Annotated in this window: 58 protein-coding genes and 1 pseudogene (1 of these 59 only partly in view); 43 read left to right on the forward strand and 16 right to left on the reverse strand. The window is 63.6% G+C overall.

Annotation, left to right across the window (positions count from 1 at the left end):
• Nucleotides 1–24 precede the first annotated feature (24 nt).
• On the forward strand, nt 25–1,371 hold the full coding sequence (locus tag B4N44_RS07770) for a sigma-54-dependent transcriptional regulator (protein ID WP_296698917.1): 1,347 nt from the start codon (nt 25–27) through the stop codon (nt 1,369–1,371).
• Nucleotides 1,372–1,448: 77 nt separating this feature from the next.
• Here B4N44_RS07770 and B4N44_RS07775 read toward each other — a convergent pair whose 3' ends face one another.
• The 4 genes from B4N44_RS07775 to sigZ all read right to left on the reverse strand — a co-directional run bounded on the left by B4N44_RS07775 (nt 1,449) and on the right by sigZ (nt 4,307).
• Entirely contained in the window at nt 1,449–1,940 is a 492-nt protein-coding gene (locus tag B4N44_RS07775; protein ID WP_296698919.1) for a hypothetical protein, read from the reverse strand.
• Complete coding sequence (locus tag B4N44_RS07780) at nt 1,937–2,296, reverse strand: nucleotidyltransferase family protein (protein WP_296698921.1); 360 nt, start codon at nt 2,294–2,296, stop codon at nt 1,937–1,939. Before B4N44_RS07780 ends, B4N44_RS07775 begins: the two co-directional genes overlap by 4 nt.
• A gap of 323 nt (nt 2,297–2,619) precedes the next feature.
• The gene (locus B4N44_RS07785; RefSeq protein WP_414718127.1) at nt 2,620–3,474 is read right to left on the reverse strand and encodes an arsenite methyltransferase; all 855 of its coding nucleotides are present in this window, start codon (nt 3,472–3,474) and stop codon (nt 2,620–2,622) included.
• A gap of 284 nt (nt 3,475–3,758) precedes the next feature.
• On the reverse strand, nt 3,759–4,307 hold the full coding sequence (gene sigZ, locus B4N44_RS07790; protein ID WP_296698924.1) for an RNA polymerase sigma factor SigZ: 549 nt from the start codon (nt 4,305–4,307) through the stop codon (nt 3,759–3,761).
• A 113-nt stretch (nt 4,308–4,420) separates the two neighbouring features.
• Between sigZ and B4N44_RS07795 the strand changes: the two are divergent.
• The 28 genes and pseudogenes from B4N44_RS07795 to B4N44_RS07930 all read left to right on the forward strand — a co-directional run.
• Nucleotides 4,421–4,621, forward strand: a pseudogene (locus B4N44_RS07795) (arsenic resistance protein); the annotation flags it as partial.
• Nucleotides 4,622–4,903: 282 nt separating this feature from the next.
• Nucleotides 4,904–5,908, forward strand: a complete 1,005-nt coding sequence (locus B4N44_RS07800; protein WP_296698928.1) for a sulfurtransferase — start codon at nt 4,904–4,906, stop codon at nt 5,906–5,908.
• A gap of 82 nt (nt 5,909–5,990) precedes the next feature.
• The gene (locus B4N44_RS07805; RefSeq protein WP_296698932.1) at nt 5,991–7,418 is read left to right on the forward strand and encodes a YeeE/YedE thiosulfate transporter family protein; all 1,428 of its coding nucleotides are present in this window, start codon (nt 5,991–5,993) and stop codon (nt 7,416–7,418) included.
• Nucleotides 7,419–7,670: 252 nt separating this feature from the next.
• The gene (locus B4N44_RS07810; protein ID WP_296698935.1) at nt 7,671–8,042 is read left to right on the forward strand and encodes an ArsR/SmtB family transcription factor; all 372 of its coding nucleotides are present in this window, start codon (nt 7,671–7,673) and stop codon (nt 8,040–8,042) included.
• Nucleotides 8,043–8,045: 3 nt separating this feature from the next.
• On the forward strand, nt 8,046–8,522 hold the full coding sequence (locus B4N44_RS07815; protein WP_296698938.1) for an arsenate reductase ArsC: 477 nt from the start codon (nt 8,046–8,048) through the stop codon (nt 8,520–8,522).
• A 154-nt stretch (nt 8,523–8,676) separates the two neighbouring features.
• Entirely contained in the window at nt 8,677–9,036 is a 360-nt protein-coding gene (arsD, locus tag B4N44_RS07820; RefSeq protein WP_296698941.1) for an arsenite efflux transporter metallochaperone ArsD, read from the forward strand.
• A 17-nt stretch (nt 9,037–9,053) separates the two neighbouring features.
• Entirely contained in the window at nt 9,054–10,901 is a 1,848-nt protein-coding gene (arsA, locus tag B4N44_RS07825) for an arsenical pump-driving ATPase (RefSeq protein WP_296698944.1), read from the forward strand.
• Between the two features lie 132 nt (nt 10,902–11,033).
• Nucleotides 11,034–11,696: a sigma-70 family RNA polymerase sigma factor gene (locus tag B4N44_RS07830; RefSeq protein WP_296698946.1), complete on the forward strand. Its 663-nt coding sequence runs from the start codon at nt 11,034–11,036 to the stop codon at nt 11,694–11,696.
• Complete coding sequence (locus tag B4N44_RS07835; RefSeq protein WP_296698949.1) at nt 11,693–12,337, forward strand: FmdE family protein; 645 nt, start codon at nt 11,693–11,695, stop codon at nt 12,335–12,337. The genes B4N44_RS07830 and B4N44_RS07835 overlap by 4 nt, the downstream gene beginning before the upstream one ends.
• A gap of 131 nt (nt 12,338–12,468) precedes the next feature.
• Entirely contained in the window at nt 12,469–13,215 is a 747-nt protein-coding gene (locus tag B4N44_RS07840) for a sulfite exporter TauE/SafE family protein (protein ID WP_296698952.1), read from the forward strand.
• A 24-nt stretch (nt 13,216–13,239) separates the two neighbouring features.
• Complete coding sequence (locus B4N44_RS07845; protein WP_296698953.1) at nt 13,240–14,157, forward strand: cation diffusion facilitator family transporter; 918 nt, start codon at nt 13,240–13,242, stop codon at nt 14,155–14,157.
• Entirely contained in the window at nt 14,154–14,702 is a 549-nt protein-coding gene (locus tag B4N44_RS07850) for a disulfide bond formation protein B (RefSeq protein ID WP_296698956.1), read from the forward strand. Before B4N44_RS07845 ends, B4N44_RS07850 begins: the two co-directional genes overlap by 4 nt.
• Nucleotides 14,699–15,592 (forward strand): DUF4405 domain-containing protein, encoded by an 894-nt coding sequence (locus tag B4N44_RS07855; RefSeq protein ID WP_296698958.1) that lies wholly within the window; start codon nt 14,699–14,701, stop codon nt 15,590–15,592. The genes B4N44_RS07850 and B4N44_RS07855 overlap by 4 nt, the downstream gene beginning before the upstream one ends.
• A gap of 28 nt (nt 15,593–15,620) precedes the next feature.
• Nucleotides 15,621–16,025: a rhodanese-like domain-containing protein gene (locus B4N44_RS07860; protein ID WP_296698962.1), complete on the forward strand. Its 405-nt coding sequence runs from the start codon at nt 15,621–15,623 to the stop codon at nt 16,023–16,025.
• 16 nt (nt 16,026–16,041) lie between these two features.
• On the forward strand, nt 16,042–16,422 hold the full coding sequence (locus B4N44_RS07865) for a rhodanese-like domain-containing protein (protein ID WP_296698965.1): 381 nt from the start codon (nt 16,042–16,044) through the stop codon (nt 16,420–16,422).
• A 297-nt stretch (nt 16,423–16,719) separates the two neighbouring features.
• Entirely contained in the window at nt 16,720–17,835 is a 1,116-nt protein-coding gene (locus B4N44_RS07870) for an efflux RND transporter periplasmic adaptor subunit (RefSeq protein ID WP_296699061.1), read from the forward strand.
• The gene (locus tag B4N44_RS07875; protein ID WP_296698967.1) at nt 17,832–20,906 is read left to right on the forward strand and encodes an efflux RND transporter permease subunit; all 3,075 of its coding nucleotides are present in this window, start codon (nt 17,832–17,834) and stop codon (nt 20,904–20,906) included. Before B4N44_RS07870 ends, B4N44_RS07875 begins: the two co-directional genes overlap by 4 nt.
• A gap of 124 nt (nt 20,907–21,030) precedes the next feature.
• Entirely contained in the window at nt 21,031–22,035 is a 1,005-nt protein-coding gene (locus tag B4N44_RS07880; RefSeq protein ID WP_296698970.1) for a hypothetical protein, read from the forward strand.
• Between the two features lie 290 nt (nt 22,036–22,325).
• Nucleotides 22,326–23,012 carry a 4Fe-4S dicluster domain-containing protein gene (locus B4N44_RS07885; RefSeq protein ID WP_296698973.1) on the forward strand — a complete coding sequence of 229 codons (687 nt, stop codon included), beginning with the start codon at nt 22,326–22,328 and terminating at the stop codon, nt 23,010–23,012.
• The gene (locus B4N44_RS07890) at nt 23,009–23,416 is read left to right on the forward strand and encodes a hypothetical protein (protein ID WP_296698976.1); all 408 of its coding nucleotides are present in this window, start codon (nt 23,009–23,011) and stop codon (nt 23,414–23,416) included. The genes B4N44_RS07885 and B4N44_RS07890 overlap by 4 nt, the downstream gene beginning before the upstream one ends.
• 50 nt (nt 23,417–23,466) lie before the next feature.
• The gene (locus tag B4N44_RS07895) at nt 23,467–24,456 is read left to right on the forward strand and encodes a cytochrome c3 family protein (RefSeq protein ID WP_296698978.1); all 990 of its coding nucleotides are present in this window, start codon (nt 23,467–23,469) and stop codon (nt 24,454–24,456) included.
• Complete coding sequence (locus B4N44_RS07900) at nt 24,453–25,079, forward strand: cytochrome b/b6 domain-containing protein (protein WP_296698981.1); 627 nt, start codon at nt 24,453–24,455, stop codon at nt 25,077–25,079. The genes B4N44_RS07895 and B4N44_RS07900 overlap by 4 nt, the downstream gene beginning before the upstream one ends.
• Nucleotides 25,080–25,246: 167 nt before the next feature.
• On the forward strand, nt 25,247–25,558 hold the full coding sequence (locus B4N44_RS07905; RefSeq protein WP_296698983.1) for an ATP-binding cassette domain-containing protein: 312 nt from the start codon (nt 25,247–25,249) through the stop codon (nt 25,556–25,558).
• Nucleotides 25,559–25,685: 127 nt separating this feature from the next.
• Nucleotides 25,686–26,153, forward strand: a complete 468-nt coding sequence (locus tag B4N44_RS07910; protein ID WP_296698986.1) for a hypothetical protein — start codon at nt 25,686–25,688, stop codon at nt 26,151–26,153.
• Nucleotides 26,154–26,165: 12 nt separating this feature from the next.
• A complete protein-coding gene (gene moaB / locus B4N44_RS07915) occupies nt 26,166–26,696 on the forward strand; it encodes a molybdenum cofactor biosynthesis protein B (RefSeq protein ID WP_296698989.1) in 531 nt (176 codons plus the stop codon).
• Between the two features lie 2 nt (nt 26,697–26,698).
• Nucleotides 26,699–27,949, forward strand: a complete 1,251-nt coding sequence (glp, locus tag B4N44_RS07920; RefSeq protein WP_296698991.1) for a gephyrin-like molybdotransferase Glp — start codon at nt 26,699–26,701, stop codon at nt 27,947–27,949.
• A 199-nt stretch (nt 27,950–28,148) separates the two neighbouring features.
• On the forward strand, nt 28,149–28,403 hold the full coding sequence (gene moaD, locus B4N44_RS07925) for a molybdopterin converting factor subunit 1 (RefSeq protein WP_296698993.1): 255 nt from the start codon (nt 28,149–28,151) through the stop codon (nt 28,401–28,403).
• Nucleotides 28,404–28,843: 440 nt separating this feature from the next.
• On the forward strand, nt 28,844–28,972 hold the full coding sequence (locus tag B4N44_RS07930) for a hypothetical protein (protein WP_296698996.1): 129 nt from the start codon (nt 28,844–28,846) through the stop codon (nt 28,970–28,972).
• A gap of 166 nt (nt 28,973–29,138) precedes the next feature.
• Here the strand turns inward: B4N44_RS07930 and B4N44_RS07935 are convergent, their stop codons facing one another.
• From B4N44_RS07935 to B4N44_RS07955, 5 genes are all read right to left on the reverse strand, one after another.
• The gene (locus tag B4N44_RS07935; protein WP_296698998.1) at nt 29,139–29,684 is read right to left on the reverse strand and encodes a rhodanese-like domain-containing protein; all 546 of its coding nucleotides are present in this window, start codon (nt 29,682–29,684) and stop codon (nt 29,139–29,141) included.
• A gap of 340 nt (nt 29,685–30,024) precedes the next feature.
• Complete coding sequence (locus tag B4N44_RS07940) at nt 30,025–31,323, reverse strand: sigma-54-dependent transcriptional regulator (protein WP_296699000.1); 1,299 nt, start codon at nt 31,321–31,323, stop codon at nt 30,025–30,027.
• Nucleotides 31,320–32,750, reverse strand: a complete 1,431-nt coding sequence (locus B4N44_RS07945) for a sensor histidine kinase (RefSeq protein ID WP_296699002.1) — start codon at nt 32,748–32,750, stop codon at nt 31,320–31,322. Before B4N44_RS07945 ends, B4N44_RS07940 begins: the two co-directional genes overlap by 4 nt.
• Nucleotides 32,747–33,649, reverse strand: coding sequence for a PhnD/SsuA/transferrin family substrate-binding protein (locus B4N44_RS07950; protein ID WP_296699004.1), 903 nt, complete (start codon nt 33,647–33,649; stop codon nt 32,747–32,749). Before B4N44_RS07950 ends, B4N44_RS07945 begins: the two co-directional genes overlap by 4 nt.
• A gap of 16 nt (nt 33,650–33,665) precedes the next feature.
• Nucleotides 33,666–34,496 (reverse strand): hypothetical protein, encoded by an 831-nt coding sequence (locus B4N44_RS07955; protein ID WP_296699005.1) that lies wholly within the window; start codon nt 34,494–34,496, stop codon nt 33,666–33,668.
• A gap of 415 nt (nt 34,497–34,911) precedes the next feature.
• Here B4N44_RS07955 and B4N44_RS07960 point away from each other — a divergent pair, with 415 nt between their 5' ends.
• From B4N44_RS07960 to moaA, 8 genes are all read left to right on the forward strand, one after another.
• The gene (locus B4N44_RS07960; RefSeq protein ID WP_296699007.1) at nt 34,912–36,081 is read left to right on the forward strand and encodes a 4Fe-4S binding protein; all 1,170 of its coding nucleotides are present in this window, start codon (nt 34,912–34,914) and stop codon (nt 36,079–36,081) included.
• Nucleotides 36,082–36,174: 93 nt separating this feature from the next.
• Nucleotides 36,175–38,658, forward strand: coding sequence for a molybdopterin-dependent oxidoreductase (locus B4N44_RS07965; protein ID WP_296699010.1), 2,484 nt, complete (start codon nt 36,175–36,177; stop codon nt 38,656–38,658).
• Nucleotides 38,659–38,870: 212 nt separating this feature from the next.
• Complete coding sequence (locus B4N44_RS07970) at nt 38,871–39,635, forward strand: 4Fe-4S dicluster domain-containing protein (protein ID WP_349681076.1); 765 nt, start codon at nt 38,871–38,873, stop codon at nt 39,633–39,635.
• Nucleotides 39,636–39,647: 12 nt separating this feature from the next.
• Nucleotides 39,648–40,802 (forward strand): NrfD/PsrC family molybdoenzyme membrane anchor subunit, encoded by a 1,155-nt coding sequence (gene nrfD / locus B4N44_RS07975; RefSeq protein WP_296699012.1) that lies wholly within the window; start codon nt 39,648–39,650, stop codon nt 40,800–40,802.
• A gap of 148 nt (nt 40,803–40,950) precedes the next feature.
• Nucleotides 40,951–41,817, forward strand: coding sequence for a TorD/DmsD family molecular chaperone (locus B4N44_RS07980; protein ID WP_296699014.1), 867 nt, complete (start codon nt 40,951–40,953; stop codon nt 41,815–41,817).
• Between the two features lie 42 nt (nt 41,818–41,859).
• Nucleotides 41,860–42,429 carry a hypothetical protein gene (locus B4N44_RS07985; RefSeq protein ID WP_296699015.1) on the forward strand — a complete coding sequence of 190 codons (570 nt, stop codon included), beginning with the start codon at nt 41,860–41,862 and terminating at the stop codon, nt 42,427–42,429.
• A gap of 40 nt (nt 42,430–42,469) precedes the next feature.
• Complete coding sequence (locus B4N44_RS07990) at nt 42,470–42,739, forward strand: hypothetical protein (protein ID WP_296699017.1); 270 nt, start codon at nt 42,470–42,472, stop codon at nt 42,737–42,739.
• Between the two features lie 342 nt (nt 42,740–43,081).
• Nucleotides 43,082–44,068 (forward strand): GTP 3',8-cyclase MoaA, encoded by a 987-nt coding sequence (gene moaA, locus B4N44_RS07995; protein ID WP_296699019.1) that lies wholly within the window; start codon nt 43,082–43,084, stop codon nt 44,066–44,068.
• Nucleotides 44,069–44,101: 33 nt separating this feature from the next.
• Here moaA and phoU read toward each other — a convergent pair whose 3' ends face one another.
• From phoU to B4N44_RS08020, 5 genes are all read right to left on the reverse strand, one after another.
• Entirely contained in the window at nt 44,102–44,797 is a 696-nt protein-coding gene (gene phoU, locus B4N44_RS08000; protein WP_296699021.1) for a phosphate signaling complex protein PhoU, read from the reverse strand.
• 26 nt (nt 44,798–44,823) lie between these two features.
• Entirely contained in the window at nt 44,824–45,687 is an 864-nt protein-coding gene (gene pstB / locus B4N44_RS08005) for a phosphate ABC transporter ATP-binding protein PstB (RefSeq protein ID WP_296699023.1), read from the reverse strand.
• Between the two features lie 22 nt (nt 45,688–45,709).
• Nucleotides 45,710–46,654: a phosphate ABC transporter permease PstA gene (gene pstA, locus B4N44_RS08010; RefSeq protein ID WP_296699024.1), complete on the reverse strand. Its 945-nt coding sequence runs from the start codon at nt 46,652–46,654 to the stop codon at nt 45,710–45,712.
• Entirely contained in the window at nt 46,654–47,592 is a 939-nt protein-coding gene (gene pstC, locus B4N44_RS08015) for a phosphate ABC transporter permease subunit PstC (RefSeq protein WP_296699027.1), read from the reverse strand. Before pstC ends, pstA begins: the two co-directional genes overlap by 1 nt.
• Before the next feature lie 111 nt (nt 47,593–47,703).
• Entirely contained in the window at nt 47,704–48,696 is a 993-nt protein-coding gene (locus tag B4N44_RS08020) for a PstS family phosphate ABC transporter substrate-binding protein (protein WP_296699029.1), read from the reverse strand.
• Between the two features lie 358 nt (nt 48,697–49,054).
• On the opposite strand from B4N44_RS08020, the gene B4N44_RS08025 reads away from it, so the two are divergent.
• From B4N44_RS08025 to B4N44_RS08035, 3 genes are all read left to right on the forward strand, one after another.
• Nucleotides 49,055–49,549 carry an arsenate reductase ArsC gene (locus tag B4N44_RS08025; RefSeq protein ID WP_296699066.1) on the forward strand — a complete coding sequence of 165 codons (495 nt, stop codon included), beginning with the start codon at nt 49,055–49,057 and terminating at the stop codon, nt 49,547–49,549.
• Between the two features lie 177 nt (nt 49,550–49,726).
• Nucleotides 49,727–50,797: a phosphate ABC transporter substrate-binding protein PstS gene (gene pstS, locus B4N44_RS08030; protein ID WP_296699031.1), complete on the forward strand. Its 1,071-nt coding sequence runs from the start codon at nt 49,727–49,729 to the stop codon at nt 50,795–50,797.
• A gap of 54 nt (nt 50,798–50,851) precedes the next feature.
• Nucleotides 50,852–51,472 carry a Crp/Fnr family transcriptional regulator gene (locus tag B4N44_RS08035; RefSeq protein WP_296699033.1) on the forward strand — a complete coding sequence of 207 codons (621 nt, stop codon included), beginning with the start codon at nt 50,852–50,854 and terminating at the stop codon, nt 51,470–51,472.
• A 72-nt stretch (nt 51,473–51,544) separates the two neighbouring features.
• On the opposite strand, the gene B4N44_RS08040 is transcribed toward B4N44_RS08035, so the two are convergent.
• A complete protein-coding gene (locus tag B4N44_RS08040) occupies nt 51,545–51,718 on the reverse strand; it encodes a hypothetical protein (protein ID WP_296699035.1) in 174 nt (57 codons plus the stop codon).
• Between the two features lie 232 nt (nt 51,719–51,950).
• Between B4N44_RS08040 and B4N44_RS08045 the strand changes: the two genes are divergently transcribed.
• The 3 genes from B4N44_RS08045 (at nt 51,951) to B4N44_RS08055 (ending at nt 55,168) form a co-directional block, all read left to right on the forward strand.
• On the forward strand, nt 51,951–53,207 hold the full coding sequence (locus B4N44_RS08045) for a porin (RefSeq protein WP_296699038.1): 1,257 nt from the start codon (nt 51,951–51,953) through the stop codon (nt 53,205–53,207).
• Nucleotides 53,208–53,289: 82 nt separating this feature from the next.
• Nucleotides 53,290–54,237, forward strand: a complete 948-nt coding sequence (locus B4N44_RS08050; protein WP_296699041.1) for a sulfurtransferase — start codon at nt 53,290–53,292, stop codon at nt 54,235–54,237.
• Entirely contained in the window at nt 54,221–55,168 is a 948-nt protein-coding gene (locus B4N44_RS08055; RefSeq protein WP_296699043.1) for an MBL fold metallo-hydrolase, read from the forward strand. Before B4N44_RS08050 ends, B4N44_RS08055 begins: the two co-directional genes overlap by 17 nt.
• A gap of 174 nt (nt 55,169–55,342) precedes the next feature.
• Here the strand turns inward: B4N44_RS08055 and B4N44_RS08060 are convergent, their stop codons facing one another.
• On the reverse strand, nt 55,343–56,907 hold the 3' portion of the coding sequence (locus tag B4N44_RS08060) for an arsenate reductase (azurin) large subunit (RefSeq protein ID WP_296699047.1). Its footprint extends 910 nt past the window's final position; only the last 1,565 of its 2,475 coding nucleotides appear in the window; the start codon falls outside the window, past its right edge — the gene reads right to left on this strand; it ends in the stop codon at nt 55,343–55,345.

Consider the following 56,907-nt stretch of genomic DNA (forward strand, 5'->3'; position numbering starts at 1 on the left):
TGGACCAACCGATGATCAAGGCCCATGGCCCTGCTGCTCGCCGAGCTGGCGCAGGCGGAAGGCTTCGACACACGCCTGGTCCGCAACGGTCGCGATGCCGCCGAAGCGCTGACCCGCGGGGACGCCGACGTCCTGCTGACGGATCTACGTCTGCCGCCGCCGGATGGTCTGGAGCTGCTGCGTCTCGCCCGTCGACTCTACCCGGAGCTTCCGGTGGTCATGATCACCGGACATGCGAGCCTGCAGGTCGCCGTCGATGCCTTCCGCAGCGGGCTTCATGATCTCATCACCAAACCCTTTGAGAATGCCCAAGTTACGGCCCTGCTGCGACGTTTGGGGCATCTCTTGGCACATCGCCGCCGGCTGGAAACGCTCACCGCGCGGCTTTCGAATCTGGAGGGTCAGGACCGGGAACCGGTCGCCGCAAGCGCGGCCGCGCGGCAAGCGCTGTCCTTGATCGAGACGGTGGCGCCGCTCGATGTACCCGTCCTGCTCACCGGCGAGACCGGAACGGGCAAGACCTCGGGCGCACGCCTGATCCACCGGATGGGACCCCGACGATCCGGCCCTTTTTTCGCGCTGAGCTGCGCCGCGGTTACCCACAATCTGATCGAAAGCGAGCTGTTCGGATACGAGCGCGGCGCCTTTACAGGTGCTGCGACCCGCAAGCTCGGACTCTTGGAGCTCGCGGACGGCGGGACCCTGCTTCTCGACGAGATCAACAGCGCCAGCCCCGAGGTCCAAGTCCGCCTGCTTCAGTTCATCCAGGACCGCACCCTGATGCGCGTTGGCGGAGTTTCCACCCTGCGGGTCGATGTGCGGTTGGTGTTCGCCACCAACGAAGATCTGCTGGCCCTTGTACACGCCGGGGGATTCCGCAAGGATCTCTATTTCAGGATCAACGTCTTTCCGATCCCCTTACCCCCGTTGCGCGAGCGGCCCGAGGATATCGTGCCCTTGGCCGAGCAGTTACTGATGCGCTTCGCCCGGGAGCTGGAATGTCCGGCCAGGGGGTTCAGCTCGGCGGCACTGGAGCAGCTCCTCACCTATCCCTGGCCCGGCAATGTCCGCGAGCTGGAAAACCTGGTTCAGCGCGCCGTGATCCTCTGCCGAGGCGACCTGATCGAGCCCGGCCATCTTCCGCTGGAGCGCGTCGTCGCGCCGTTCCAGACATCCCCGCATGCACCCTTCCCGCCGGATGCAAATCTGCAGGAGGTCGAACGACTCTGGATCGCGCAGACCCTCGAGCGTTGCCAAGGCAACAAGAGCGAGGCGGCACGGCGCCTGGGGATCGACGTGTCGACGCTCCATCGCAAGCTGCGGGCCGGCATTCAGCAGGTGTCGAGCGATCGTGGTTTTGGAGCGACCTGATCGAAGGCAACGCGCCGCGATGTCCGAGTGGACGTCGGATTGATTCGGCGAGCGCCGGCAAACCGCCGATCCCGAGTCTATTCTCGATCGCCAATCGGAGCGGCTGCGACCTCCCCCAAAAATGTATCAAGCGCGGTCAGTTCATGGGCCAATCGAGGCGCTGCGTCGAGCAGGCCACCGCGAAGCGAGGCCAGGCGCTCGGGATCGAATTCCACGGCATAGGCATGACGAAAAAAATGTCGAAAAGCCAGTAGCTCGCGCAGCGCAGCAACCGATTCGCGCGACAATACGGCGGGGCGGATTCCCTCGATGTCCAAGCCCATGGCGTGCAAGAGGGACTGATGCCATTCCGCCCCAGACGGAAGGTCACCATCGATTGCACGCGCAGTGCGCTGCATGATGCTCTCGATGGCGCTGTAAGCATGGTGCAGGGCGACAGCCGCCTGCGCACAATGCGCCGCGTCGGTCGCCGCGTCGAGCTTGATCGCTTGCAGCTCCGACAGACGCGCCTCAAACGCTGCGCGGTCGAATCGGATTTCGGCCCGCAGACGCTGCAGTGCAGCGTTCATAGCGGCTCACCCTCGGCAGCGATCCGCTCACGCAAGCTGGCCGGGGCATCTTCGAGTCGCACCAAATCAACCGGGCCTTCGAACACGGCCATCAGGTCCGCGAGTGCCTTGAAGTAGACTTGTCTGCTGAGGCCGGAAACAGCGAGGTCGACATCGCTTTCCGGGCCGCAGGTTCCATTCGCCAAAGATCCGAACAGGATGACCGTTGCGGCGCCGTAATCCCGACGTAGCGAATCCACCGCGACAGGAAGACGTGTACGCAAGCGGTGCGCACGCCCCGCGCCCTCTGCTGCGGCCTTGATGGCACGCTGGCGAAGGTGCCGGGCAGTATCGGCGGAAGTCACGCAGGTCGTCATGGCTCGATTCTAGACCCCGATCGTCCGTTTTCATATCGAGTGTTCGTCCTCGGCCGCCGGGGCGAATCCGCCGAGACGGCGCAACGCGACCCTGTGCGAAATGTCGAACGCATGGCGCGCGCCTGAAGACGCCGGTTTCGATCACCTTGTCGAGCGACAGGCTCTCGAAGTGTCGATCTTGTACAGATTGCCGTCGCCCGGATTGGACACATCACCATAGGCACCGTCCGGGGTGAAGGCGGACCCGTGCGCTCGGCGACATCAATGACGGTGCTCAAATTCATGTTGAGGGACGCGCCAATCTTGGCGTCCCTCTCGCCATCTTAGGTTGCGGGCTTGGCTGCTTCGATGGTTGCCGACACGACATAATCCGCTATAGGCGTCCCGGGCGCCCAATCACGAATGAATGACTTGCTCTCGTCCTTGGGCGCAACGCGCACCTGCTTAAAGCCGGTTGCAAGCAGCATCGTCTCAATTTCGGAAACCAAAGAGGCGCCAGCCATGCAGCCCGTATAAAGCGCCATATCCCGCCGGATGTTCTCGGGTAACTCGGCAAAGGCGACAATATCCGAAACAGCCAGCCGTCCACCCGGTTTCAACACACGATAGGCATCGGCAAATACACGGGGCTTGTCGGGCGATAGATTGATGACACAATTTGAAATAATCACGTCCACCGTGTCATCCGCTACCGGTAAGCTCTCGATTTCGCCGAGGCGGAATTCAACGTTCCGGTAGCCGCTCTTTTCCGCGTTATCCCGTGCCTTAGAAACCATTTCAGGCGTCATGTCGACGCCGATCACATGGCCGGAATCGCCTACCTGGCGCACGGCGAGAAAGGCGTCGAACCCTCCGCCGCTGCCAAGATCAAGCACCGTTTCGCCGGGCTTCAGGTTTGCGATAGCCTGTGGGTTGCCGCACCCCAACCCCATGTTCGCGCCCGCAGGCACGGAACCGACCTCCTCAGCGGTGTACCCGAGTCTCAGTGATACGGTCGCGGCGTTGGCAGTCGGCGCATCGCAGCACCCCTGGCCGGAGTCACAACCCGCATCACCTGCCGCCACGCGGCCATATTGTTGGCGCACGGCCAGACGCACGCTGTCGTTTGACTGCACGTTCCGAAGGTCGCCTCCATTTCCCGAGGTCGCGACGCTCGCTTCTTCCGCCGGTTGGCTCATCGTGCCGCAGCAGACAGCAGGCGGAGTGCTTGCTCGAACCGGCGCCGTTCCGCAACCGCAACCTTCTTCGCCGATCGCCTTCGCTTCGGCATCTTTCACGCAACAAGCGACGACACCCTCCGGTACCGGCCCGCCGCAACATCCTCTTCCAATCTGCCCCACGTTCTCATCTTTTTTCGGTTTCTTCAGCGCGTTCATACTGTCTCCTGTCGTTTGAGGTGATGACGCGAATCCGCGCCCTGCCCTAAAGACGGGAATGCAGCGAAAAAGACGCAAATATTCGATCAGTCGCAGCCGCACTTACGGTTTTTGTCGCGCGGCTCATACCCGGTGATACCACCGCGTCCGGTTTCGATATCACAGCAGACAAGCAAACGCCGGCGTAGCTTCTCGCGCCCTCGTTGTACCCGGGATTTTGCTCCGGAGAGAGAAATGTTCAAGCGTTCGGCCACCTCCCTTTGTGGTAACCCCTCGATCTCAGACAGCACGAGCGCTGACCGATAGGCCTCAGGCATCTCTGCGATGAGTGGCTGAAGGCATGTAGCCAATTCGGCAACGTAATCCCGTTGCGATTCAGGAGCGGCGACGTTGTCCGGCAATTCTCCCCAAGGTCGCAGCGAGCGGTAATGGTCAGCGATAGCATTCGCGGCGATGCGATACAGCCAGGCGGCAATGCTTCCACGAGATTGAAGCGATTGTAGATTTTCACTGGCTTTCAGGAATACGTCCTGAAGAATGTCGTCTACGGCGTCGGTGTCGCGTACCCGTTTTGCGATGTAGCCGCGCAACCGGGAGCGGTGTTCTGACCAGAGGTCGCTAATGAGTGTCGCCATGATCGAGCAACCTAACGAATAAGCGAGGGTTTAGGCTGTTTTCCAACGCCGGTACGAGCAGATCGCGGGCCGCATGCGGCCTGTCGCCAATTTTGCGGCCGCGCTTCGATGCGGGTCGCGCCCTGGCATTCAGCCTCGGAACCCGGAACTCCTTCATCGTTCTGCCCTTCGCGTTGGCCTTGCCGGCGGGTTGGGAGAGCACCGCGGTGGTGATCGTCGGTCAGTCCCTGGTGGAGCTGTTCGGCATGGTGCTCTGTTTGTGGTTGCTGCCGCACGACCTGTTCCCTGAGCCGGCCGCCAGCCGCATCGGATAAGCGAGGCGGATGATCGGCCAGTTCCAGCTCAGACCGAGATCTCCTACCCCGTCACCATGGCGAATCGCCTCCCTATGGCGTTATGCCATGACTCACGACCCCAGCCACGCATCCAAGTTGCTGATTTAATAAATCTTCATTATCGGCGCAAGGTTTGCTTGGCCATCTCCGCTGCCTGATCCGTCTCGATCCCTACGGGCGACCGGGTCAGGCGCCGGGCGTCGCAAGATCCGACGATGACCCGTCACCAAACCAAGAAGACACACCAACAGGAGGATTCCAATGCGATCAATCGCATCTCTGCCACGCGGGCTTACGCTCGCGACCGCGCTGCTTGCCGCCCAATCCGCACTGGCGCTAGAGGTCCCCGGGCCGCTGGTCGACACGGCTTGGGTCGAAGAGAATCAAAACGAGATCGTGATCCTGGATGCTCGCAAGGATATCCAGAGCTTCATTCGCAAGTCGAGCGCCGGTGAAGTCGGCGGCGTCCAGGCGTGCGGAGCGAGCGGCAGCGGTGGCGGCGTATCCGGACACATCCCGGGCGCTGCGCTCGTGGATTGGAAGGACTATGCGGTCAAAGAGAAGGTCGGCGGTATCGAGCTGCTGGACATGATTCCGTCGAAGGCCGACTTCGAAAAGCTGATGCAGCAGAGCGGCGTCAATCAGGACAGCGCCGTCGTGATCGCGCACAGCGGCGCCGACATCAACGAGGTCGCCTTCGCCACCCGGCTCTACTGGACCCTGAAATATTACGGGCACGACAACCTCGCGCTCCTGGATGGCGGGGTGACCAAGTGGGCAGCCGAGAAGCGCAAGATCGAATACGGACGGACCAAGCCCAGCCAAGGCGATTGGCAAGCCACCGCCGAGCGGCGCGAGCTGCTGGCCACCCTCGATGATGTCAACGGGATCATCCAGGACGGCGGCGCCCAGATCGTCGACGTGCGTACCGCCGATTTCTACCTGGGCCTCACCAGTAAACCCGAAAAGGTCGCTCAGAAGGGGCACATCCCGGGCGCGAAGAATTTCCCCTATCAGGTGCTCGTGAAGAGTGGCGACAAGGGCACGACCTTCTACAGCGCCGAAGATCTGCGCCGAGTTGCCACCGAGCTGGGGATCGACCCGACACAACCCGTCACGACCCACTGCAACACCGGCCATCTCGCCAGCTCGGGCTGGTTCGTGATGCACGAGCTCCTCGGCAACCCCGACGCACGCCTGTATGTCGGCTCCATGAACGAGTGGGCGGCCGATCCGTCCCGCAAGGCCAGCACCAAGGCCGAATAAGCGGCACCGCTCCGTCCTCGCCGCGCCTACGCCGAGCGCGTAGGTGCGCCACCCGACTCGACAATCAGAGGAATACGCGATCATGTCAGATGCACTTGCGACCACGCTCGCGGGGCCGGCCCCGGAGGAAGAGGGACTGGCCAAACGCCTGCTCAGGCGCCAATGGCCCTTCTGGCTCGGCGGGCTGTTCGTAGGCCTCGCCGAGATCGTCTTCTACTTTCACACCGACATGTTTATCGTCGTCACCACCGGCATGGCGCAGATGTTCGCCGTGGGTGAAGAGAAATTGTTCGGAATCGACTGGGTCGCACGGGTCTACGAGCCCGGGGTCCACTGGACGATTGTTGCGGCACTGCTCGGGGCAAGACTCGTCGCCGGCATGGAGGGCGAGTCTCGCAGCTGGGTCAAATACAACTGGAAGATGCTCGTCCTGGCCTTCATCGGCGGTCTGCTCTTCTCCTTCGGGACCCGACTCGCGGCCGGCTGCACCACTCATCATTTCATCGGCGGCATCCCGGCGATGAGCATCGCCTCCTGGGTGGTCTTGCTTTCGGGGATTCCCTTTGCCTTCATCGCCTTTCTGATCGCCATGAAGGCCGGCCTCGGTGGCTACTTCAAGCATCAGGAGACCAAGGCCACGGCGATCGCACACCAGCACGACACGCTCAATCCGCAACCCGCCTACGAGTCATCCTACAACCCCTGGGCCAGTCCGCTGCGCTGGGCGCTCAATGCCTTCCTCATCCTCTTCCTCGCCCTGCCCATTTACTTCGGGATCACGGGATGGATCTCGGGCTCAGTCAACCAGATCGGCTGGAGCGAGGTGATGTGGATGATGATCCCGGGCCTGCTGTTGGGGATCGGCATCGCCAAGACCGGTTTCGGGACGGAATGCTCGGTGATGGCGCCGGAGGCGACCTTCACCAAGGAAGCCTTCTACCGCAAGGGCGGCGTCCCCCAGTGCACCTATTACATGTTCAGAGGCATGTTGCCGCTCCAAGGCTTCATGGTCGCCATTGTCGTGTTCAACCTCTTCATCATGGCCTGGTGGCTGACCGGCAACGGGACCGTGCCCAATGCCTCCGGCGCTGCGGGACTCTACTGGGGCCACATCCTGGGCGGCCCCCTGTTGGCGATGGGTGCGGTCTTCATGATCGGATGCGAGGTCAGAACCTATGCACGCCTGGGATTGGGCTACTCCACCGCGCTCGTCGCCCTGCCGGGTTTCTATCTCGGTTATCTGCCCTACACGTTCTTTCAGGAGGAGATCGATGCCGTGGTTTTCGGCGAGGGCCTGACGAGTTTCATCACGATTCCCGAATGGGCCGCTTACACGATCGGCGGTACCGAGGTTCAATGGGCATTCCTGTACAGCCTGGCGATGATCGGTCTGCTCGTCATGTCGTTCCAGGCCGCTCGTGTGTTCCTGCGGGTCAAGCTCAGCGAGACCCTCAGCAAGAATACCGATGAGCTGGTCTACCGTACGCGTCCGGAGGCTGCAGCTGCGTAAGTCGCCGTCATAGTCGTCATCGATGCCTGTCAAGGAGGACGGGCCCGTACCTCGAACGCTTCTTCCTTAGCACGCGCCCCGGACTCGCACCGTCCCGCCTCGGCGTCGGGGAACGCATGCCGGACTCGACCCTTCGCATGCGCCACCCAACGTGAACCTCCGAGCCCTCACACGTTCAACGACGACGGGGATCAGCGAATCATCCCGATTTTGGGCTTGCTATCATTTCAAGACTTCTTGTACAGTTGAAACATGCAACGCGACACCGCCACATCCGTCTTTGAAGCTCTCGCCTCCGGCATCCGGCTGGACGTGTATCGGCTGCTCGTGAAAAAGGGCATGGAGGGCATGGTCGCCGGCGAGATCGCCGCGACGCTGGAGATCCCGCCAACAAACTTGTCGTTTCATCTCAAGGCACTGACACAGGCCGGACTGCTAAAGGTCGAGCAAGAGGGACGTTATCAACGCTACCGCGCAAACATCCCCTTGATGCTCGATTTGATCGCCTACCTGACAGACGAGTGTTGCGCAGATCAACCCGAGCAGTGCGCGGACCTGCGCGCTGCTTCGGCGTGCTCGCAGACGGTCTTGCCGCCCATATCCCCCAAACGAACGCATCCCTGAGCCATGAACATCCTCTTTCTCTGTACGGGCAACTCCTGTCGCTCGATCCTCGCCGAAGCTGTCTTCAACCACCTCGCCCCTAGTGGCTGGCGTGCGATGAGCGCCGGCAGCCAACCGACCGGTCAGGTACATCCGCGCTCGCTCGCGCTCTTGAAGCGGGAAGGCATTCCGACGGAAGGTCTGCACAGCAAGTCCTGGGACAATCTTCCGGTCACACCCGACATCGTGATCACCGTCTGTTCCGGGGCTGCGGGTGAAACCTGTCCTGCGTACCTCGGCCCTGTGCTGCGCGCACATTGGGGGGTCGAGGACCCGGCGCATGCAACCGGTACCGACGAGGAGGTCAACGCGGCCTTCATGAACGCCTACAGCATCCTCAGGAGTCGAATCGAAACCTTTCTTGAACTGCCCTTGATCGCGATCGAGAAGGATCCGGATCGAGCCCGGCTGAAGGCGGAGCTGGAGCGGATCGCCGGTTGAGCCGCGATACCCGTGAACGGCATCGTTTGCGGATCCCCCGTGTACGATTTCAAACAACCTAAACCGCGCGAGATCCAACAATCCCGGGGTCTGCCGGGACCGGTCCCATCCGAAAACATCACATACCGCGCTGGGCGCGGTTTAGAGGCACACCATGACACACATCCAAGTCTTCGACCCCGCCCTCTGCTGCAGCACCGGCGTCTGCGGCGTCGATGTCGATCAGGCACTCGTCAGCTTCTCGGCCGATGTCGAATGGGCCAAACAGAACGGCGCGCGAATCGAGCGCTTCAACCTCGCGCAGGAACCGCTGGCCTTCGCGGAGAACGCGGCAGTGCGGGGCTTCCTGGAACGCTCCGGTGAAGAGGCACTGCCTCTGATCTTGGTGGACGGAGAGGTCGCCATGGCCGGGCGTTATCCCAAACGCGCCGAGATCGCACGCTGGGCCGGCATCCTCGCCGTGGCCGACCCGATTCCCGTCATCCCTTGTTGCACCGGCAGCTCTTGCTGCTGAACCACGGAGAACACCGAATGCGCTTTCTCGATGCACCCCCACGCTTTCTTTTTTTCACCGGCAAGGGGGGTGTAGGCAAGACCTCGATCGCTTGCGCGACCGCCGTGGAGCTTGCAGGAGCCGGCAGACAGGTGCTGCTCGTCAGCACCGATCCGGCCTCGAACGTCGGGCAGGTCTTCGGCGTTTCGATCGGCAGTCGGATCACGCCTATCGGCGCCGTCCCCGGCCTCTCCGCACTGGAGATCGACCCCCAGGCCGCCGCCCAAGTCTATCGCGACCGCATCGTCGGCCCGGTCCGCAACCTGTTGCCCGAGTCTGTCGTGAAAGGCATCGAGGAGCAGCTCTCGGGGGCCTGCACGACGGAGATCGCGGCCTTCGACGAGTTCACGGCGCTCTTGCTCGACTCGGCCTTGACCGCCCGCTTCGACCACATCGTTTTCGATACCGCACCGACCGGCCATACGATCCGGCTACTTCAACTGCCCGGTGCCTGGAGTGGGTTTCTCGAAGCCGGCAAGGGCGACGCCTCCTGCCTCGGCCCCTTGGCTGGACTGGACAAGCAACGCGCGCAGTACAGCGCCGCCGTGGCCGCGTTGTCCGATCCGGAGCGGACCCGCTTGGTCTTGGTCGCCCGCGCCCAGCAGGCGACGTTGCGTGAGGTCGCTCGAACGCACGAAGAGCTCGCGGCAATCGGTCTGAGGCAGCAGTACCTCGTCGTCAACGGCGTGCTTGCGGACACCGCAGCCGCGACCGCCGGCGAGCCCGGGACCGGAGCCGACGTGCTCGCGGCCGCCATCGGTCGTCGCGAGCAAGAGGCGCTGGCGACGATTCCGGACGTGCTCAAGACCCTGCCGATGGACCGTATCGCGCTGAAACCCTTCAATCTGGTTGGTCTCGACGCCTTGCGCGGCTTGTTGACCGACACCGCACCGATTGACGCCCCGGAGGAGAGCGAGGCGCAGCCGCTGGAGGCCCCCGATCTGGCAAGCCTCGTCGAGGAGATTGCCGCGGATGGCCACGGACTCGTCATGCTGATGGGTAAAGGCGGCGTCGGCAAAACCACGCTGGCTGCAGCCATTGCCGTCGAGCTGGCGGACCGGGGCCTCCCCGTGCATCTCACGACATCGGACCCCGCGGCACACCTGGCCGAGACCCTGGCCGAAAGCCTGGAGGGCCGGGGCGCCAATCTCGAGATCAGCCGCATCGACCCTCGGGTCGAGACCGAACGCTATCGGGCGCATGTGCTGAGCACCAAAGGCGCGCAGCTCGACGACGCAGGCCGGGCTCTCCTGGAGGAGGATCTGCGCTCGCCCTGTACCGAGGAGATCGCGGTGTTTCAAGCCTTCTCGCGGATCATCCGCGAGGCAGGCAAGAAATTCGTCATCATGGATACCGCACCGACCGGTCACACGCTGCTGTTGCTCGACGCCACCGGCGCCTACCACCGCGAGACGACCCGACAGCTCGGCAACAAAGGCATGCAGCTGCGCACGCCCATGATGCAGCTGCAGGATCCCAAGCAGACCAAGGTGCTCCTGGTCACCTTGGCGGAGACCACTCCCGTCCTCGAAGCGGCCGGCCTGCAGGCGGATCTCGAGCGTGCCGGCATCCAACCCTGGGCCTGGGTCGTCAATCAGAGCCTCGCGGCCGCTCAGACCCGATCCGCCCTGCTGCGCCGCCGCGCGGCGAACGAGCGCGAGCAGATCGATGCGGTGGCCGAGCGGCACTCGCGGCGCTATGCGGTCGTCGCGCTTCAGGAGGCCGAGCCGATCGGTGCCGAGCGACTGCGACGCCTGACGAACACATCCGAGGATCGGGCGTCCGATGAGGACCGGATCGGGCCTGCGCGGTCCAGCGCGGTCTAAAAGATGTCGCGGGCGAGGCGCTCACCACCCGCGTCGGTGAACCGCGCCGCGATGCGGTCGATACATGGGCGAGACATCGGCACGGACGCCGGCGACGGATCAGCACCTGCCTGCCTGATGGTCGCGTGGTCCATGCATGAGATGGAGCTCCGCGGCTATCTCCGTCATCGTCTCGACGAGCCACAGGACGCGGATGACGTTCTGCACGAGTCGTTCATCAAGATCCTGCGCAGAGGTCGACGTTTTTGTGTTGTTGTCGACCAGCGCGCGTGGCTCTTTCAAGTCATTCGCAACGCCCTCGCCGATCGTCTAAGAGCTAGACACGAGCACCTCGCCTTGCCCGAAGCGTTTCCCGCACCCACGGAAGCCCTGCTTGCACCGGTCGACGCGCTCGCTCAATGCCTTCCACGCGCGCTGGCGGAGTTATCCGAAGCCGACCGAATCGCACTGACCTTCTGCGACATCGAGGGCGAGTCTCGGCAACGGCTCGCAGACCGACTCGGGATCTCGCTGCCCGGCGCCAAATCGCGCCTCAAGCGTGCACGTGCACGCTTGAGGCAACATCTGATCGAAGCCTGCCATGTCCGTTTCGATGACGAGGGACGAGTCTGCTGCTTCGTCTCCGGAGATACCGTGGTTCCCGACCGGCGCGGCCTCGTCGCCGAGCCTGCTCGGCAACCCGCGAACGACCATCGACGACTGCATCCTTTTGCGACTTCGTTCGTCTCCGTAAGCGTCAACGTCGACAGCGAACCTATAGACGATCGAAATTCCGAATCGGGAGAACACCAATGATCGAGCCGAAAGACTATTACGAGCATGGACTGGCCCTGCACGGACATAAGTGTCCGGCGATGCCGATGGGATTGCGGGTCGGCGCCGTGGCACTCAATGCCTTGGGCGTAGAACGGGCCGCCGACGGCCAACTCCTCGCCCTGGTCGAGCTCGGTGAGGATCACTGCGCCACCTGTTTTGCCGACGGCGTGCAGATGATCACGGGCTGCACCTTCGGCAAGGGCAACATCAAGAAGCTGCATTACGGGAAATGGGGCTTGACCCTGGTCGAGGTCGCCACCGGGCGCGCGGTTCGGGTCACGCCGAACGCCGAGGCCATGCTGGCCAACAAGCAGACCGCCTTCTTCAAGGACTATCGGGAGAAGGGCATACCGGCCTCCAAGGTGCCGCCGGAGGTCGTCCAACCGCTCGTGGATCGGGTCATGAACGCCCCCGCCGAGCAGCTCCTCTCGGTCGGACCGGTCTTTGATCACCCCGTCGAGCCGCATCGCCACTCGTTCGATGGACTGGTCTGCGAGGGCTGCGGCGAGATGGTGGTCGAGGGTTATGCGCGGCTCGCGGGCGATCAACGCGTCTGCATCCCGTGCCATGAGCGGATCACCGGAATTCGTGAACCGCGCGCCGCCGTCGCGGGCAGTTGACGCACAACACTGGTCTCGGGCATCCACGTCCGGCTTGAGCTACGACGTAAGGTCGCCCGAGACCAGACCGATTCGAGTGAACCCGCTCGAACCCCTGCCTGCATTCGGCTCGCCGAGCCGAGGATCCAATTGTGACAGTCCTTCTGATTGCGGCGCTCGTGACCTTTGTCTTGACCACGGTGTTCAGCATGGCCGGGTTGGGCGCGGCGCTGATCCTGATCCCGGTCTTTCTGGCCTTCGGCATCGAGCTGCACACGGCGATGGCCGTCGCCCTGCTGCTCAACGCCGTGGGCATGTCGGTCGCCTCGACGACCTTCGTGCGCAAGGGGCTGGTGGAGTGGCGCCTGGTGGTGCCGATGGTGGTGTTGGCGGTCGGCCTCTCGCCGGTCGGCGTGTGGGCCGCGCATGGGCTGGACCGTGATCTGCTGCTCTGGCTGTTCGTGGGCTTTCTGATCTTCGCCGCCCTGATGATGCTGCTCTACCAACCCAAACTGCGAACCGCGCGGGCCTCGACAGCGGCAACACTGGCGCTGGGTCTGCCCGTGGGAGGCGTGGCCGGGTTCATCGGTGGTCTGCTCGGTGTCGGCGGCGGCAACATCATCGTTCCCGCCCTGGTCACGGCGGGCCTGGAACCGAAGCGCGCCTCGGCCAGCGCCTCCTTCGTCGTGATCTTCGCCTCGCTCAGCGGCTTTCTGGCCCATGTCCAGGTCGCAAGGATCGACCCTACCCTGCTCGCGGTGACCGCGGTCGCGACCATTGCGGGGGCCGCGCTCGGCGCCTGGTTGGCGACCGAGCGTTTGAGCCCCGGCCAATTGAAGCGCGCGATCGCCGTGGTCCTGCTGCTCGTCGCGGCCAAGACGATGTGGGACCTGGTCTGACTGATCCGGGCGAGACATCGATCCATGCCTCATGATCATCATCACGCGCATGCGCCTGTTGCCGATGGCGGCAAGGCACTGATCCTGGCGACACTCTTGACGCTGGCCTTTGCCGGCGTCGAGGCGACTGTCGGTCTATGGGCCGTGTCGCTCGCCTTGGTGGCGGACGCGGGACACATGCTCAATGATGCGGCCGCCCTGGGTCTGGCCGCGGCCGCGGCCTGGCTCGCCCGACGCACGGCGTCCTCTCGGCACAGCTATGGGTTGGGACGCGCCGAGTTTCTGGCCGCATTGATCAACAGTGCCGCACTCTTACTGCTGGTCGCCTGGCTGGTCGTCTCGGCCATCGAGCGATTGCAGACCCCGCATGCGGTACATGGTCTTGCCGTCTCCGTGACCGCCGCGCTGGGGCTTGCGCTGAACCTATTCGTCGCCTGGATGCTGGCTCGGGGCGCGAAAACGCTGAATACACGCGCAGCGCTGCTGCACGTGCTCGGTGATTTGCTCGGCTCGGTTGCTGCGTTGCTGTCGGGGCTGGTGATTGCCTTGACCGCCTGGACGCCGATCGATCCGCTGCTGTCGCTGTTGATCGGCGCACTGATCCTGGTCTCCAGCCTGCGCCTGTTGCGCGAGGCGGTGCACGGGCTGATGGAGGGCGTTCCCTACGGCACCGATTTACCGGAGGTCGGTCGCGCCTTGGCGTCCGTGCCCGGCGTTGCCTCGGTACACGATCTACACATCTGGGCGGTGAAGTCCGATCTGCCCGTGCTGACGGCCCATCTGATCGTGCGCGATCTCGCCGATTGGGAAGGCGTCCTCGAGCGGAGCCACGCGATGATCCGCGAGCGCTTCGGGATCACGCACGTCACATTGCAACCCGAGCCGATTGAAAGACGGGTCCACTGGACCCCGGGCTCGATTCGAACGAAGGAGCCGACATGACGTTGACATTCACATCTCGGACCCTCTGGATCCTGATTGCCTTGATCTGCGCTGCGCTGACGACAGCGAGCCTCGTGCTCACGCCTCTGCTAGACCTTGATCCGTGCCATCTCTGTATCGTTCAGCGGTTGCTGTTCATGATCATGGCCCTATTGGCCGCCCTCGCAGCGGCGCTGCAGCAACCCGGCCGACCACTGTTTGCCGCCCGTCTTGTCGGGCTGACCCTGTTGCCGATCGCAGCAGTCGGAAGCGGTATCGCTGCTTATCAGAGTTGGCTGCAATGGCAGCCGGCGGACAGTATCTCGTGCATCGGCGGCCCGCCGGGTCCGATCGAGCGTCTGGTCGAATGGCTCGGGCAGCAGGTCCCCTCGCTCTTCATGGCCCGCGGTTTTTGCGAGGACCGGGAGCTGGTCATCCTCGGTCTCTCGCTGGCGAACTGGGCCTTCCTCTTTTTCCTTGGCATCTTGGTCGCGGGGGTTTGGGCCCTGCGGCACGCGCGGCGCGAGCCGAACCCCCGCGGGCTGCATCGGAGGGATCACTCATGATCAAGAATCCGCATGCGACGCGCGCCTTCGTCGCCTTTCTGGTGACCTGGTCGTTCGTCATCCTCACCGTCACGGGCATCGTGCTCTATGTCGTCCCCCACGGACGGGTCGGCAACTGGACCTTCTGGACACTCGGAGGACTGGGCAAGGACGGCTGGGCCGATGTGCACATCCTGTTCGGGGCCGTGTTTATCGTGACCGGCGCGCTTCACCTTTACTTCAATTGGAAGCCCTTCAAGAAATACCTGGCCGAGCGGGTTCGCGGGCACCTCGCAGTGAAACGCGAGCTGGTGACCTCGCTCATCGCGACGCTTCTGCTCACCCTCGGGGCGCTATTCGCCGTCCCGCCGGTGAGCTGGCTGTTCGACCTCAATGACTGGGCGAAGTCGGCCTGGAGCCGCGCGCCGGGGCACGAGCCTCCCTACGCGCGCGCCGAAGCAACCCCGCTTCCCGTGCTGGCCCGGCGTCTCGATTTCGATCTCGACGTCGCCCTGACGGCCTTGCGCGAGGCCGGAATTCGCATCAAGGATACCCAAGCACATGGCCAGACGAGCATGAGCCTGGAGACCATCGCGCGCGCCAATGCGACGACACCCGCCGCGCTCTTCGCCATGATTCCCGAGCCTCCGCGCATACCGATCGGATCCGAAGACCCGACCGCGATCGAGGATCGTTTGACCGGCACCGGGTTCGGCGGCAAGACCCTCGCCGCCTTCGCCGAGACCAACGGGCTCAACGCACAGACAGGCCAGGCGCGCCTGCTCGCAAGTGGCATCGAGGCCGAGCCCGACGAGACCCTGAAGGCGATCGCCGAGCGTTATTCGACCCGGCCGATCGAGATCGCCAAGGTCTTGCTGGCGCCGGCATATCGCCTCCCCTCCGCACCCTGACACCAACATTCAACCGAGGTCCGTCCCCATGAACGACATCCCCTTCGCCGACTATCTGCGCGGCTTCGACTACGACGAGCGCATCGCGATGAAGATTCAGCTGCCCGAGCTGCTGAAGCTCTATGCAGACGGCCAGGTGCAGCTGATCGACATCCGCTTCCACGAGGAATACGCCGCCTGGCGGGTCGGCATCGGCCAGCACATCCCGCTCAACGAGCTGCCGGACCGGCTCGACGAGCTGGATCCGGACAAGACCATCGTCACCATGTGCCCGCACTATGACCGCGCCGAGATCGCCCGGCTGTTCCTGACCCTCAAGGGCTACCGGGCGCGCTATCTCACGGACGGCATGCTCGGCATCGCCGACCAACTGCGCGGCGATCGGGCGCGCGACTACATGGCGCGCGTCGCCACCGACACCAACCCTGACTGATTCAAGAGACAAACCCATGACCAACCCACTCGAAGAGCTCGCGGCCGGCATCGACCCGGCGCAAATGGGCAAGGCCAAGATTTCCATCGACGCCTTCATCGCCGCCTACAACCTGGGCGAGGCCGAGCTGATCGATATCCGCGTCGCGGAAGAAACCGCGGTCTGGCAGGTCAACATCGGCATGCGTATTCCCGCCCCCGAGCTGCCGATGCGGCTCGACGAGCTGCCCAAGGATAAGTTGCTGGTGGTCGCCTGTCCGCACACGGACCGCTCCAACATGGCACGCAGCTATCTCGCCGCTCAGGGCTACAACGTCAAGTATCTGCAGGGCGGTCTGCTCAGCCTGATGGATCGGCTCAAGGGCGTCGGGGCGCAAGATATCTGTCTTGAGCGTTAAACCGCGCCAAGCGCGATATGCGATGTTTTTGGATCGGATCGGCACCGGCAGACTTGACGGCCGCTGGAGCCAACGCGGTTTAAATGATTAAAAAATATATCTTTTAGATCGCTTCCCCGCTAAGGGCTGTGGATGCACCGAATGTCGAGCTCACTCGAAAATGAGCATCTCGCTCTGAACGCGCTTCAACATGGGACGAGCACATTGAGATCCCCGATCAGCACGTCGAGGCCACTTGAGCAGACAACGCCGGAAACCTCGAGGCTCGCGCGCACGCTTGCCGGTATTGCCTTGCTCGTGCTCGCCGCCGGCTCCGGTGCGGGTGTCGCAGCAGCCGAACCTTCCGGTCAGGCGAAAAAACCGCCGCCCGCGGTCAGCGTCGAGACCATCGCCCCGCGGCAGTTCGTCGAGCGGCTCGCCCTCACCGGCAGCATCGAGCCGACGATCGTCGCCGAGCTGTCATCCCCGGCGGAAGGTCCGGTCTATGACTGCAGGGTCCGCGAAGGTGACCGGGTCACGGCCGGAGACACCCTGCTCGGGATCGGCCGCGAGACCTCGGTGACGGCAAACGTGGCCGCCGCCGAGGAAGAGCTACAGCGCAAGCAGCGCGATTTCGATCGCTTCAGCTCGCTGGCCACGCGCAACGTGCTGGCGGCCGACGAGCTCGACCGCGCCCGTGCCGAGCTGGAACGCGCCCGCGCCGGCTTGACCCAGGCGCAGCAGGCCGCTTCGGACTATGTGCTCAAAGCGCCTTGGCCCGGGATCGTCGCGCGCGTGCATGTCGCCGACGGCAAGTATGTCGCCCCGCGCACGCCGCTGGTGGATCTCTTCGATCCGAGCAGCCTGGTGCTGCGCTTCCAGGTCCCGGAGCGGCATGTCTTCGCCATCGAGCAGGGCGATGCGATCGAGGCGCGCTTCGACGCCTTCCCCGATCGACCCTTTACGCTCGCGATCACACGCGCCTTCCCGGAGATCGACAGACGTCTGCGTACCCGCACCTTCGAGGCCGCGCTGCCGCTGGATCAGGTCGATTTCGCGCCCGGCCAGTTCGCGCGTATCGCGGTCGCGCTCCAAACCGTGCCGCAGGCCATCACCATCCCGGTCGAGGCGATGGCGACCGGCACCGACGGCCAACCCGTCGTCTTCGTCGTCGCGGCCGACGGCACCGCACGGGCGGTGCCGATCACCCCCGGGACCGAGCAGGACGGCCGCATGCTCGTCGCGGACGGACTCGCGCCCGGCGATCGTCTTATCGTCAACGGCATCGAAAAGGTCCGCGCCGGCGAGCCGGTCCGTGTTGCCGATGCACCGCCCGCGTCTGCGGCGACGCCCACCGAAGCCTCCCCGCCCGCATCTCCGCCCGAGTCATCGCCGGCATCCTCGAAGGCCCCTGCCGAGGCCGCTCGGCCATGATTCGGACCGCCATCGCCCGACCGATCTCCACCCTCGTCCTGGTCTTGGGACTGGCCCTGTTCGGCGTCTTGAATCTGGCCCGCTTGCCGGTCGATTTCCTGCCCGACATCACCTATCCCTTGATCAAGGTCTCCATCGCCTGGCCCGGAGCAACACCCGAGGATATCGACCGCAACCTCGCCGACCCCATCGAGCGCCAGTTGGCCGCGGTCGATGGGCTGGATTACCTCTCCTCGAGTGCCCTGGAAGGGCTCTACCAGCTCGATGTGAACTTTCGCTACGGAGTGGACGTCGACACCGCCTACCAGGATGCCCTCGCCGCCTTCGCCCGCGCCCAGCGCGACCTCCCGGAGGATATCGAGCCGGCCATCATCATCAAGGCCGATCCCTCGCAGCTTCCGGTGGTGCAGGTCGCCTTCGAGTCCGAGCGCATGGACCTGACTCAACTGCGCACCTGGATCGACAACTGGCTGACCGATCGCCTGCTGGCCGCCAACGGCGTGGCCGGCGTGGATGTGGCCGGCGGACTGGAGCGCGAGATTCGCGTCCTGATCGACCATGTCGCGCTGGAGAAGTACGGCCTGAGTCTCCCGCTGATCGAGCGGCGCCTGAACGAGGAGAATATCACCCGGCTCGGCGGTCGGGTCACCGGTACCCATCAGGAGACCATCGTTCGAACGCTGGGCGAATACACGGATCTGGAGACCATCCGCGACATCCTGATCGCACGAACCCCGGAGGGACGTCTGCATCTGCGCGATATCGCTCGGGTCGAGGACAGCCACGAAGAGGCACGCCTCATCACCCGGCTCGACGGACGCCCGGCGGTCAAGGTCAACATCATCAAGCAGGCCGATGCCAACACGGTCGAGACGGTGCGCGCGGTCACCGCCCGACTGGCCGAGCTTGAGCCGGCCTTCCCGGCCGGCATGCAGTTCGCGCTGCTGGAGAATCAGGCCGACTATATCGAGAGTTCGATCTCCGGGGTGCGCAACACCGTCGTCGAGGCAGCGGTTTTGGTCATCCTGACCGTGCTCGTCTTCCTCGGCAACCCGCGCCAGGTCTTCATCATCGCTGTGGTCATCCCGATCACGCTGGCGATCAACTTTTTCGTGATGCGCCTCGCGGGTTTCTCGCTCAACATCTTCTCGCTCGGCGGGATGGTGATCGCCATCGGCATCATGCTCGACGCCAGTACCATCGTTCTGGAGAACATCACGCGATTGCGCCGCGAGTATCCAGACGAGCCGATGGCCGCGATCGCAATGCGTGGCACCCAGGAGGTCGGTGGCCCCATTACCGCCGCGATCCTGGCCTTCTTCGCACTCTTCCTGCCCTTCCTGCTGGTGCCGGGCATGATCACCCTGCTGTTTCGCGAGCTGGTGCTGATCATCCTGAGCATCATCGGCATCAGCCTGCTCAACGCCTTGTTCCTGGTGCCCATGCTCGCCGCCCTGCTGATTCGGTCCAAGGCGACGGGCAAGCCGAACCTCAGCGAGCGTTTCAACGATTGGATGCGCCATCACTACGGGCGCAGTCTCGGCTGGGTGTTGCGTCATCGCCTGCCGATCATCGGGCTGTTCATCGCCTTTCTGGTCGGCGGCGTCGTCGCGTTCCAGAACGCCGGCGGCGAGTTCCTCCCGGCCGTGGATGACGGACGCGTCATGGTGAAGGTGCGCATGCCGGCCGGGGCTGCGCTGGAGCGGCTCGACCGCATCAACCACGCCATCGAGGCCCTGGTGCGGGACGACCCGCGCGTTGCCTCGGTCTTCGCCATGACCGGCGGTGCTGTACGCGGGCTCTACACCAACGCGATCGGCAACGAGGGCCAAGTCGACATCGAGCTGGTCCCCGCCGAGGACCGCGACATCGACACCAACCAATACATCGCCGAGCTGCGCCCCAAGATCGCCAAGTTGCTCGCCCCGGGCGCGAGCCTGATGGTGATGCAGAAGAAGCTGCGCGGCATCCGTCAGGTCGGCGAGTCCGAGATCGAGGTCGAGATCAACGGGGCGGACATCGACACCCTCTTCCGCACCGCGCAACAGGCTGCGGCACGCCTCGGCGAGCGCTCCGAGCTGACCAACGTCTATCTGTCGCTGGACTATTCCAAGCCCGAGTGGCAGGTCGAGGTCGATCGGGTCAAGGCCAGCGAGCTGGGTCTCACGGTCGCCGGCATCGCCGATACCCTGCGCGGCTATATCGGCGGGCATGTCCCGACACGCTTTCGCGACGGCAACGATCTGTTCGATCTGCGCGTGATCGTGCCCGAGCGCGAGCTGGCCTCCCGCAGCGATGTCGAGAACCTGGTGCTCGCCATCCCCGAGGGCGGCTATGTCCGTCTGCGCGACGTCGCCGAGGTCACCCGCGCCGCCGGGCCCGTGGAGGTGATCCGCAAGAACCAGGTCAAACAGGTGATCGTGCGCGCCGACACCGCCGGGGTGGATCTGGCGGCCGCTCAGACGGCGACCCGCGCCGCCCTTGCCGAGGTCACCTGGCCCACCGGCTATGCCTGGCGCATGGGAGGCAAGGGCGAGCAGATGGCGGAGATGCAAACGGTCGTGCGGGAGGTCCTTGCGCTCGCCTTTTTCTTCTCCTTTCTGGTGCTGGCCGTGCAGTTCAACAGCCTGCGCCTGCCGCTCGTGGTCTTCCTGGCCGCGCCCTTCTGTCTCGCGGGGATCGGCTTTGGTCTCTTGCTCTCGGGACAGCCGTTCGGCGCCACCGTCATCATCGGGGTCATGGTCGTGCTGGCGACCAATGTCAACGACGGGGTGCTGCTGATCGAGACCGCCCAGCGTCTGCGTGAACAAGGCATGGAACGCCTCGCCGCCACGCGCCGCGCCGCGGAGCTGCGGCTTCGTCCGCGTCTGATGATCACGGTACCGGTGTCGCTCGGCTTCCTCCCGCTGGCCCTCGCCTTGGAGCCCGGCGGCGGGCTGCTGGCCGCGATCCTGGTCGCGCTCTATCTGGTGCCGGTGCTCTATACCTTGATCAGCGCACGGTGCGAAGTCGGCGGCCAGGATTTAGCGCCAACGATCCAGTTATCGACGGCTCGTAAAAATTCATCGTGAACCTAAGCGGGATCATGGCGCGCGATTGGAAAGATGGTGGATCCTGCCACACTCGATAGCGGGGAGTGCAACCGCCCCAAGTCAACGACCACCGAAACGGCTTTTCTCACGCCAGGAAAAAACCATGTCGCATAACGAGAACAGGCGGATGAGCCGCCGGGACTTCATTGGTGCCACCGCAGCCGTGTCGGCCGCCGGTTTGGCCGCTGGAATCCCGGCCGCGAGCGCAGGCGAGTCCGCCCGCGGCTTAGCTCTGTCGCGCGGCGCCAAGGACGGTCCCATCACACTGTATTACGAGTTCCGCGTCGCACCGCCGGCGAACATGCAAGTGCTCGCCGAGATCGAGGCGGAGGCGGGGCGACTCGCCGCCGAGCGGCACTTCCTGAGCCTCAGTCTCAAGCAGATGGTGGGCGAGTCCACCATGGTGCGCAACTTTCCCGAGTCCTACAAAGGCCTGCTCGGAACCGCATACGCGGATGGGGTCAGCGCCCAAACCCTTCCGTTCTTCTATAGCCTCTTCATTCGGTTCGACCGGATGGGCGGATTACAGAGCTCCGGCGCTATCGCATGGTTCCGAGAAACCATCGAGCCCTTGCTCTTCGTCTATCGTCCGGATGTCGGCAAAACCGATATCCCGTTTGACTACTTCACGGGCCTGTTCCTGACGGTCGCCGCCGGCGACCAGGACGGCGTCTACCAGAACCGTGGCGATATCGTCGATTTTCTGCGCCGACAGCAGGATGAGCCCGGCAAAGCATATACGACCGTGAACAATCACGTCTCGATCTATGATCGGGATTTGATCGAATTCGAGGGCAAGGTCCTACCCCTACTCACGGTCGCCCAGAACACCTATCAACCCGAAAATGACCCTGACGGCGAAGGGGAGTCGGGAACAAAGGATGACAGCAATTACAAGCGCGCCGTGACCACGGAGATCCTGCGCAATGCGTACCCGAACGGTGACCTGCGCTCTTATATGATGCATGGTGTCTGGGAATCCATCTGGGATCACGAGAACTCACACCTGGATCCCCGCTTCAAGCTGGCCTCTACCCCGGTCGGTGCCCATGTCGTTGCCGGCCCCATCGAGCCTTTCTACCAGACCCGCGTTCTGTTCAATCTTTGAGCGAGATCTTCTGCGGTCAGGCCAGTCCTGACCGCATCGCATCGTATCTGCATGCGTATGTTCCCGGGCGGTAACATCGGACCGTCCCATCAGTGCCCGGACCGTCCTGCCGGGTTGCGTAACGGTAACCCCTCGCAAGCGCGACCCACGACCCCTTTGTCCCCATCACTGGTCGCCTCACCATGCGGCGCCGAAGATCGGCGGCTTGGTCCCGCGCGACCGCGACCTCCCCCGCCTTCTGGCACGCAGTTTGAGAGGCTGCTGCTTTTCCACCGCACATTCGGAACGCAATGAAACTGGCTCGCCTGATCGATACCACCCGCTGCATGGGATGCCGCTCTTGCGTGGCCGCCTGTGCGGTCGAGAACTTCTTGACGCCCGAGGCGCCTTGGAACGTCATGATCGAGACCGAGGTCGGAACCTATCCGAATGTGTTTCGGACCTTCACGACAATGAACTGCATGCACTGCGAGGAGCCGCCGTGTCAGGTTGCTTGTGACGGGGTGGGCGCCTTCGCGATCACCAAGAACGATTTCGGTGTCGTGCTCGTTGACTATGACAAGTGCATCGGTTGCGGCTATTGCGCGGCGATCTGTCCTTACGGCGTTCCGCAATTGAATCAAGAGGTCGCCAACCTGATCCCGGGCAAAGGGCCGACGCCGCCCGAGGCGATCCCCGATGCCGAGCGTCACTGGACCCACCGCAAGCGGCCCAAGGTGGTCGAGAAATGCACCTTTTGCTGGCACAAGCTGGAGAAGGCGATCGCCGCCGGCAAGGCCGATCGCATCGGCATCGACTTCGAGTATACGCCGAGCTGCGACCTGGTCTGCCCAGTGGATGCGCGGCTGTTCGGCGACCTGGACAATCCCGAGTCGGCCGTAGCCAAAGCGATCGGCCAGGGTAAGGCGACGCAGTTGAAGCGTGAGTACGGCACCGCGCCGCAGGTCTTCTACGTGCTGGAAGGGGGTGAGCGATGAGGCCGAGCCGCTGGATCATCGGGTGGCTGGCCGCGGCAGTGCTCGGCATCGCACCGGCAATGGCCGAGGATCCGCCGAGTACGGACGACGAGCCCTGGTACGGCAAGTCGCCGCTGGGCGCCGGTTTGCTGTCGGACCTGATCCAAGAGGGCGACATCTCGCTGGGCGAGGACTACACGATGGAGGTCGGCGGACGCTTCCACCGCGTGCATGCAAAGCTGATGGCGATTGCTTGCGAAGGCTGCCACGCCAATGTGAAGTTCCCTGCGGACCTGCAATACCTGCGGAGCGAGGAATTCCCGATCGCAGCCTATCCGGGCGCCGTCGATCGCGGCATCTGCCTCGGTTGCCACCGCGGCAGCGGCGCACTGGCAACGCCGTTCTATGTGATGCCGGGGCAATAAACATGGCTCATCTCGGCACAATCCGGACACCCTTTCGTGCTTGGATGCGGTTGGCCGGGTCAGTCGCGGGCGTTGCCGCCATCAGCGTGACGGGCGTCACGGCAAGCGCACAGGCACCCGACTCGACGACGCGCGGTGCCATGCCGGCGGACCCGGCGACCGTCGCGATGGTCCGGCAATGGAACGGTGAGTGCGTCGCGTGCCACACCGAACAAGCGCTGCTGTTCCCGCCGAAGGCCGGCATGGACCTCGATCGACTCGCCGACGCGCTGATGGACCCGTTCGCATTCAATCAATCACAACATGGAGGAATGGCCTGCAAGACCTTCCATGGCAAGGGTTTTCAGGACTATCCGCACGACAAACAAGCGGGTGATGCGATCCTCGGTTGCTCGGAGTGTCACGCAAAGGAAGCCTTTCGAATCCAGTCCCAACTCGATCGGAGCGTCCATGCGCGTAACCTGAGCGACCGGTTCTCATGCACCAGCTGTCATGACCCGCACGTCGATCGCGTTGCCCGAGACCTCGCCGATGCCCGCCAAGTGGTCGCACAAGACAACGGCAAGTGCCTGGAATGCCACAACTCCGACGAACGCTTCGCGGAGCTCGGCGTAAGCTTGCCCGAGGCCAGGACGCGGCCGGACATCGACACGATCCACGAATGGCTGCCCAACACGCAGCGCCACTGGCAGGCGGTACGCTGCATCGAATGCCACACACCCGCGTCCACGCACAGCACGATTGCGGTCAATCACCAGATCCTCGACGCCGAGCAGGCCGAGCGCAACTGCACGGTCTGCCATTCCCGAGACTCGTCTCTCAATCTGCGACTCTATCGCTGGCAGACCGAACGAGAGGCCAGCGAGCTGGGCTTTCTCAACAGCGCGATCCTCGGCGACAGCTATGTGATCGGGGCCACGCGCAACGTCTATCTCGACCAACTGGCGTACTGGCTGGTCGGGCTGCTGCTGGCCGCACTGGCCCTGCACGGCGGCCTGCGCATCATCGGTGCCCTTGTGCGTAAGAGGAAAGGCTCATGAGCGACCGCGTCTTGATCCTGCCGTTGTGGATTCGGCTCTGGCATTGGAGCAACGCCGTGCTGATGATCGTGCTGACGATCACCGGCATCAGCCTGCACTTCGCCGATCCCGAGTCGACCTGGCTGGTACCGTTCGAGATCTCGGCCCGCGTGCACATCGTCGCCGGGCTCGCGCTCGCGATCCTCTATGGCTTCTTCGTCATCGCCAACGCTTGGAGCGGCAACTGGTGGCAGTACGTACCGAAGCCGCAGGGTTGGCGCGACCGGGTAGGCAAGCAGATGCGCTTCTACTTTCGGGGCATCTTTCACGGTGAGCCGCATCCCTACCCGCCGACGCCACAGGCCAACTTCAATTCCCTACAGCAGCTCGTGTATTGGATTGTCATGTATCTGTTCATGCCGATCCTGGTCGTCACTGGCCTCATCTTCACCTGGCCCGACCTTGCCCCACGCCGGGTCTTCGGCATGGACGGGCTGGTTTCGGTGGCCGTAATCCACTACCTTGCCGGCCTCGTGATCGTGCTGTTCATGCTCTCCCATATCTACCTCGCGACGACCGGAGAGCGCGTCGGCAGTCTCGTGCGGATGATGATCACCGGCTGGCATGAGCACGAGAAGCGCTGAGCGGCCGCGACCGCGATTAGCGCCGATCAACCCGGTTCGATTGGTCGCCGCCGCGATCGGCGTAACGCCGCATCCGCGTGCGGAGGCACTCATCCCTATCGCCGCCGCGCCGGTGGAAAAAGGGGTCACCTGCCTGGCAGGAGCCCGTAAACCTGGAGGGATTCAGCGTGGCGGACTATCTGAGCTGCGGTCCGGTTAAGACGGACCCGGTCCAATGCCTGAAGCAAGTTGCGCTGGAGCCCGGCCGGTATCTTGATCGAACCTTGTCTCAAGGACTCTCGGGCGGCGAGCGCCGTCGCATCGAGCTGGCGGCCGTGCTGAGCCTGAATTCGCGGCTGGCCATCCTGGACGAACCCAATGCCGGCATCGATTCGGCATTGCTGCCATACATCGAAAAGGCGATCCCGGCCCTGCGCGAGCGCGGTGCGGCAGTCCTCCTGGCCTGTTCAGCACACCCGATGCCGCCCGCCATGCCATGACCGCCCGGATCAGGATCCTGCCCAGCGCTCAGTTGACCGATGACGAAGCCCACTATCACGGCACATCCGGCATGATCGAGGTGATCCCCCGGGGGCCAAGGTCCACGTCGGGCGGAGGGCCTGCTATGTGAGTGATTTTTCGCTGGTTCACGGACGGGTCGGAAAACTTGCCGTCGACTATTGGGTAACCGTCGCGGACGAGGGTGTCGCAGAGCTCACCAGCAAGGTGTTCGGACACTCGAACGATGAAATCCGTATCCGCGAAAACGTGAGTCTCGACGGCGCGCGTGCGCGTGGTCTCGTCAAGACGCGGGTGGCGGTCGAGGATGAGGCCAGTGCCGCGCGGAAGCTCGTTCCTAACTCCGCCCAGAGGGGCACGTGGCGCGGAGCGCCAGGAGGCGCCCTGAACCTCGATGGGACCTCCGAGGCGGGAACGGGGTTTCGCATCCGGGTGCTTGACGAGCTGGTCGTCGACGATGAAGACACCTGGCTTGCGCAGACACTGGTGTCGAGCCTGGAATCGCGACCGCCGCCCAACCACGCTTACAATGGAACGAGACTGGATAGTCAGCGACAACGACGACACGCCGCATAACAGGACAACACCATGCCCGAGCACTTCAACGACCAAGGCTTTCTGCCCTTGAAGATTGCCGTCCTCACGGTCTCCGATAGCCGTAGCGAAGACCAAGATACCTCGGGCCGACTGCTGGTCGAACGCGCCGAGGCCGCTGGACACCAGGTCGTCGCCAAGCAGATCGTGCCGGACGACATCTATCGGATGCGCGCCGTCTTCTCGACCTGGATCGCCGACCCCGAGATCCAGGTCGTCCTGAGCACCGGAGGCACCGGCGTCACCGGCCGGGACAGCACGCCGGAGGCCGTCGCCCCGTTGCTCGACAAGCCGCTCGAGGGCTTCGGGGAGCTGTTCCGGAGCTTCTCGCTCGAAGAGATCGGCACCTCCACATTGCAGTCGCGTGCGCTCGGGGGGCTCGCCAACGGGACCTTCATCTTCTGTCTGCCGGGCTCGAGCGGGGCCTGTCGAACCGCCTGGGATCGCATCCTGCTGGCCCAGTTGGACAGTCGCACCCGGCCGTGCAACTTCGCGCAGCTCATCCCGCGCTTGCTGGAGCGTTGACAATGACGATTGATCCTTGCGGCTGTGATGCACCCGGGCGCGCGTCGTTGACCAAGGAGCAGGCGCTCGAGCGGCTGATTGAGCGCGTCGAGCCCATCGGCGAGACCGAGACCGTCTCGATTGCCGAGGGACTCGGACGCGTCCTGGCCGAGCCGGTCAAGAGCACGATCGACGTGCCCGCCTGGGACAACAGCGCAATGGACGGCTATGCGATCCGGCATGCGGATCTGGACCCCTGCGGGGGGCGACTGCGCGTGGCTCAGCGGATCCCGGCCGGCTCAGCCGGGAGCGCACTCGAACCCGGCACCGCGGCGCGGATCTTCACGGGTGCGCCGGTCCCGGAAGGCTGCGACACCGTTGTCGTCCAGGAGATCTGCGAGACCGAGGAGGACTGGGTCCAAGTCCCGCTCGACTGCAAAACCGGCGCGAACATCCGCCGCAGCGGCGAGGACATCCGGGCCGGTGCCGAGGTCATCGCCGCGGGCACCCGTCTCGCCCCGCAGCACCTTGGGCTCGCGGCCTCGATCGGCGCCGCGCGGGTCCGTGTCTATCGACGTCTGCGCGTCGCCGTCTTCTCCAGCGGCGACGAGTTGGTGATGCCGGGTGAGTCGCTGGGACCCGGACAGATCTACAACTCCAACCGTTTCATGCTCTTCGGGTTGCTGGAGCGACTCGGCTGCGAGGTGGTGGATCTGGGCATCGTGGAGGACACCCCCGCAGCCACCGAGCAGGCGTTGATGCAGGGTGCGGCACAGGCGGACCTCATCGTCGGCAGCGGAGGCGTCTCGGTCGGCGAGGAGGACCACATCAAGGCCGCGCTGGAGCGCGTCGGTACACTCGAGTTGTGGAGTGTTGGGATCCGCCCCGGCAAGCCGCTGGCCTTCGGGCGCATCGGTACGACGCCCTTCATCGGCAATCCGGGTAACCCGGTCTCGCTGTTCGTGACCTTTTGTCTCTTCGGCATCCCGGTGATCGGACGGCAGCAGGGTATCGCCGGGGCTCTGCGTCCCCCGAGTCTTCGGATCCGTGCGGGTTTCGACTGGCCACGCCCCGACAAACGTCGTGAGTTTCATCGGGCGCGCGTTCAAACCGGAGGGGACGGCACGCCGGAGCTGGCCGTTTTCCCGAGCCGCTCGTCCGCCGTGCTCTCCTCCGTCGCCTGGGCGGATGGCCTGGTGGAGATTCCGGAGAATCAGGTCATCCGCAAAGGCGACCTCGTGGACTTCATCCCATTCTACGGCCTCTTCGGCTGAACCGCGTTCGGCGGGACATGGATAGGGCGGAGGTCGGATCGTTCTCCCCCGGATCTAGTAACCCGGGGACGCGGTTCAGGTGAATAGGGTTTTGTTAGGCGGGTCATTCCTGATGGCGGTGTGAACTTGTAACTGCAGATGTTTGGGCCGAAAGAGAGTATGGCCGGATCGTCGGCGGCTTAGAGTAGGGGACGGATGTATGATCGATATCCTGTATTTCGCTCGGCTCAGAGAGAGTCTTGGACTGGCGCGGGAGCAATTGGATCTCTCGCAAAACATCGACTCCATCGCGGATCTCCTCGCGCACCTGCGTAGCCGCGGCGAACCCTGGTCAACGACGTTGGGCGAAGGCGAATCCGTCCTGGCGGCGGTGAATCAAGAGATTGCCCGGCTGGACACGACGATCAAAGACGGCGACGAGATCGCACTCTTCCCGCCGGTGACCGGCGGATAGGGCAGGCACACGATCGATTTGTCATAGTCGGCGAGCGCGGCGGGCGTGCTTTGTACGCCAACGGGGTTCGCATATAACTCCGGCCAAGTCGGCATGTGGCGCGGAGCGCCAGGAGAAGCGTGACACCGCCGGAACGGTGTCACGAGGCTGCGGCACGGGTTCCCCCGGTCGTTTGGCTCGCCACGGAAGTCGCCGCGTTCCAGCGTCAAGTCCGGAGTGTGGCGTCGGAGACTTTGAACCCGGCGTGGTAATCATTGTAACAAGTCATCCGCGAGCTGTTCCATGCCGGAGCGGTACATGCCACTGGCGGCCTTCCCGGCCTCATTCTCCCGTTTCACGGGGATCGGCTATGGTCTCTTGCTCTCGGCAAAGCCGTTCGACTTCCCCGAGGTGGGCGCTTCGACCGCCACGGTCCCTTCGGCCGCAGCCTCCTTATTAGCTTGGAGACGGTCAACGCGGCGCTGCTCGGCGTGGACGCCCACGACTGGACCCGCCTGGCCGATGGCCTGGTCGCAACGCGTCTGCTGGAGACAGAGGATGCCGCACGGATCCACCACCTCTGGCGGTAAGGCCGGCTGATCGCCAACACCGACATGCACCCGGGGAATCTCATATTGCGAGACCTGGCCGAACGGGTGTAGCCGCGAGCGCCTTTCCACGCTCTACCCGGATTGCGGTGTACGCTGCGCCGAGCAACCCTACACGGAAGCTCGAAGTGCAGTCACAACGCGATCATCATTTGTTCGGATAGACATGAGCGTCATTGGGGACGACCTTGTAGGAATAGCCGAGGTCCCTCCATGCGGTAATACCGCCCGGCGCACGGTAGACGTTCGTGTAGCCGAGCTGCTTCGCCCAAACGGCGGCGTTGTGGGAACGCCCGCATTTGGTGAATCCGCAGTAAATCACAATCTTCTTATCCAGATCGGGACCCAATACCGCGCGAAAATCATCCTGCGACGGTGCACCGTCGGTCACGTCCTCTTCCCACTTGCCGACGTGATTGGACTGAAAACCGAAGTTCACGGCACCCTCGACATACGCCATCTCGAACTCCCATTTCGGATGCGCATCGAGAAGCACGAAGTCCTCGTCCGCATCCAACATCAGCTTGACCTCTTCCATCGTCACAAGCTGGTATCCGCCTTTAACCGTTTCGTTGGCGACCTTCAGCGCGACGGCTTCGACGTCCGTCTCGTTCAGGATACTGGTCATGGCGTAGGCGTTGGGAAGGGCCAAGGCAAGGCAGCCTAGAAGGCCAGCTAACAGTGCGCGATTCATGGTATCTCCTGGTGGTTTGCTTTGATTGACGGGCAGGAGAAGCTAGCATTCGGGCTCGGCAAAAAACATGATCATGATTAGGCGGGGTTTTTCGATTCGGCCGATGATCAAGTGCACATCCCGAGCAGCGACATGGACACGTCGTCGCCAACCTGACGGAACCGCCTCTTGACATCGCTTGGTCCGGGCAATGAAATCACGCGCCGGAGCGCATTGGCCTCGGACGGAAGACTTGCCGAAGGTCGAGGGTCACGACTGTCGACGCGAACCCGCGCGCCGAGCACGGGCTCCCGGATCGATCCCAGCCTGGATCCCGGATCGAATCGCGCTCCCTGCACCGTTACTGCCGGCGTGTGACGCCGTAGCGCTTCATCTTCTGCCAGAGTGTCTTGCGGCTGATGCCGAGCCGCGCGGCCGTTGCGGTCATGCTGAAACCCTGCTCGGCCAGCGCGGCCTCGATGGCCGCGCGCTCGCTGGCTTGCGCCTGTGCCTTCAGACCCGTCTCCATCGGTGCATTCCGTACGTCATCCAGGGCGAGCCGTTCACCTCGCCCCAGGATGCAGGCACGTTCAAGCGAGTGGTGAAGCTCGCGTACATTCCCCGGCCAGTTGTGCTGGAGAAGGCGTTCGCGGTCCTCGGGCGTCAACACCCGCAGCTCCTGCGGCACGCGTCGACCGTAATCGGCGACGAACCGCTCGGCGAGCCAGAGGATGTCTTCGGGACGCTCGCGTAAGGGCGGGATCCGGATCTCGAGGACGCGGACGCGATAATAGAGATCCTCGCGAAAACGTCCCTCGCGCACGAGCGCCGCCAGATCCTGGTGTGTCGCGCAGACCAGACGCGCCGGGACCTCGACCGGCTCGCTTCCGCCGACACGCGTCAGCTGATGACCCTGGACCACGCGCAGCAGCCGCGACTGAAGTGCGAGCGGCATGTCGCCGATCTCGTCGAGGAAGAGGATGCCGCTGCCCGCCTGCTCGAAGACACCGGCACGGCGGCGGTCGGCACCCGTGAAGGCACCCTTCTCGTGGCCGAAGAGCTCGGCCTCGATCAGGGTCTCGGGCAGGGCCGCGCAGTTGACCGCAACGAAGGGGGCATACGGACATTGAAGACGATGCAGGTGACGTGCAACCACCTCTTTGCCGACGCCGGATTCCCCGCCGATCAGTAGCGGGGTTTGGGCATGGCGTGCCATCCTCGCAAGCTCGCCGGCGAGGTATCGCATCGACGCGGAGATCCCGAGCGGTTCCTCGCCCTGCGTGTCTTGTCCGGCACCCGCCACGCCGGCGAGCGCCCGGAGCTTCTCGATCAAGGCCGTCGGATCAAGCGGCTTGGTGAGATAGTCCGCGGCACCGAGTTTGAGCAGGCGCACGGCATCCTCGATGGTCCCGTAGCCGGTGATGAAGAGACTGGGCGGGATGCGGACACGCTCGTCGAGGAGCCGAGCGAAAAGGTCCGCTCCGGAGAGATCGGGCAGATTGACATCGATGACGGCAAGGTCGGCCCCGCCCGCCGCCAAGGCGCGCATGCCGGCGCCGCCGGTGCGATGCCAGATGACGGCGAAGCCTTCCAGCTCGAGGCGCTGCATCAGGGCCTCGCCCATGATGGGATCATCTTCGATCAGGCAGACACGGATCATGCCGGGGACTCCGCTGTCAGCGGCAAGGCGACCAGAAACCGCGTGAGCTCGCCCTGCGTTTCGGCCCGAATGGTGCCGCCGAGCTGCGAGACGATCTGATAGCAGACCCAGAGGCCGAGACCCCGCGTGTGCGGACGGCTCGCCGGATAGGGCTCGAACAGATGCAGCAGCTGCTCTGGCGGGATGACTCGACCGCTGTTCTCGATCCGCATCATAAGGAGGTTATCCTGCGTCGTGATCCGAACCCCGACATGTCCGCCGCCTTGTGCGGCCTGAACGGCATTCAACACCAGGTTCAATAGGAGCTGTCGGACCGGTGCCGCAGGGAGGCGGATCGCGGAGTCGCAGGCGTTCTCCCAATTCAGCACAATCCGGGCCTTGACGATGTTGGGCTGAGCCAAGGTCTTGACATCCTCCAGGTCTTCTCGCGTCAGGGTCCGCAGATCCGCCCGCGCCTCGACCAACAGCGCGGACACCGAGGCCTGAATCTGACGCAACGCGCGCTCCAACAGGTCCAAGAGACGTTCGGTCTGCGCTTCGACCGGATGGGCACGCCGATAGGTATCGATGGCCATCAGCATACCACCGAGCGGGTTATTGACCTCGTGGGCGACCCCGGCGGCGACCTGCCCGACCGCGGCCAGACGCTCGGCCTGGATCATCTGCTGCTCCAGGGATTCCTTCTCGGCGAGCGCCGAGAGCATCGCCGCGAACTGCTGCCCGAGGCGCCCGATCTCGCTGTCGCCGTCGGGCAGGGTGCACTGCATCCGGCGCGGATCCTCCCGCCCGACACGCCCCATGCAATCGGCCAACTGCACCAGCGGCCCGACCATGCGTCGCCCCCAGAGCCAACCGACCGGCAACATCACGGCCAGGACCCCGCCTGTCACCAGGACGCCGCCGAGGAGGATCTCGCGAAACCGGGGCAGATAAGGTGCGTCGGAGAGCAGGGCGATGAGCTCGCCGACCTGGGAGCCGTCACTGTAAAGCGGCAGGCGCAACAAGCGGCGGACATCCTCGCGATCGACCGCCGACACGCGTCCGGGCTTCTCGTCGATCACCTGCGGCTGTGCTTGCGGGAGCCACGGCAAGGCGTTCTCGATCGGCTGATCCAGGCGGAAGCGGCGCGGGCGGTTGCTCGCAAAGATCCGGCCCGCCTGGTCGAGCAGGATCCAGACCGCGTCGCCACCGCCATCCGGACCGCGCAAAAGCGAGTAGGCTAACCAGACATCGTCGTTGCGCAACGCCTGGATCTGCACGCCGGCCATTGCGTACCCGAGGGTCAAGGCGTTGCGGCCTTGATCCTCGCGCAGATTCGTCAGGGTCTGCAGACCCAGCGCAACGGCCATCGAGAACGCAGTCACCACGGCCGCAATACTCAGACTCAGCGGCAGACGCAGCCGATAGCTCGACAGCGAAAGGATCACGCGCCGTTTCCTCCAGTCAATCGCCCGGCCATCCGTGCGATGTCGTCATAGAGATCGGGCGTCTCGAGACCGAAGCTGTCGAGATTGAGCTCGTTCAGGAGCGTACGACCGGCTGCATCCTGGACCTGGCTCAAAAGAACGCGCCGAATGGCTTGCCGATCGGGATCGGACAGCGCCGGACCGGCAACGATCGGTGGGAAACCGAATTCCGGCGAGCGCTCCAGCACGCGCGTCCGTGCGGTCAACTCGGGATGACCGCGCGCCAGCGTCTCCCAGACATAGCTATCGACGGCCGCGCCGTCGACCAAGCCTTCGGCCACTGCCTCGACGCTGCGCGGATGTCCCCAGGTGAAGAAGGTTCGCCGAAAGAAACGATCCGGATCCTTGCCGTCGCTGGTGAGTCGAAAGCGCGGATAGAGATACCCCGAATTGGAATCCGGATCGGCCCATGCGAAGAGTCGGCCCTCGAGGTCGTGCAGGCGCTGGATCTCGGAATCGGAGCCGACAATGAAATAGGACTGATAGAGCGGGCGGCCCCGAAAGCGCGGCACCGCAATCAGCTCCAGACGAGACCGGTTCCGGACATAGGGATAGCCGCAGATCCAGGCCAGGTCGATGCGCCCTTGGAGCAAGAGATCCAAGATCTCGCGATAGCGCGAGCGCTGGACGAAGACCACAGGTCGACTCAACGCGCCCTCGATCCAATCCGCCCAGGCATTCAGGAAACCGATCCGATCGTCGAGCACAACGGGCGTCAGGCCAAAGCGCAACGGCTGGCTCGACGCGCGTACGGGATCCGCTCGGCCGCCGGCAAGGCCGATGCCGGCCGCCAGCAGACCGGAGAGAAAGGTGCGGCGTGAGCAGGGAGAGGACGTCGGACGTTTCGCGACGGGCGCCATGCGGGTCGCAGGCGATTTAATCGCCGGAGTCCAACGCCGACGGGTTGAGGACATCCATGGTTTCATCGCCCATACCCATCACGAGCACGCCTTTTGATGTGGCATAGGTGACGATGCTCTGGTCCGGGTAAAGACTGGCCAGCACGCCGATCAAACGCCGATCCTCGAACTCCGGAAAGACATCCGGAAACTCCGACAAGACCCGCAACAGCTCATCGACGTTTGCACTGATCAGACGACTCTTCGTCTGGTTGATCAGGACGAACCCCGGACAGACGAGGAGCGCGTCGTACTCCCGACTATCGCCGTTGAAACGACGGCGCAGACGGACACCGAACAGATCGGGCTGCGGACAGCCCAGAAGATCTCGCGCAACCCGCCGGAGGTTCGGCGCGACGATATCCTCGACCAGGGTCCCGAGACGATTCGCCAGCTCGCCCCATTGCCGATTCATCGACTTGCGGTCGCGCTCCGCCTCTTCCCGGTAACGCAAGGACTCGTTCTTGAAGTCCAGCATCTCGTCTTTGAAGTCCTTCATTTCGTCCTTGAAGGCGCTCATCTCGTCCTTGAAGGAACCCATTTCATCCTTGAAGACGCGCATCTCGTCCTTGAAGGCACCCATCTCGTCCTTGAAGACGCGCATCTCGTCCTTGAAGGCGCCCATCTCGTCCTTGAAGACACGCATCTCGTCCTTGAAGACACGCATCTCGTCTTTGAAAGCGAGCATCTCCTGCTGCAAACGAACCTGGCCGTTGTAGGCCTTATTGAACTCGACACCGACGCTTCGGGTGAAGGCTTCGAGCGCATCCTCCAATCGATCGACGCGATGTTCCAACACGGCGGACATGATGCAGACCCTCGATCGGTCGCTCTGATTTCGACACACTCAGTATGGCGCAGTCGGTGCGTACACACCAACTCGTGCGGCGCCGTCGCTTCCCGTCCCGGCCATGCATCGCGCTCGCCGCTGCGTTTACTTTCGGTAACACCGGCGGAAACGCGTTACGGCCATCCCATCCATTTGTTTTGCTGCGTTTTTTTGGTGCCAACACAGGGAGTCGCGTTACCTTTAGGTAACCCAAACACCGCCCCCGCAGGGACGGTGCTGATCCAGAAACTCTAGTTTTTATGAATTAAATCATTGGCCTGTAAAACTCAGCACGTCGCTCTGGTATGTCGGATGCACTCCAAAGCCCACTGGACCCCGAATCGCCAACCCTCGACCCCATTGAGCACCATTGAAAGGTACGACAAGAATCAACGTGCATCGTCCCGCCCCCCAGCCTGCGCGAGCGCTCGGTCCGACCAACCGTCTCGCCATCCACGCAGACGCTTGCATCCCCGCGCGGTTCCCGGAGATGTCTTGCCGACGCTGCGCGGATGCCTGTCCAACCGGCGCACTGGTCGCGACATCGGAGGGACCCGAGTTGGTCTCCGGCTGCGTGGACTGCGGGCGTTGTGCGTTGGCTTGTCCGACCGAGGCGCTGTCCGTACCCGGATTCGACATCACGCCAACGACGAGCGGCATGATCTCGATCGATTGCTGGCGCGTGCCGCCGAGGCACTCGCCGAGCGGTGCAATGCGTGTCCCCTGTCTCGGCGGACTCTCCACCGCCGTGCTCGCCGAGCTGACGGCCGAGGCCGAGGGACGCCCGGTCGCGCTGCTCGATCGCGGCTTCTGTGCCCGGTGTCAGGCCGGGGGAAGCAAGCATCCGGACGCCCACCCCGCCGAGACCGTCATCGACGCGATCCAACGGCTGCTCGAGGACTGCGGTGTCGCCCCGACCACTTGGCCACGCCTGGTCGCGCTGCCGCTGCCCGCCACCCGCATGGTCAAGGGCATGGGCGAGCCGCTGCTGGAATCTCGGGTCAGCCGACGCGCGCTCTTCACCGGACAAGCGCTTCGGACCAGCCAACCGGCGTCGGGGCCCCGCGCCGCCCCACCGGCCCAAACAACGGGACTCGGCCGTCAACGCCTGCTCGCCGCCCTGCAACGCCTCTCGGCAGCCGAGCAACCCTTGCCCGCACGGCTCTTCCCGAGCCTGACGGCAGGCAGCGACTGCGCCGACCATGGGATCTGCGCCAGCGCCTGCCCCACCGGCGCACTGACAGGCTACGCCGATGACACGGCGCGCGGTCTGCACTTCGATGCCGCCGCCTGCATCGCCTGCGATCTCTGCACCCGACTCTGTCCCGAGCAGGCACTGACGCTCGATGGTTCAGGCGAGACGGCGACCGAGCGGACACCACAACGCCTGACCCGACATGCGATCCGGACTTGCCCGGAGTGCGGTGCCGAGCACAGCAACCCCGAACCCGTCTGCCCGGCATGCCGACGCGATCGAGATTTCGCCCGCAGTGCCTTTTTAGCTTTCGGCCGCCAGCCCCCGGCCTCCAGCCCCCAGCCCGACGCGGGGGAAGCCGGAAGCTGAAAGCCGAGAGCTTACCGCTGGAGGCTGGAGGCAGGAGGCATGCGGCTGGAAGCCGACAAACCCATCCAACAACAACACCAGAGGAGATCACCGATGGACATCCTGAGCACGGGACTCTCGCGCCGCCGCTTCCTTCAGGCCAGCGGCACGGCCGGCGCCTTGGGGGCGGTCGGAGTGGGCGGGGGCGCCCTGACGACGCTGCGCGAGGCCGAGGCACAATCGGCCACGGCGCCGTCCGAGACCAAGATCACCAAGAACATCTGTCATCAGTGTCCGGCGCGCTGCGGCATCGATGTCTACACCACCGACGGGCGCGTCCATGCCATCTACGGCACCGCCGATCACCCCATCTCCAACGGCAAGCTCTGTCCGAAGGGACCGCTCGGCACCTACATCCTCTACGATCCCGATCGTTTCAAGGGGCCGATGAAGCGCACCAATCCCAACAAGGGTCGCAACGAGGATCCCGGCTTCGTGCCGATCTCCTGGGAAGAAGCCCTGGATACCGTTGCCGAGCGCTTGAACGGGCTGCGCGACAAGGGCGAGTCGCATCGCTTCGCACTCTGCTACGGCCGCGGCTGGGGCGCCTCCTGCGCCGGTCTGCAGGGCACCTTCGGGTCGCTCTACGGCTCTCCGAACGTCGCCATCGGGCACTCGTCCATGTGCTCTGACGGCAGCATCATCTCCAAGAAGGCCCTGGACGGGATCGGCAGCTACAACGCCTACGACTACAACAACGCCAACATGCTGCTCATGTTCGGCGTCGGTTTCCTGGAAGCCTTCCGTCCCTACAACAACAACATGCAGGTCTGGGGCTATATCCGCGGCGTGAAGGTTCCCAAGACCCGAATCACCGCGGTCGACATCCACATCAACACCACACTCGCCGGCTCGGATCGGGCGCTCATGATCAAGCCCGGCACCGACGGGGCACTGGCGCTGGCGATCGCCCATGTGATTCTCACCGAGGGACTTTGGGAGCGCTCCTTCGTCGGCGACTTCAGCGACGGGGTGAATCGCTTCAAGACCGGCGAGCAGGTCGACCCGTCACTCTTCGAGGAGAAATGGGTCAAGGGCCTGGTCGACTGGTGGAACACCGAGCTGAAGGACCGCACCCCGGCTTGGGCGGCCGAGGTCACCAACCTCTACGAACGCGACATCCTGGCCACCGCACATGAGTTCGGAACCACGAGGCCGAGCATCGCGCTGTTCGAGCGCGGCGCCCACGCCCATTCCAATGGCGTGCTGAACGGTATGGCGATCCATGCGCTCAATGCCTTGGTCGGCTCCTTCTATGCGAAGGGCGGACTCATGTACCAGATGGGCCCTTCGTACGGACCCATGCCGGTCGATGCCAAGGACTTCACGGACGACTACGCCGCCAACGGCCCCTGGAAGACGCAGCCGCGCATCGATCTGAAGGGCGACAAGGACGGCTATCTGCTCGCCAACAACATGCTCCAGGAGCTCGGGCCAAACTCGCTCGCGGGTAAGCCCTACAAGCTCGACACCGTCATGTTCTATCTGACCAACCCGATCTGGACGGCGCCGAACGGTCAAGTCTGGGAGGAGGCGCTCAAGGAGCTGTTCGTCATCGACACCTCGCCCTTCCCGGGCGAGACGGCCATGTTCGCCGATCTGATCCTGCCCGATCACACCTATCTGGAGCGCCTGCAGGACGCACCGACCTATCCCTTCCAGGGCTGGCCGATGGCACAGCTTCGGGTGCCGGCCGTCAAGCCGCTCTACGACACCCAGTATTACGGCGACACCCTGATCGAGATCGGCAAGCGCATCAAGGGACCGATGGGCGATTACTACAAGGCGCTCGACAACACCGAGAACGTCATCCGCCATCTGGCCAAAGGCTTCGCGACGGATCCGGGCGACAACGGGGTCAACGACTTCGAGAGCTGGAAGGAAAAAGGCGTCTGGTACAAGAAGCCTTACATCTACCGGTTCGTCGACGGCGAGTTCCGTAAGTGGGACGGCGCGGATTACACGATCGTCATGACCGAGGACGAGGTGAAGGAGAACCTGTTCAAGACCGACTCGGGCAAGTTCGAGCTGCGCTCCGGTTGGCTCGAGTCCAATGCCGACTGGATTGCGCAGAAGACCGGGCGCGACCCGAGAAAGTTGATGTTCCCGCATTGGGAAGAGCCGGTCCATCCGGGCGGCGGCGATCTCTACATGGTCACCCCCAAGGTCGCCATGCATGCCGAGGGTCGCGGCGCGAATCTCCCGGTCGCCATCGCCACCCTGCAGCCCGTGCTGGGCGGACGCAAAACCGCCTACATCGAGATCAATCCGCAGACCGCGCGCGAGCGCGGCATCGCCGACGGCGCGAAGGTTCGTCTTAGCTCCGACCTCGGCAGCATCGAGGGCTACTGCAAGTATTACGAGGGCTGCCGACCCGACACCCTCGTCTTCCCGATGGAGCACGGGCACTGGGCGATGGGCCGCTGGGCCAAGGACCGCCTGCCCGGGCATTGCGGCGAGATCACGGTCAATCAGTCGGATCGGATTACGGGGCAGTGCAGCTATTACACCACCAAGGTGAGCATCGCCCCGGCTTGAGTATTGAGCCGCGCCTGAGCGCAATCGCAACGCTTGAGGGTCGAGCAGCGTACGGCGGGTATCAAAGACCTCTGCCGAGCGCGGCTCAAGAGTTTTATAAAGAAAACACTTGAATCGCGTCGCGCCGACGTTTCGGGGTGCACGCGAGACCGACCAAAAGCTCGGCACCTGTTCGTCACACCGAACGCGATTCAACACCTGAGGATTCAGTCATGGCGAAATGGGGAATGGTCATCGATCTGGACAAGTGCACCGGCTGCCAAGCCTGCACGACGGCCTGTGCGATGGAGAACAACCGCCTGCCCGGCGAGAACTGGCAGGACGTGCTCTTCTATCACGAGGGCACCTATCCGAACGTGAAGCTGATGTGGTTCCCGCGGCCCTGCATGCATTGCGAGAACCCCTCGTGCGTGTCGGTCTGCCCGACCAAGGCGACCTACAAGGACCCGGACGGCGGCTTCGTGCTGATGGACTACAACAAGTGCATCGGCTGCAAGTACTGTCAGGTCGCGTGCCCATACGGCGTGCGCTTCTATGTCGACGAGAAGGCGGTGGTGCAGCCGGATATACGCGGGGTCTTCCCGAGCGAGACGGACCGCCAGTGGGATCCGCCCTACAAAGGTCCGCAGGACGATCCCTCGCGCGGGATCGGCATCCAGCCGCACGGTGTCGTGTCCAAGTGCACCTTCTGCTACCACAAGGTCAGCAAGGCGCCGAAGGGTGTGGCCGATCTCGACGAGGACATCCCGGAGCTCAAGGAATACGTGCCGGCCTGCGTGCGGGTGTGCGCCCCGAAGGCCCGCTTCTTCGGCGACCTGGATCAGCCCAACAGCAACGTCAACAAGATGATCGCGGACAAGCGCGGCGTGCGCCTGAAGGACGAGACCGGCAACAAGCCGCAGGTCTACTACCTCTCGGGCGGCGCGACGGCCTCGGTGCCGTCGTTGCGCAGCATGAGCGATTCGGACAAGGGCTAAGGGGAAATCACCATGACCAGCATCACCATCTCCAACAAAGAGATTGCGGGCAAACAGCTCGGGATCATGCTGCTCGCCCTGATCGGGCTCGGCATTGCCGGCGGGATTGCCGTCAACAATCTGATGGCCGAGGGCCACGCCGTCTACAACACCAACAACCTCGGCCTCTTCTGGGGCTTTCCGATCGTCGTCTACGACTATTTCCTGCTGACCTCCACGGGGTTGGCGATGGTCGCCTCCATGGCCCTGATCTTCGGCGGGGAGGACTATCGCCCCATCATCCGGCGCGCGCTCTGGCTCGCCTTGGCCGGCCTGATCGGCGGGGTCGCGGTCCTGATGATGGAGCTCGGCCATCCGCTGCGCGCACTCTGGGCGATCCCCTTCAGCTTCGCCTTCAGCTCGCCGCTCTACTGGAAGGTGATGGCGGTGAGCTTTTATGTCCTATCACTCCTGATCCTGCAGCTGCGGATGCTCAAAGCGGATTGGCGCATGCAGGATCTGCGGATCAACGCCATGGTGACCCTGGTCCTGGCGCTCGGCGTGACGGCCATCGCCGGTGTCGTTTACGGCTCCCAAAGCTTCCGGCCCTTCTGGGCCTCGGGCGACATCCCGGTCGCCTTCATCTTCGAGTCGCTGCTGGGCGGGCTCGCGTTCGTCTTCTTCTTTACCTATCTGGCCTACGCCTTCAACCCGGCGGCGGTGCCCGAGAGCGTCAAGCGCCTGTTCAACGACCGCTTGGCCAATCTGCTCGCGCTGGCGATCTTCATTCATCTCCTGTTCGTCCTCGCGCGCATGAGCAGCGGGCTCTACGGCAACGCCGAGGGGCTGCAGGTCTGGCAGACGCTCGCGACCTCGCCGCTCTTTTTCGCCGAGATCCTGATCGGTCTGCTGCTGCCACTCGTGCTGCTGATGTATCCCGGTACGCGCACCCGCCCGTGGGCGCAGATCATGGCATCCCTGCTGGTCATGAACGCTCTCCTGATCTCGCGCTACGAGTACATCATCGGCGGTCAGCTGGTTCCGCTGTTCAAGGGCTCCTGGGCGCCGGAGCTGCTGAGCTACGTCCCCTCGCCGACCGAATGGCTGCTCCTGCTGGTGGCCATCTTCCTGTCGAATGCGGTCAACGCCTTCGGGGAGGTGACCTTGCGTCTCGGGCGCGAGGGGTGATCCGGATCGGTCGGGTGACGCTTTGCTCGTCCGACCGACCAGGCTACGACGCGGCAGCACTCCAAAGCTCGCGACACCGCTGCGGCGGTGTCGCGCATCTCCCGGCGCTCCGCGCCACGGGCAATGACAAGATGTTCGAGGTTGACCGATGACGACCGACGCGACACGCATGAGCACATCCGAGTTTTTTCTCTGTCTGGCGCGCGCCTTCGCGATCCCGCAGGCTGCGGACAGCCTGGAGCTGCTCCGCGATGCCTTGCCGGAGGATCTCGCCGAGCTGGCCTCGGACTGCGGGTACGACATCGACGAACCGCTGTCGGACTACCGGGCGGCCATGGCCGGAATCCCCGACGGAGACCGTCTGCTGGTCGTCTATTCGCGGCTCTTTCTGGTCCCGGGCGACCGGCACCCGAGCCTGAACACGGGTGCCTATCTGGACGGCACGGTCGCCGGCGGCAGCGTCACCGCGATGGAGACCTGCTATCGGCGTTGCGGTCTGGAGAAGGACGACGGCGTCCAGGACCTGCCGGACCACCTCTCGATCCAATTGGAATTCGTCGCACGCCTATTCGCCGACGAGTCGCAGGCGCGCATCACGGATGCGGCACCGCCGCCGATCGCGGCCGGGGAATTTCTCGCGACCTTCGTCGCCCGCTGGATCGGACCCTTCCGGGCCGATCTGGAAGAGGCGGGGCGTCGCTTCAAGCTGGCCGACAACCCCTATCGGCATCTCGCGCGGATCCTCGAGAGCGCCGTTCGGGCCGAAGTGGCGCTGCAGCCGGCCGAGGCGGCGCCCGCCTCGACCATCGATCCCGAGATCGCTCGCCTGCGCAGCCAGCTCGCCGGCAAACCCATCACCGAAGAGGACTTGGCGATCATCCGAGCGCGGCTGGCAGCCGACGGTCTGCCCAGCGATCATGTCGCCATCCCGGTCGACGACCGCGACCGCATGATGGGGCTCTCGACCATGGTCCCGCCGGCGGCCCCGTCGCATCGGATGGCGTCGCCCGGTTGAGCATCGGCGGGCGCGGATCCCCGTCGAGCGCGCCTCGGGACCATGCGGTCGCGGACACTGCCGATCGGCCTCGCCGCGTGTCTGACCAGCACTGTGCTGCACGCAGAGCTGTCCGGCGACGACTATCTCGGCGGTGGCACAATTCAGGACGCAACGGAGCGAGCACGGGTCCAGGCGGTGATCGACGCGGAGCGACAACGCGAGGCCGAACGCGCCGAGACGCTGGCACGCGAGCGTGCGCAGGAGGAGGCACGCCGCGAAGCAGAACGCGCCGCGGAGGCCGCGAGACGCCCGCAAGGCGAAGTGCTGACCGAGACCTACTGCGGGGCCTGTCACGCGCCCGAGATGCTGCAGAGCGCTCGACACACTGGGCTCGGGTGGACGCTGACGATCGCGCGCATGCGTTGGCTCAACGGCGCGCGGATTCCGCCGGAGGACGCAGGACGGATCCGCGCGCATCTCGCCCGCACCCAACCGGCGGATCCGGCTCGGGCCATCGTGGAATACGGCCTGGCGGGATTGTCGGCGCTGCTGCCCGTGGCCTGGGCCCTGCGTCGGTGGTCGCGGCGATCCTCGGCGACGGATCGCAGCCCGCGCGAGCCGGACACATGAAGCCATGTTCTCGATATCAACAACCGGAGCGACAGCCGCCATGGTCCCGATCAAGCGCGCCGCGGTGACGTTCATCCTGATCTGGAGTCTGATCCCGATACTTGCGGTCAGTGAATCGACAGGCCCCGTAGCGCTCGACGCCGAGACCGAGACCCGCGATCCACCGCGTCGGGGTGACGATGTCGGTTTCGGTCTCCGAGAGGCGGAACCCGCAAACGGCGATGGGCAGTCGCCGGAATCGGCGAATCCGCCCGGATCGGACCAAGACCGAGACGACGCCCCTTCGCTCGGACTGTGCGACGGCAGCTGAGCCGCCTTCATGGATTGCGGAGACGCCCGGAGCGGGATCGCAACGCACGAGCTGCTCATGGGCACCGGCGGTCCTTCGGCGCTGAATCGACGTCGACGCCGTGTGCTGGACACCGCCCTTCGCACGACTCCGGATGGTTACTGTCCGGAAACATGCCTCGGCAAGGATGTTACCCCGAGGGAACATGATTGGGGGGTCGACGTTTCCCAGACTGATGCGGACACGCGAGGCGCAGCCGCTCCCGACATGACGCGGTTCTTGCTTGCGCAGAGTCAGCTCGGAAGATCTCCGCTCTTGATCCACGCACCCGACACGACCCTCAACTTGTCAACGGATCTCCGCATGAACGCTCAAACCCTCACCGACCCCTTTGGCCGACAGATCGCGTACCTGCGCCTGTCCGTCACCGACCGCTGCGACCTGCGCTGCGGCTACTGTCTGCCCAAAGGCTTCAAGGGGTTCGAGGAGCCCGAGCACTGGCTCACGTTCGAGGAAATCACCCGCGTCGTCGGCGCCTTCACCGCGCTGGGGGTGAGCCGTGTGCGCATCACCGGCGGCGAGCCGCTGGTGCGGCGCAACCTGCCCGAGCTAGCCGCCGGCTTGTCCGCCCTGCCCGGCCTCGAGGATCTCTCCATCTCGAGCAACTGCACCCGCATGGAGTCGCTCGCCGAGCCGCTCCATCGTGCCGGCGTGCGGCGGCTCAATGTCAGCCTCGACAGCCTGCGCCCCGAGGTCTTCAAGCAGGTGACCGGAGGCGATCTCGACAAGGTGCTGCGCGGCATCGCGGCGGCACGCGCGGTCGGCTTCGCCCCGATTCGCGTCAATACCGTCGTCATGCGCGGGGTGAACGACGATGAGATCGAGGACATCCTCGGCTACTGCGCGGACAACGGCTTCACGCTGCGTCTGATCGAGACCATGCCGATGGGCGCGACCGGTCAAGCGGCGCGGGATCAGTATCTCGATCTCCAGACGGTGCGTCGTCGCCTGGAGGCGCGTTTCACGCTGATCCCGGACATCCTTCCCGGCGGCGGTCCCGCGCGCTACTTCCGCCTCGACGCGACCGAGACCCGAATCGGCTTCATCACCCCGATCTCGCAGCACTTCTGCGAAACCTGCAACCGGGTGCGTCTCACGGTCGACGGCACCCTCTATCTGTGTCTCGGTCAAGAGAGCAGCTACGCGCTGCGGCCGCTCCTGCGCGACGGGATCGGGGATGACGCCTTGCTCGACCATCTGCGACGCGCCATTGCCTTGAAACCCGAGCGCCACGAGTTCAACGAGCGCCCGGAGAAGGTCATCCGATTCATGTCGATGACGGGCGGATGAACCGCGGACGCGACACCCGACGCGTTTTACCGGTCACGACTCCGCAGGGCTCTCCCCGGCCGCTCCCGCAAGACGTCCGCGTAAAAGAAACCGAACCTCCTCGGCGATATTCGCGGCGTGATCGCCGATGCGCTCCAATGCCTTGCCTACAAACAGGGCGTGAACGTTAACCGCGGCATTGGCTGGATCTTGCTGAAGCTGGGCCACTACATGATGGAACAGATCATCGTAGAGATCGTCGGCACTCGAGTCTCGAGCCTCGACATCGGCCGCAAGGATGTAGCTGCGCCGCGTGAGTGAAGCGATCGCGTCCTCGAGCATCTTCGAGACCGCACGCTCGAGGCCCCGCAGCAGATCCAAGGTGTCCTGCGTCAACGCCGGCGCGGCGCCGTCGAGTGCAAGACAGCGCTTGGCAATGCTTTTCGCCTTATCGCCGACGCGTTCCAGATTACTGGCTGCCCGCTCGACGGCCAAAACCAGACGCAGATCCGAAGAGACCGGCTGCAGACGCGCGAGGATGTCCATCACGTCGGCATGAATCGCCTCCTCCAGTCGATCCACCTCCAAATCCCGGTGAATGATCGCTTGTGCCGCGGCGCAATCCTTATCCAGGAAGGCGTCGAGGCAGCCGTCGACCATCGTTCCGGCGGTTGTCGCCAGGGAGCGCAGTTGCTCGCTCAAACCGTCAAGGCGCTCGTCGAAGGACGTCAGGGTATGGGGCTTCGTCATCGAAAATGCTCCCTCCGGCGCTTGGCTCAGCCGAAACGCCCGGTGATGTATTGATCGGTACGCGGATCCTCGGGCGCCGTGAAGACCTGATCGGTGTTGCCGTACTCGACCATCTCGCCCATCAACATAAAGGCGGTGAAATCCGAAATCCGGCTTGCCTGCTGCATATTGTGCGTGACGATAAGAATCGTTACTTCGCCCGCGAGTTGCTGAACCAGATCTTCGATCTTGGCCGTCGCCAGCGGGTCCAGTGCCGATGTCGGCTCGTCGAAAAGGATCATCTCCGGCTCGGGCGCCAAGGCACGCGCGATACAGAGGCGCTGTTGCTGACCGCCGGACAGCCCGTAGGCGGAGCCATTCAAACGATCCTTCACCTCGTCCCACAGCGCGGCGTGCCGCAAGGCACGTTCCACGCGCTCGTCGAGGACCGAGCGTTTCTTGATGCCGCGGACCTCCAACCCGGCGGCGACGTTCGCGTAGATCGACTTCGGGAAGGGGTTCGGCTTTTGAAACACCATGCCGATCCGAAGCCGCACCAACCCGGGATCGATGGCGACAAGGTTTTCGTCTTCGGGATAGAGCCGAATCTCCCCGTCGTAACGATTGCCGGGATAAAGATCGTGCATGCGGTTGAAGCATCGCAGCAACGTGCTTTTCCCGCAGCCGGACGGGCCGATCAACGCGGTGACCTTGCGGTCGACCACGGGAAGATTCACCTCTTTCAGCGCCTGCGTCTTCCCGTACCAGAAGCTCAGCTTGCGCACATCGGCGCGGTTTCCGTGCGGGAGTGGTACGCTCTCTTGGTGTCGATGGAGATCGGCATTCGAATCGCCGGGAGCGGACGACACATCGGTCGTCTCACGCGTGATCGGTCGTAAATTCGGCTGCATCGTAATGGGCTCCGAGTGACGGCTATGAGCGTTGATGCTTGCGTAGCTGATAGCGGATATAAATGGCGAGCCCGTTCATTGCCAAGGTCATGACCATCAGCACGACGCCGGTTGCGGCGGCGTTGATGTGAAACTCGGCCTGCGGGCGCGAAACCCAGTTGAACAACTGAATCGGCATCACCGTGAAGGGGCTCGTCAACCAGTCGAAGTTGACGAAGGGTGGAGTAGACTGCACGGGTGGTGGCGGCAGGAAAGCGATGAAGGTAAGCGCTCCGATGGTAATGACGGGAGCGGCCTCGCCGATCGCGCGAGCCAGCCCGACAATCGTGCCGGTCAAGATGCCCGGGCGCGCTGCCGGAAGCACATAGTGGCTGACCGTCTGCCACTTATCGGCACCGAGACCATAGGCTGCTTCTCGAAGATCCCGCGGGATACTGCGGATCGCCTCGCGGGTCGCAACGATGATCACGGGTAGGATCAAGAGGGCCAAAACCAGACCCGCTGTCAGAATCGTCTCCCCGAGCCCGAAGCCGTAAACAAAAAGACCAAGTGCGAGTAATCCGTAGATGATCGAGGGCACCCCGGCGAGATTGCTGACATTGATGTCGATGATGTCGCTGAGCCAGTTTTTCGGCGCGTACTCTTCGAGGTAGATGCCGGCAGCGACAGCAAGCGGCACTGAAACCACGGCGGTCACGAGCATAACCAACGCGGTCCCGACCATCGCCGAGATGATCCCCGCCTGCTCGGGCTTGCGCGAGGGAAAATTGGTATAGAAATCGGGATTGATCAGACGCGGCCACCCCGTCAGGATGAGGTCGACGAGGACGCTGGCGAGCAGCGCGGAGGCCACCATCAACACAAGGATACCGATGCTCGCCATCATGATGTCCGTGCGACGATTGGCGGCGACGAGACGTTGAAAGCGGACCCCTGAAGCCACGACCCGTGTTGCATCCGCTTCCATCAGTAAGCCTCCCGGAAACGTCGGCGAAGAAAGAAGCCGATCAGATTGAACGTCAACGTGATCAGGAAGAGCACGAAACCTGCAGCGAACACGGATTGGTATGCCAGCGAGCCATGCGGGAGGTCGCCCATGGCCATCTGAACAATGTAGGCGGTGATGGTGGCGGCCCCCTCGGTCGGATTAAAGGTGAAATTCGGATTCTGACCTGCCGCAATGGCCACGACCATTGTCTCCCCGACAGCCCGCGACATGCCGAGGATGAATGCTGCCGTAATGCCGGACAAGGCCGCGGGTATTACCACCCGCGTCGCCACGCGGAAACGCGAGTAGCCGAGTGCATAGCCCGCTTCGCGCAGTCCCATGGGCACGGCGCGCATCGCATCCTCGCTCACCGATGCGGTGTAGGGCAGAATCATGATGCCCATGACCAGCCCGGGGGCCAGCATGTTGAATCCCGCCAATCCAGGTATAAAGGTTTGGAGGAGAGGCGTGACGAAGAGCAGCGCAAAAAACCCGTAAACCACCGTCGGCACGCCTTCAAGCAGCTCGAGCAACGGCTTGACGGACTCCCGCACGGCCGGACGAGCATACTCGCTGAGATAGATGGCGAGCGCCAAACCGGCCGGGATGGCGACCGCCAATGCAATGCCGGCAACCGTCAGCGTCGCCGAGACCAGCGTCATGACCCCGTAGCGTGCATTCTCGAACATCGGTGTCCATTGGGTGTCGGTCAAAAAGTCGACGAGAGACACCTGATTGAAAAACGGGAGTGATTCCGTGACCAGAACGTAGACGATACCGACCGTGACCAGCACCGACACCAAAGCAGCAGCCAACAGCCAGTAAGCGGCGAAGCGGTTCCAAAACGCGCGGCGGCGGAGAAATTGCCTGGTGGCACCCCCGATCAACTCGCTCTCGGCGGACGAAATCTCTGACATAGCGGAGTTCCCAACGCAGTGTGCGGTCATCGGCTGAGGTGCCGATGGGAATTCGGGGCGCAGCGACAGAATGTCACCGGCCCCGATGGTCAACTCACCAACAACAGCGCCTTACTTCGGTGTACGCGCGAGCAGTTCTTCGACCCCGACGCCGACCTCGGCACCCTCGAAGACCGTGCCGGTCGTGCGAGCGGCCAGTTTAGCCTGAGCCATTTCGTACGCCTTGTCGGGCAACGGCACATACCCGACCTCCTTGACCAGCTCCGGGGCGTGCTCCGTGCTCAGATAGAACTCCATGAAGCGCACCACGTGCGGTTTCTCGTCGGCCGATTTCTTGTTGACATACATGAAGATCGGGCGCGACAGGGGCTGATAGGTCGCGTTCTTCGCGGTTTCGACCGAGGGAGAAACCGGATCGGCACCCTTCCAAGAGATCGGCACGGCCTTCAGCTTCCCTTGGTTCTCTTCATAATAGGCGAGCCCGAAAAAGCCGATCGCGTCGACATCGGACGCCACACCCTGCACCAGGACGTTGTCGTCCTCGCTCGCGGTGAAATCACCACGCGAGGATTTTTCGCCGATGATCGCCTCGACGAAATAGTCGTAGGTCCCCGAGTCGGTGCCCGCACCGAACAGTTTCAGCGGACGATCCGGGAATCCGTCGCGGATTTGGTTCCAGTTCTTGATGGTGTCTTGAGCTGCCGGCTCCCACATCGTCTTCAGCTCGTCGACCGTCAGGAAATCGACCCAATCATTCTTCGGGTTGATGACGACAGTCAGCGCGTCAAGCGCGGCCGGCAGTTCGATGTACTCGATTCCGTTCTCCTTGCACAGCGCCACTTCCTCGGCCTTGATCGGGCGTGAAGCGCCGGTGGCATCAGTCTCGCCGCGGCAGAACTTTTTGAAGCCGCCGCCCGTTCCGGAGATGCCGACAGTCACCATCGTCTGTCCCTTCTCGGCCTTCTGAAACTCCTCGGCAACGGCCTCGGTCACCGGAAACACGGTGCTCGAGCCGTCGACCTTGACGAGCTCGGCAGCCATGAGGGGCGTCGCGGCGATGGCTGCCGCGAACGCCGCAGTCGCGAAATGGATCGGGGATTTCATGCGGAATCTCCTCAAATCATTGGCTTGATAGTCGAGTGAGACTTATATACTACCGACCGAATATGACGGAATTATGTCGAACTCTTCTGCTCTTGGCCGTTAGGACGGCTCAAGAATTCGATAACGCATTGTTAAAGACCTTTTGTACCATGAAAACCAAGTTGCTTTGTCGAATTCACAGAACAGTCGTTAAACCTTCACAAAAGATTCACGTGTCCCGCGAATGGAATCCGTCAACCATTCTTCGCCGACAGCCGACGGCGGCACTTTTCCGTCGCCGCGGCGAATGAACGTCCGGGCCAATGCCCAAGCGAGGTCCCGGACTGCGCATCACCAAATCAGGAGGGAAAGTTCCGTCGTGACCACGAAGCCCTTTAACGTCTTGTTTCTCTGTACCGGCAACTCCGCACGCAGCATCCTTGCCGAGCGCATCATCGAACGGTGGGGCTCGGGCCGGTTTCGCGGCTTCAGCGCCGGAAGCTATCCGAAGGGCGAGGTCCATCCCTTGGCCCTGGATCTGCTGCGCCGCAACAACTATGTGACGGATGGTTTACGCAGCAAAGACTGGGCTGAGTTCGCGCAACCCGACGCGCCGGTCATGGATTTCGTGTTCACGGTTTGCGACAAGGCCAAGGGCGAGGTGTGTCCGATCTGGCCGGGGCAGCCCATGACAGCCCATTGGGGCACGGAAGACCCCGCAGCCGTGGAAGGGGATGAGCTGACCCGTCTCACGGCATTCCGCGCCGCATTTCGCGAAATGGAAAATCGAATCAAGATATTCGTCGCTCTGCCGTTCGCGTCGCTCGATCGACTGAAGTTGCAACGTGAGCTCGATCGCATCGGCGAGGCATGAGCTCCGCGAGGAGCAACTTCACTGTCGATCGCGTGGTCATCGGGCGATCGACAGGTTCGGAGAGGCAGTCGATCGATGTTCTCGATACCGTCAACAAAGCTTCATCAAACGATCTCGGCGACCGGCGATCATATCGTCACCGTGCTTCGAAGCCCGAAACACCGTCCGGAGATTGCCATGCGCCTATTTGTTCGTTGTGTCACGACCTTGTTCATGACCGCTGCTCTATGGCAGCTTGCGGGCTGCGGGCGCAGCCCCGAATCCGACACGGCGATCGACGCTCCCGGCGCCGAGCAGACCCTCACCGGCGCCGGCTCGACCTTCGCTGCGCCCATCATCCAGAAGTGGATCTCAGCGTACGGCAGCGAGAATGCCGATATCAGCGTGAGCTACGCTGTCGTCGGCAGCGGTGAAGGCATCGACCGATTCCTCGCGGGTACCGTCGATCTCGGCGCAACCGATGCTCCGCTGACGCCCGATGACGTGGCGAAGCTCGACGGCAACGTCGTCCAGATCCCGGTCACGGCCGGGATGATCGCCATAAGCCACAATCTCCCCGGGGTGCCGGGCCCGCTGAACCTGCCGCGGGACGTCTACCCGGATATCTTCGGGAACCGGATCTTTCGCTGGGACGATCCGCGGATCGCTGCGGCCAATCCGGGGATAGCTCTCCCCTCGAAGGTCATTCAAGTCGTGGCCCGTCTCGACAGCAGCGGCACGACATTCGCGTTCACCAATCATCTCTCCGCGATCGATCCCGACTGGGCCGGAACCCTCGGCGTCGGAAAGAAGATCGACTGGCCGGGCGGCGCCATGGAAGCACGCGGCAACGAGGGTGTCGCTCAGCGCATCAAGCTGACCGAAGGCTCCATCGGCTACGTCGAGGCGGGCTTTGCGCAGCGCCTGCGTATGCCCCTGGCCTATCTCGAGAACAAAGCGGGAGGGTTCGTTGCACCCTCCGTCGAAACAGGACAACGCGCACTCGCAGGCGGCTCGGACGCGCTGCCGGAGGCGCTCGACGTCATGATCACCGATCCCGAAGGCGCGCGCTCCTATCCGATCGTCACCTATACCTGGCTGCTCATTCGCAAGCGGTACGAGGATCCGGCCAAAACCGAAGCGGTCGAGGCAGTCGCGCGGTGGATCCTGACGGAAGGCCAAGGGTTCGCGGAGGGGCTGTGGTACGTGCCTTTGCCCGACAATGTCAGACAGGCCGCCTTGAAGGAGCTCGACGCGCTCGGCGACTGAGTTTTCGAGGCACGGCGCGACGTCCGCACCTGCGCTCGGGTATGATGGCGCGCGATGAAAGACGCCATCCAGCCGTTGCCCGAATTCCTGACCGCGGCGCTGCCGAACCCGGTACGTCAACGCGTGCTCCGCAAGGCTGAGCGCCTTTTCGCCCAAGGCGATGCTGTCGATGCGATCTTCTTCGTCTGTCGGGGTCGCGTCAAAGCCGTGCGTGCGCTGCATAACGGGATGCAGTCCGTCATGCTGCAGGCCACCGCAGGTGAGTTTTTTGCAGAGTCGGCGCTTGCAGTCGACGCCTATGTCTGCGATGCGGTTGCCACCGAAGACAGTATCCTGTGGTCGCTTCCCGCGAAGGACGTTCTGGCCGCGCTGAACGCGGGGGGTGATTTTGCGAAGACCTTTGCCCTGGCGATGGCAGCCAACGCGCGCCGCCAGTGTTCCCGGTACGAGCGGGTCCGGCTGAAACGGGCGCGCGATCGCGTCCTCCATCTCCTGATCTGCGAAGGCGGTCCGGAGGCAAGTTTCACGCTGACGATGCCCTTGGTCGAGCTCGCCGAAGAGCTCGCGCTGGAACCGGAAACCCTCTATCGCGTCCTTCGCGAGCTCACCGATGAAGGATTGCTGGAGCGCTCTCGCACCCATCTGCGCCTCGTCGGGGCCAATGCCGGCGACTGAATCCCGGTCGGCCCCCTCCCGCCACCGCCCCGACCGCATGTCCGGAATAACGCTGATGTCGCGGCGTCGCGGCTACTCCGTGTCTTTGGTCTTGGTGAACAAACCAAGCTCGTATTCCAAGTTGTAGTGCCCGAAGACCAGATTCGCCTCGCGAAGCAGCTCGTCGAACAGATCTCGGGGATCCTCGCCCGCCTCGATCCGGTCGTCCACCAGGGTCTGTAGCACCTCTCTGAAACTCTTCTTCATTGGGTTCTCCTCCAGTTTCATCGTCTCCAGAAGGCCCAACAGGTTGCATTCAAAAGCCCTCATAGTCCGAGTATAGGCGAAGCCGCGGATCACGCTGATGGGCCGCGCGGCCTCCAAAGCCGCGGATGAGACCTAATCGTAATCATGTTATCGATCCACCTCCCCTGCTAGGTTCGCAGCGCTCGGCATGCTGCGAGCGTCAAGCACGACAGACATAAGGGGGATAGAATCGATGAAACACCTTTCCAGCTTCGCCCTGCCCGCCGTTCTCGCGGCCACGACAGCGATGCCCGCGGCGGCAAACGACGCCGCGACACTGCGTCAACTGAAGTCCCAGATGGCGCAAATGCAGGCCCAAATCGAGGCGATGGAGCAGCGCCTTCAGGAACAGGAGGTACAGCAGAAGGAGGTCGTGACGCAAGTCGAAAAGGCTCAGAAGAAGGATGAGGCGCTCGCCAAAGCGGTCCAGGTCTACGGGGAGGCCCGCGTCAGTGTCGACCACCGTGCAGGCGACTGGGGCGACGGCGAGGATGGGACAGCAATCAACAGCAATGCCTCGCGGATCGGCGTCAAAGGAGAGATCCCGACAGTTCTTTCCGACATCGCCCTGATCTACAAAGCCGAGTTGCGCTATGAGACGACTGACTATGTCAACGGCGGCCCTGGATCCAATGCGGAATCAGGCGGCGCACGTCAGGTGGAGTTTCGGGAAGCCTACGCGGGAATCAAGGGAGCACCTTGGGGACAGCTGAGGCTCGGTCGGCTTGGTGTCGGCTACAAGACGACTGGAACAACGATCGATCCCTGGAACGACAACGCACCTGAAGCCCGCGCCGGTGGACGCCAAGGTATGTCGGAGCTCCATTCGAGCTACTTCAACAATTCAGCCGACTATGTGTCCCCCAAGTTCTTCGGCGGCCTGAGCGGCAACGTCTGGTATGCAACCCAGTTCGACGACTCCGAGAAGCCGATCCACAACACGGGGGTATTGCGCAATTATCGAGCTGGTCAAGCGGGAGGCTTAGGGGTCAAATACGATAACGGCACGGTCTTCCTGGGTGCCGATTGGCTCGAGATCGAGGCCGATCGAATCTCTCGTGCGGCACTCGAGAACGGCAACGCCTGGCAGGTCGCGGGGCGCTACGAGTTCGGCCCCTTCTTCGGCGACCAGACCTTCTCGCTATCCGCCTTCTATGAGGATGCCGACTCTCTTGGTCTCGGACGCAACATGTATTTCAATGGCATCTACGGGATCGACCGCTTTCGGATCATCGCCGCTTACGGACAAAACCGCGACAGTGCCGTCTACGGCCGCGTCGTCGACGGCGTCCTCTACGATCGTGATTGGGACAACTGGAGTCTCGGCGTAAAGTATGCTTTGACCGATCGATCCGAGCTGCTTGCCGCCTGGAACCAACGGATCGACGACACCGACAACCAAGACTTCAATACCTTCACGGTCGGTGTGAATGCAAAGTTCGGCTATTGACCGAGCTTCCGGGTCGGCGCACGGGATGTGCCCGGCCTGCAACACCACCCAACGACTCAAAAAGCCATCAGAGGAGACCTTCATGTCGCACAGGCTGTATCGAGCACTCCTGCCACTCGGGTTCGCCGCGCTGCTCGCGTTGGTGCTCGCACCCATCCAAGCGCTCGCCAATCCTGATTTCCTGGTCGATGCCGACTGGCTGACGGACGCGATGGACGACGAGAACACGGTCGTTCTGGAGGTACGCTATCACCCCCATCGTTTCTTCACGGTCGGACATATCCCGGGCGCGGTCCAGGTTCAACGCTTCAAGGATCTCGGCGACAACGACGCCAGCCCGATCATGCGCTTTCCCTCCCGCGAGACCTTCCAGGAGACCCTGCGCGGTTGGGGCGTGAACGACGACTCGACACTCGTGATCTACGACGATTCCAGCACGGCGCTGGCTGCACGAGTCTATTTCCTGCTCGACCTTTACGGCTTCGACATGGACCGGGTGAAGATCCTCAATGGCGGGACCATCGAGTGGACCGGCTTCAACGAGCTTGATAAGGAGCCCACGCCGCCGAAAGCAGCGGGCACGGTGACCCTGAAAGACGCCGACCCGAGGCTCTTCATCGAATGGCCCGCCGTTTATGACGATGTCGTCTCGCGCCGCGATCCGGAAGTGATCCTGCTCGATGCACGGCCGAACGACATGTACACCGGCGAGGTGATCCGACACTCGATCATGGGCGGTCACATCCCGGGCGCCGTCAACGTCGTGAGTCTCGACGGTGTCGACGGACAAACCGGCAAATGGCGCAGCGACGAGAGTCTTGCTGCACTCTATGCCGCGATCCCCAAGGACAAGCGGATCTATGTTTACTGCCACGATGGCTTCCGGATGGGCCTGGCCTATCTGCAGCTCAAGCATCTCGGCTACGAGGACGTGCGGCTTTACAACGGCGGCTGGTCGCACTGGGGCAACGAGCTGACCCTGCCGGTCGTGGAAGGATCCGAGCCTTACGGTGGTGACTTTGCGCTCTAATGCTCGGCGCAGCGTCGGCGGCCTCTGGATCGGCTTGCTCACGCTGGTTTGCGCACCTGCGGCAGCCCTAGACCTGCAGGTCACGGAGGTCGCAAGCGGGATCTACGCTCTGGTCGGACCCACCGAGAATCGCACCTACGACAACGATGCCATCAATGCCAACCTCGGCTTCATCGTCACCCCCGAGGGCGTGGTCCTGGTCGACAGTGGCGCGACGGTCCAATCCGGACCGCTGATCGAGCAAGCGACCGCAGCGGTCACCGAGCAGTCGATCCGTTGGGTCGTGAACCTCGGCAGTCAGGATCACCGCTGGCTCGGCAACGCCTATTTCGCCGAGCGCGGCGCCCGGATCATCGCGCTCGCGCGTACTGTGGAGACTCAGCGCGCCTATGCCGACTCGCATCTGGTGAGGCTGCGCGAGACGTTGGGCGATCGGCTCGAAGGGACCGTGCCTCTGACTGCACCGGAGCCGATCGAAGCGGATCGTGCTTCCCTGGATCTCGGCGGCGTGCGGATGGACCTGCTCTGGCTCGGCGATGCACATTACGTCGGCGACGCCCTCCTCTGGCTGCCCGAGTCCGGCGTGCTCTTTGCCGGCGACCTGGTGTACCTGGATCGCATCCTCGGCGTCTGGCCACACAGCCGGATTCGTGCCTGGCGCGACACCTTTCACGCGATGGAGGCGTTGGAGCCGACGGTCGTCGTCCCCGGACACGGCAACCCGGCCGATCTCGCCAAAGCCAAGCGCGATACGGGTGAGTATCTGGATTGGCTTGTGCGGGAGGTCGAGGCCGCACTCGGCAACTGGGAGCCGATCGACGAGACTGTCGAGCGGCTGGCCGACGCACCGGATTTCGAGCATCTGGAGCATTTCGACGGCTGGAATCGGCGAAACCTCAACCAGACCTACCTTCAGTTGGAGGCCGAGTAGCCGGCGGCATGCTCGATGGGCTTCGTTTATTAGGCCGGCCACCGGAACCTTAAGCGGCTCGTGTCTTGAAGACTGGACGCCGGCGGTAGGGCTTCCGATGCGCGGCCTCACAATCAGCGGGACGTCGATCCCCGCTTTTGGAAAGCCGCGCGTCGGACAGCCGCAACGCCGTGTTCAGGCGAGGTCGAAGCGCCGCCGCTTGAACGACACCGTGCGCTTGTAGTCGCGCATACTGCCGACCTTGCGCATATCCGCCCAGGTGCCCTTGTAGTAGGGGATCAGGTTGCGGTCGGTCCAGGGTGTAACGACATCGCCGACCACGCCGTTGTCGTAGCCGAACATCATGAACAACTGCCCGCGCCCGATATCCGGCTCCGGATACGCCATCGCGAATGCAGCGCCGTAGTCATTGTGCAGCTCGACGATGTCGCCGGCCTCGATACCTAACTCGGCCGCATCCTCGGGGTTCATCTCCATAGGGGACATCGGGAAGCGGTCGCGCCGGAACGACAGCAGGCGGTCATGATAGGCGCTCTGCCAGATGTGGTTGGTGCGGCCGTTGTTGACCCAGAAGCGGTATTTCTCACGCTGGGATTCGACTGTTTGCGGCATTCCGTTCCAAGGGGCCGGCATGAAGCGGGCCTTGCCGTCGTCGGTGTCGAACCGGTAATCGGCATAAATCATCTCGGTGCCGATCAAGCGGCCGTCCTTATATTCCTTGACCGGAAGTTGCACGCCGTTGTTGCCCATGGCCCGGAGCCGCTCGTAGGTGACCAAATCGCCGGTCGCGCCGCCTTGACTGTCGATGCCTTCCGGCTGACGGAAGCCGTCGTTGAAGGCGTCCTCCTCGGTCTTCCACTCAAAGCCGTCGAAGCGTGCCGCCATCTCGGAGTTGCCATCGGCCTCGTACAAGGCTTTCAGCGTGTTGGCGATGTCCGCGGCGATCAGGCAGTCGGGCTTGGCCGCGCCGGGCGGGTCCATGAAACGCTCGGTGAGACGCATGCGCCGCTCGCCGTTCATCGACGTCAGGTTCATCTCGCCCGGATGCGCGGCCGGCAGCAACAGGTGCGCGGCATCGGAGAACTTGGTGCGATACAGGTCGATATTGGTGACGAACAGCCCCCCGCGGTTCTCGACCGCGTCGTAGATCAGGTCGACGAGGTCCTCGGCGGTCGCACCGCGCGCGCGTGCAATGGTCTCGCGGACGATGTTGGATCGGCGATAGACCGCTTCGCGGTACTGCTCGGCGTTGAGCGTACTCTGAAAGGCGTTGCAGGCCCAGACCGTGAGCATGCGGCCGTTGCCCTTGATGATCTCGTCGTCGACATAGATCGCCGGGCGAGCGCCGGGATAGGGCGGACGCGCATAACCTTCCTGATGTCCGCCCATGCGCACGACACCGGTGCCGCGGCGTCCGAGGTTCTCGGTGGTCAGAACGAGATCGACCAACGCCGCCTGGATACGGTAGTTGTCGTTGCCCCAGATGATGCCCTTCTCGTAGCCGTGCATGGTGCGCGGATAATGACCGGACGCCTTGGGTTTGTAGGCCCACTCGGCCGCCTTGACGATGTCGGCCTCGGGCACACCCGTAATGCGGCTGCATTCGGCCAGGCTCATCCGGTTGGCCGCGAGCGCCTCCTCGAAGCCGCTGGTGTGCTCGTTGATGAACTTCTCGTGGTGCCAGTCCTGATCCACGACATAGGTCATGAGGCCGTTGAACAGGGCGGTGTCGGTGCCGG

It is taken from the genome of Thiocapsa sp. UBA6158 (assembly GCF_002423035.1).
In the GTDB taxonomy this organism is placed as follows: domain Bacteria; phylum Pseudomonadota; class Gammaproteobacteria; order Chromatiales; family Chromatiaceae; genus Thiocapsa.

Bases quoted from the DNA above. Each gene is read 5' to 3' on its own strand.
- B4N44_RS07990 (WP_296699017.1), top strand. From the start codon at position 42,470: ATGGTCCCGATCAAGCGCGCCGCGGTGACGTTCATCCTGATCTGGAGT.
- B4N44_RS07835 (WP_296698949.1), top strand. From the start codon at position 11,693: ATGATCGAGCCGAAAGACTATTACGAGCATGGACTGGCCCTGCACGGA.
- B4N44_RS07880 (WP_296698970.1), top strand. From the start codon at position 21,031: ATGTCGCATAACGAGAACAGGCGGATGAGCCGCCGGGACTTCATTGGT.
- B4N44_RS07875 (WP_296698967.1), top strand. From the start codon at position 17,832: ATGATTCGGACCGCCATCGCCCGACCGATCTCCACCCTCGTCCTGGTC.
- pstS (WP_296699031.1), top strand. From the start codon at position 49,727: ATGCGCCTATTTGTTCGTTGTGTCACGACCTTGTTCATGACCGCTGCT.
- B4N44_RS07900 (WP_296698981.1), top strand. From the start codon at position 24,453: ATGAGCGACCGCGTCTTGATCCTGCCGTTGTGGATTCGGCTCTGGCAT.
- moaB (WP_296698989.1), top strand. From the start codon at position 26,166: ATGCCCGAGCACTTCAACGACCAAGGCTTTCTGCCCTTGAAGATTGCC.
- B4N44_RS08045 (WP_296699038.1), top strand. From the start codon at position 51,951: ATGAAACACCTTTCCAGCTTCGCCCTGCCCGCCGTTCTCGCGGCCACG.
- B4N44_RS07770 (WP_296698917.1), top strand. From the start codon at position 25: ATGGCCCTGCTGCTCGCCGAGCTGGCGCAGGCGGAAGGCTTCGACACA.
- B4N44_RS07965 (WP_296699010.1), top strand. From the start codon at position 36,175: ATGGACATCCTGAGCACGGGACTCTCGCGCCGCCGCTTCCTTCAGGCC.
- B4N44_RS07860 (WP_296698962.1), top strand. From the start codon at position 15,621: ATGAACGACATCCCCTTCGCCGACTATCTGCGCGGCTTCGACTACGAC.
- B4N44_RS07885 (WP_296698973.1), top strand. From the start codon at position 22,326: ATGAAACTGGCTCGCCTGATCGATACCACCCGCTGCATGGGATGCCGC.
- B4N44_RS07800 (WP_296698928.1), top strand. From the start codon at position 4,904: ATGCGATCAATCGCATCTCTGCCACGCGGGCTTACGCTCGCGACCGCG.
- B4N44_RS07815 (WP_296698938.1), top strand. From the start codon at position 8,046: ATGAACATCCTCTTTCTCTGTACGGGCAACTCCTGTCGCTCGATCCTC.
- B4N44_RS07805 (WP_296698932.1), top strand. From the start codon at position 5,991: ATGTCAGATGCACTTGCGACCACGCTCGCGGGGCCGGCCCCGGAGGAA.
- nrfD (WP_296699012.1), top strand. From the start codon at position 39,648: ATGACCAGCATCACCATCTCCAACAAAGAGATTGCGGGCAAACAGCTC.
- B4N44_RS07955 (WP_296699005.1), bottom strand. From the start codon at position 34,496: ATGTCCGCCGTGTTGGAACATCGCGTCGATCGATTGGAGGATGCGCTC.
- pstB (WP_296699023.1), bottom strand. From the start codon at position 45,687: ATGCAGCCGAATTTACGACCGATCACGCGTGAGACGACCGATGTGTCG.
- B4N44_RS07940 (WP_296699000.1), bottom strand. From the start codon at position 31,323: ATGATCCGTGTCTGCCTGATCGAAGATGATCCCATCATGGGCGAGGCC.
- B4N44_RS07985 (WP_296699015.1), top strand. From the start codon at position 41,860: ATGCGGTCGCGGACACTGCCGATCGGCCTCGCCGCGTGTCTGACCAGC.
- B4N44_RS07830 (WP_296698946.1), top strand. From the start codon at position 11,034: ATGCATGAGATGGAGCTCCGCGGCTATCTCCGTCATCGTCTCGACGAG.
- B4N44_RS08035 (WP_296699033.1), top strand. From the start codon at position 50,852: ATGAAAGACGCCATCCAGCCGTTGCCCGAATTCCTGACCGCGGCGCTG.
- B4N44_RS08050 (WP_296699041.1), top strand. From the start codon at position 53,290: ATGTCGCACAGGCTGTATCGAGCACTCCTGCCACTCGGGTTCGCCGCG.
- B4N44_RS07850 (WP_296698956.1), top strand. From the start codon at position 14,154: ATGACGTTGACATTCACATCTCGGACCCTCTGGATCCTGATTGCCTTG.
- phoU (WP_296699021.1), bottom strand. From the start codon at position 44,797: ATGACGAAGCCCCATACCCTGACGTCCTTCGACGAGCGCCTTGACGGT.
- moaA (WP_296699019.1), top strand. From the start codon at position 43,082: ATGAACGCTCAAACCCTCACCGACCCCTTTGGCCGACAGATCGCGTAC.
- B4N44_RS08020 (WP_296699029.1), bottom strand. From the start codon at position 48,696: ATGAAATCCCCGATCCATTTCGCGACTGCGGCGTTCGCGGCAGCCATC.
- B4N44_RS07950 (WP_296699004.1), bottom strand. From the start codon at position 33,649: ATGGCGCCCGTCGCGAAACGTCCGACGTCCTCTCCCTGCTCACGCCGC.
- sigZ (WP_296698924.1), bottom strand. From the start codon at position 4,307: ATGGCGACACTCATTAGCGACCTCTGGTCAGAACACCGCTCCCGGTTG.
- moaD (WP_296698993.1), top strand. From the start codon at position 28,149: ATGATCGATATCCTGTATTTCGCTCGGCTCAGAGAGAGTCTTGGACTG.
- arsA (WP_296698944.1), top strand. From the start codon at position 9,054: ATGCGCTTTCTCGATGCACCCCCACGCTTTCTTTTTTTCACCGGCAAG.
- B4N44_RS07980 (WP_296699014.1), top strand. From the start codon at position 40,951: ATGACGACCGACGCGACACGCATGAGCACATCCGAGTTTTTTCTCTGT.
- B4N44_RS07785 (WP_414718127.1), bottom strand. From the start codon at position 3,474: ATGAGCCAACCGGCGGAAGAAGCGAGCGTCGCGACCTCGGGAAATGGA.
- B4N44_RS07855 (WP_296698958.1), top strand. From the start codon at position 14,699: ATGATCAAGAATCCGCATGCGACGCGCGCCTTCGTCGCCTTTCTGGTG.
- pstA (WP_296699024.1), bottom strand. From the start codon at position 46,654: ATGGAAGCGGATGCAACACGGGTCGTGGCTTCAGGGGTCCGCTTTCAA.
- glp (WP_296698991.1), top strand. From the start codon at position 26,699: ATGACGATTGATCCTTGCGGCTGTGATGCACCCGGGCGCGCGTCGTTG.
- B4N44_RS07970 (WP_349681076.1), top strand. From the start codon at position 38,871: ATGGCGAAATGGGGAATGGTCATCGATCTGGACAAGTGCACCGGCTGC.
- pstC (WP_296699027.1), bottom strand. From the start codon at position 47,592: ATGTCAGAGATTTCGTCCGCCGAGAGCGAGTTGATCGGGGGTGCCACC.
- B4N44_RS07810 (WP_296698935.1), top strand. From the start codon at position 7,671: ATGCAACGCGACACCGCCACATCCGTCTTTGAAGCTCTCGCCTCCGGC.
- arsD (WP_296698941.1), top strand. From the start codon at position 8,677: ATGACACACATCCAAGTCTTCGACCCCGCCCTCTGCTGCAGCACCGGC.
- B4N44_RS07935 (WP_296698998.1), bottom strand. From the start codon at position 29,684: ATGAATCGCGCACTGTTAGCTGGCCTTCTAGGCTGCCTTGCCTTGGCC.
- B4N44_RS07845 (WP_296698953.1), top strand. From the start codon at position 13,240: ATGCCTCATGATCATCATCACGCGCATGCGCCTGTTGCCGATGGCGGC.
- B4N44_RS07780 (WP_296698921.1), bottom strand. From the start codon at position 2,296: ATGACGACCTGCGTGACTTCCGCCGATACTGCCCGGCACCTTCGCCAG.
- B4N44_RS07775 (WP_296698919.1), bottom strand. From the start codon at position 1,940: ATGAACGCTGCACTGCAGCGTCTGCGGGCCGAAATCCGATTCGACCGC.
- B4N44_RS07865 (WP_296698965.1), top strand. From the start codon at position 16,042: ATGACCAACCCACTCGAAGAGCTCGCGGCCGGCATCGACCCGGCGCAA.
- B4N44_RS07890 (WP_296698976.1), top strand. From the start codon at position 23,009: ATGAGGCCGAGCCGCTGGATCATCGGGTGGCTGGCCGCGGCAGTGCTC.
- B4N44_RS08040 (WP_296699035.1), bottom strand. From the start codon at position 51,718: ATGAAGAAGAGTTTCAGAGAGGTGCTACAGACCCTGGTGGACGACCGG.